The sequence below is a fragment of the Planococcus salinarum genome (genome assembly GCF_007004625.1).
In the GTDB taxonomy this organism is placed as follows: domain Bacteria; phylum Bacillota; class Bacilli; order Bacillales_A; family Planococcaceae; genus Planococcus; species Planococcus salinarum.
Window position 1 is genome coordinate 57,672 of the sequence record NZ_VIFV01000011.1, and the last position, 45,336, is coordinate 103,007.

At 43.6% G+C, this 45,336-nt stretch carries 48 protein-coding genes (1 of these 48 cut by a window edge); 43 read left to right on the forward strand and 5 right to left on the reverse strand.

The window, feature by feature from the left end:
• The 15 genes from DIJ65_RS08350 to DIJ65_RS08420 all read left to right on the forward strand — a co-directional run.
• A protein-coding gene (locus tag DIJ65_RS08350) for a class I SAM-dependent methyltransferase (RefSeq protein ID WP_117301234.1) crosses the window boundary here: on the forward strand, window positions 1-225 show its end. It extends 549 nt beyond the left edge of the window; only the last 225 of its 774 coding nucleotides appear in the window; its start codon lies off the left edge, out of view; the stop codon is at window positions 223-225.
• Window positions 226-937: 712 nt separating this feature from the next.
• Window positions 938-1,531: a YpjP family protein gene (locus DIJ65_RS08355; RefSeq protein WP_117301235.1), complete on the forward strand. Its 594-nt coding sequence runs from the start codon at window positions 938-940 to the stop codon at window positions 1,529-1,531.
• Window positions 1,532-1,855: 324 nt separating this feature from the next.
• Complete coding sequence (locus DIJ65_RS08360) at window positions 1,856-2,800, forward strand: thymidylate synthase (protein WP_117301237.1); 945 nt, start codon at window positions 1,856-1,858, stop codon at window positions 2,798-2,800.
• Window positions 2,801-2,811: 11 nt separating this feature from the next.
• A complete protein-coding gene (locus DIJ65_RS08365) occupies window positions 2,812-3,309 on the forward strand; it encodes a dihydrofolate reductase (RefSeq protein ID WP_117301238.1) in 498 nt (165 codons plus the stop codon).
• On the forward strand, window positions 3,302-4,015 hold the full coding sequence (locus tag DIJ65_RS08370; RefSeq protein WP_117301240.1) for a lysophospholipid acyltransferase family protein: 714 nt from the start codon (window positions 3,302-3,304) through the stop codon (window positions 4,013-4,015). Before DIJ65_RS08365 ends, DIJ65_RS08370 begins: the two co-directional genes overlap by 8 nt.
• A gap of 129 nt (window positions 4,016-4,144) precedes the next feature.
• Window positions 4,145-4,984, forward strand: a complete 840-nt coding sequence (locus DIJ65_RS08375; RefSeq protein ID WP_117301242.1) for a DegV family protein — start codon at window positions 4,145-4,147, stop codon at window positions 4,982-4,984.
• A 320-nt stretch (window positions 4,985-5,304) separates the two neighbouring features.
• Window positions 5,305-6,108, forward strand: a complete 804-nt coding sequence (locus DIJ65_RS08380; RefSeq protein ID WP_117301244.1) for a GDSL-type esterase/lipase family protein — start codon at window positions 5,305-5,307, stop codon at window positions 6,106-6,108.
• A 6-nt stretch (window positions 6,109-6,114) separates the two neighbouring features.
• Complete coding sequence (locus tag DIJ65_RS08385) at window positions 6,115-6,690, forward strand: YpmS family protein (protein ID WP_117301247.1); 576 nt, start codon at window positions 6,115-6,117, stop codon at window positions 6,688-6,690.
• A gap of 17 nt (window positions 6,691-6,707) precedes the next feature.
• Window positions 6,708-7,238 carry a peptide-methionine (S)-S-oxide reductase MsrA gene (gene msrA / locus DIJ65_RS08390; protein ID WP_117301249.1) on the forward strand — a complete coding sequence of 177 codons (531 nt, stop codon included), beginning with the start codon at window positions 6,708-6,710 and terminating at the stop codon, window positions 7,236-7,238.
• Complete coding sequence (gene msrB / locus DIJ65_RS08395) at window positions 7,235-7,660, forward strand: peptide-methionine (R)-S-oxide reductase MsrB (protein WP_117301250.1); 426 nt, start codon at window positions 7,235-7,237, stop codon at window positions 7,658-7,660. Before msrA ends, msrB begins: the two co-directional genes overlap by 4 nt.
• Window positions 7,661-7,743: 83 nt before the next feature.
• The gene (locus DIJ65_RS08400) at window positions 7,744-7,959 is read left to right on the forward strand and encodes a YozE family protein (RefSeq protein WP_117301252.1); all 216 of its coding nucleotides are present in this window, start codon (window positions 7,744-7,746) and stop codon (window positions 7,957-7,959) included.
• Window positions 7,960-8,029: 70 nt separating this feature from the next.
• Window positions 8,030-8,734, forward strand: coding sequence for a purine-nucleoside phosphorylase (gene deoD / locus DIJ65_RS08405; protein ID WP_117301254.1), 705 nt, complete (start codon window positions 8,030-8,032; stop codon window positions 8,732-8,734).
• Window positions 8,735-8,844: 110 nt separating this feature from the next.
• Window positions 8,845-10,389, forward strand: coding sequence for a lmo1851 family serine protease (locus DIJ65_RS08410; protein WP_117301255.1), 1,545 nt, complete (start codon window positions 8,845-8,847; stop codon window positions 10,387-10,389).
• A gap of 73 nt (window positions 10,390-10,462) precedes the next feature.
• The gene (locus DIJ65_RS08415; RefSeq protein ID WP_117301257.1) at window positions 10,463-11,344 is read left to right on the forward strand and encodes a CobW family GTP-binding protein; all 882 of its coding nucleotides are present in this window, start codon (window positions 10,463-10,465) and stop codon (window positions 11,342-11,344) included.
• On the forward strand, window positions 11,341-11,589 hold the full coding sequence (locus DIJ65_RS08420; RefSeq protein WP_117301258.1) for a hypothetical protein: 249 nt from the start codon (window positions 11,341-11,343) through the stop codon (window positions 11,587-11,589). Before DIJ65_RS08415 ends, DIJ65_RS08420 begins: the two co-directional genes overlap by 4 nt.
• 299 nt (window positions 11,590-11,888) lie before the next feature.
• Here the strand turns inward: DIJ65_RS08420 and DIJ65_RS08425 are convergent, their stop codons facing one another.
• Window positions 11,889-13,247 carry an MATE family efflux transporter gene (locus tag DIJ65_RS08425; RefSeq protein WP_117301260.1) on the reverse strand — a complete coding sequence of 453 codons (1,359 nt, stop codon included), beginning with the start codon at window positions 13,245-13,247 and terminating at the stop codon, window positions 11,889-11,891.
• Between the two features lie 129 nt (window positions 13,248-13,376).
• Between DIJ65_RS08425 and DIJ65_RS08430 the strand changes: the two genes are divergently transcribed.
• From DIJ65_RS08430 to DIJ65_RS08470, 10 genes are all read left to right on the forward strand, one after another.
• Window positions 13,377-14,459: an undecaprenyldiphospho-muramoylpentapeptide beta-N-acetylglucosaminyltransferase gene (locus tag DIJ65_RS08430; RefSeq protein WP_117301262.1), complete on the forward strand. Its 1,083-nt coding sequence runs from the start codon at window positions 13,377-13,379 to the stop codon at window positions 14,457-14,459.
• A gap of 16 nt (window positions 14,460-14,475) precedes the next feature.
• Window positions 14,476-15,429, forward strand: a complete 954-nt coding sequence (gene dapF / locus DIJ65_RS08435) for a diaminopimelate epimerase (protein ID WP_117301264.1) — start codon at window positions 14,476-14,478, stop codon at window positions 15,427-15,429.
• Between the two features lie 16 nt (window positions 15,430-15,445).
• The gene (locus DIJ65_RS16540) at window positions 15,446-16,234 is read left to right on the forward strand and encodes a PAS domain-containing protein (protein WP_230321347.1); all 789 of its coding nucleotides are present in this window, start codon (window positions 15,446-15,448) and stop codon (window positions 16,232-16,234) included.
• Complete coding sequence (locus DIJ65_RS16545) at window positions 16,207-17,109, forward strand: diguanylate cyclase domain-containing protein (protein WP_230321354.1); 903 nt, start codon at window positions 16,207-16,209, stop codon at window positions 17,107-17,109. The genes DIJ65_RS16540 and DIJ65_RS16545 overlap by 28 nt, the downstream gene beginning before the upstream one ends.
• A 232-nt stretch (window positions 17,110-17,341) precedes the next feature.
• Window positions 17,342-20,152: a 2-oxoglutarate dehydrogenase E1 component gene (locus tag DIJ65_RS08445; protein ID WP_071152321.1), complete on the forward strand. Its 2,811-nt coding sequence runs from the start codon at window positions 17,342-17,344 to the stop codon at window positions 20,150-20,152.
• Between the two features lie 24 nt (window positions 20,153-20,176).
• Complete coding sequence (gene odhB / locus DIJ65_RS08450) at window positions 20,177-21,460, forward strand: 2-oxoglutarate dehydrogenase complex dihydrolipoyllysine-residue succinyltransferase (protein ID WP_117301265.1); 1,284 nt, start codon at window positions 20,177-20,179, stop codon at window positions 21,458-21,460.
• 181 nt (window positions 21,461-21,641) lie between these two features.
• Window positions 21,642-22,232 (forward strand): DedA family protein, encoded by a 591-nt coding sequence (locus DIJ65_RS08455; protein ID WP_071152322.1) that lies wholly within the window; start codon window positions 21,642-21,644, stop codon window positions 22,230-22,232.
• Window positions 22,233-22,314: 82 nt separating this feature from the next.
• A complete protein-coding gene (locus tag DIJ65_RS08460; RefSeq protein WP_071152323.1) occupies window positions 22,315-22,512 on the forward strand; it encodes a DUF6501 family protein in 198 nt (65 codons plus the stop codon).
• A 63-nt stretch (window positions 22,513-22,575) separates the two neighbouring features.
• Window positions 22,576-23,433 (forward strand): ATP-binding protein, encoded by an 858-nt coding sequence (locus DIJ65_RS08465; RefSeq protein ID WP_071152324.1) that lies wholly within the window; start codon window positions 22,576-22,578, stop codon window positions 23,431-23,433.
• Window positions 23,434-23,442: 9 nt separating this feature from the next.
• Window positions 23,443-25,296 (forward strand): nitric oxide reductase activation protein NorD, encoded by a 1,854-nt coding sequence (locus DIJ65_RS08470; RefSeq protein WP_071152325.1) that lies wholly within the window; start codon window positions 23,443-23,445, stop codon window positions 25,294-25,296.
• Between the two features lie 267 nt (window positions 25,297-25,563).
• On the opposite strand, the gene DIJ65_RS08475 is transcribed toward DIJ65_RS08470, so the two are convergent.
• Together DIJ65_RS08475 and DIJ65_RS08480 are read right to left on the reverse strand one after the other, a co-directional pair.
• Window positions 25,564-26,742 carry a toxic anion resistance protein gene (locus DIJ65_RS08475; RefSeq protein ID WP_117301267.1) on the reverse strand — a complete coding sequence of 393 codons (1,179 nt, stop codon included), beginning with the start codon at window positions 26,740-26,742 and terminating at the stop codon, window positions 25,564-25,566.
• The gene (locus tag DIJ65_RS08480; RefSeq protein WP_117301269.1) at window positions 26,714-27,412 is read right to left on the reverse strand and encodes a 5-bromo-4-chloroindolyl phosphate hydrolysis family protein; all 699 of its coding nucleotides are present in this window, start codon (window positions 27,410-27,412) and stop codon (window positions 26,714-26,716) included. Before DIJ65_RS08480 ends, DIJ65_RS08475 begins: the two co-directional genes overlap by 29 nt.
• A 424-nt stretch (window positions 27,413-27,836) precedes the next feature.
• On the opposite strand from DIJ65_RS08480, the gene DIJ65_RS08485 reads away from it, so the two are divergent.
• The 3 genes from DIJ65_RS08485 (at window position 27,837) to DIJ65_RS08495 (ending at window position 29,263) form a co-directional block, all read left to right on the forward strand.
• A complete protein-coding gene (locus DIJ65_RS08485) occupies window positions 27,837-28,037 on the forward strand; it encodes a cold-shock protein (protein WP_117301270.1) in 201 nt (66 codons plus the stop codon).
• Between the two features lie 445 nt (window positions 28,038-28,482).
• Window positions 28,483-28,707 carry a cold shock domain-containing protein gene (locus DIJ65_RS08490; RefSeq protein WP_117301272.1) on the forward strand — a complete coding sequence of 75 codons (225 nt, stop codon included), beginning with the start codon at window positions 28,483-28,485 and terminating at the stop codon, window positions 28,705-28,707.
• 79 nt (window positions 28,708-28,786) lie between these two features.
• Window positions 28,787-29,263: a YkvA family protein gene (locus DIJ65_RS08495; RefSeq protein ID WP_117301273.1), complete on the forward strand. Its 477-nt coding sequence runs from the start codon at window positions 28,787-28,789 to the stop codon at window positions 29,261-29,263.
• A 51-nt stretch (window positions 29,264-29,314) separates the two neighbouring features.
• Here DIJ65_RS08495 and DIJ65_RS08500 read toward each other — a convergent pair whose 3' ends face one another.
• Window positions 29,315-30,922 (reverse strand): ABC-F family ATP-binding cassette domain-containing protein, encoded by a 1,608-nt coding sequence (locus DIJ65_RS08500; protein ID WP_117301275.1) that lies wholly within the window; start codon window positions 30,920-30,922, stop codon window positions 29,315-29,317.
• Window positions 30,923-31,473: 551 nt separating this feature from the next.
• Window positions 31,474-31,713: a hypothetical protein gene (locus tag DIJ65_RS08505; RefSeq protein ID WP_117301278.1), complete on the reverse strand. Its 240-nt coding sequence runs from the start codon at window positions 31,711-31,713 to the stop codon at window positions 31,474-31,476.
• An 88-nt stretch (window positions 31,714-31,801) separates the two neighbouring features.
• On the opposite strand from DIJ65_RS08505, the gene DIJ65_RS08510 reads away from it, so the two are divergent.
• The 15 genes from DIJ65_RS08510 to DIJ65_RS08570 all read left to right on the forward strand — a co-directional run bounded on the left by DIJ65_RS08510 (window position 31,802) and on the right by DIJ65_RS08570 (window position 45,152).
• A complete protein-coding gene (locus tag DIJ65_RS08510) occupies window positions 31,802-32,986 on the forward strand; it encodes an MFS transporter (protein ID WP_117301280.1) in 1,185 nt (394 codons plus the stop codon).
• A 35-nt stretch (window positions 32,987-33,021) separates the two neighbouring features.
• Window positions 33,022-33,774 carry a YjjG family noncanonical pyrimidine nucleotidase gene (locus DIJ65_RS08515; protein ID WP_117301282.1) on the forward strand — a complete coding sequence of 251 codons (753 nt, stop codon included), beginning with the start codon at window positions 33,022-33,024 and terminating at the stop codon, window positions 33,772-33,774.
• Window positions 33,740-34,240 (forward strand): GNAT family N-acetyltransferase, encoded by a 501-nt coding sequence (locus tag DIJ65_RS08520; protein WP_117301283.1) that lies wholly within the window; start codon window positions 33,740-33,742, stop codon window positions 34,238-34,240. The genes DIJ65_RS08515 and DIJ65_RS08520 overlap by 35 nt, the downstream gene beginning before the upstream one ends.
• Window positions 34,241-34,613: 373 nt before the next feature.
• On the forward strand, window positions 34,614-34,967 hold the full coding sequence (locus tag DIJ65_RS08525; protein WP_117301285.1) for a hypothetical protein: 354 nt from the start codon (window positions 34,614-34,616) through the stop codon (window positions 34,965-34,967).
• 99 nt (window positions 34,968-35,066) lie between these two features.
• Window positions 35,067-35,735: an HAD family hydrolase gene (locus DIJ65_RS08530; RefSeq protein WP_117301286.1), complete on the forward strand. Its 669-nt coding sequence runs from the start codon at window positions 35,067-35,069 to the stop codon at window positions 35,733-35,735.
• Window positions 35,736-36,061: 326 nt separating this feature from the next.
• Entirely contained in the window at window positions 36,062-37,951 is a 1,890-nt protein-coding gene (locus tag DIJ65_RS08535) for a hypothetical protein (protein ID WP_117301288.1), read from the forward strand.
• Window positions 37,952-38,159: 208 nt separating this feature from the next.
• Window positions 38,160-38,477, forward strand: coding sequence for a hypothetical protein (locus DIJ65_RS16390; protein WP_260678693.1), 318 nt, complete (start codon window positions 38,160-38,162; stop codon window positions 38,475-38,477).
• A gap of 288 nt (window positions 38,478-38,765) precedes the next feature.
• Window positions 38,766-38,984, forward strand: coding sequence for a hypothetical protein (locus tag DIJ65_RS08540; protein WP_117301292.1), 219 nt, complete (start codon window positions 38,766-38,768; stop codon window positions 38,982-38,984).
• A gap of 205 nt (window positions 38,985-39,189) precedes the next feature.
• Window positions 39,190-39,942, forward strand: coding sequence for a YjjG family noncanonical pyrimidine nucleotidase (locus DIJ65_RS08545; RefSeq protein ID WP_117301282.1), 753 nt, complete (start codon window positions 39,190-39,192; stop codon window positions 39,940-39,942).
• Window positions 39,908-40,408, forward strand: a complete 501-nt coding sequence (locus tag DIJ65_RS08550; protein ID WP_117301283.1) for a GNAT family N-acetyltransferase — start codon at window positions 39,908-39,910, stop codon at window positions 40,406-40,408. The genes DIJ65_RS08545 and DIJ65_RS08550 overlap by 35 nt, the downstream gene beginning before the upstream one ends.
• Before the next feature lie 373 nt (window positions 40,409-40,781).
• A complete protein-coding gene (locus tag DIJ65_RS08555; RefSeq protein WP_117301285.1) occupies window positions 40,782-41,135 on the forward strand; it encodes a hypothetical protein in 354 nt (117 codons plus the stop codon).
• Between the two features lie 99 nt (window positions 41,136-41,234).
• On the forward strand, window positions 41,235-41,903 hold the full coding sequence (locus DIJ65_RS08560) for an HAD family hydrolase (RefSeq protein ID WP_117301286.1): 669 nt from the start codon (window positions 41,235-41,237) through the stop codon (window positions 41,901-41,903).
• Window positions 41,904-42,229: 326 nt separating this feature from the next.
• On the forward strand, window positions 42,230-44,119 hold the full coding sequence (locus DIJ65_RS08565; RefSeq protein WP_117301288.1) for a hypothetical protein: 1,890 nt from the start codon (window positions 42,230-42,232) through the stop codon (window positions 44,117-44,119).
• 208 nt (window positions 44,120-44,327) lie between these two features.
• Window positions 44,328-44,645 carry a hypothetical protein gene (locus tag DIJ65_RS16395; protein WP_260678693.1) on the forward strand — a complete coding sequence of 106 codons (318 nt, stop codon included), beginning with the start codon at window positions 44,328-44,330 and terminating at the stop codon, window positions 44,643-44,645.
• A gap of 288 nt (window positions 44,646-44,933) precedes the next feature.
• Window positions 44,934-45,152: a hypothetical protein gene (locus tag DIJ65_RS08570; protein WP_117301292.1), complete on the forward strand. Its 219-nt coding sequence runs from the start codon at window positions 44,934-44,936 to the stop codon at window positions 45,150-45,152.
• Window positions 45,153-45,336 lie beyond the last annotated feature (184 nt).

Sequence of the window (45,336 nt, forward strand, 5' to 3'; positions counted from 1 at the left end):
ATGTTTACAGAAAAAATAGAGGAATCCTCAAATTTCACACCTGTTCGCAGCAGCGCCGATATGGGCCAGCTGACGGAGGAATGGGTGACAGAAGCGAAAAGGGCCGCAAAAAAAGCAGTTGTGCTGAAAGCCCATTTCCGCTCACAGGATTTCGAGAAATTCGGTTTTACCCGGCGCGTCCGGCCGAATACGAAATTCCATTACGGTGCCATAAAACTTTCTTGAATGACAAAAGCCCCTCCGGCTATGCTGGAGGGGCTTTCCAGTTTGTTGAGAAAGAAAAGTATGCAATCGATATTCCGCAAAACAGCTTCGCTTGCCTGGGGGCTCGCGCTGAGCTAACTCGGTCTCGTTGCACTTCGTCCGAGTGGATCTCAGCACTTCGCTTGGTCCCCTGGGCGTCTGCGCTGTTTTGCTCCATATCACCAATCACTTTCAATATAGGATATTCATTTCAGCTATTTTATAGTATTGAAGTAAATCCTATATTCCCGAACAGAATCAGAGTGAAGTGACAGACGGCGACTCCTGCGGGAACAGCGCGAGCTGAAGACCCCACAGGAGCGCAAGCGACGAGGAGGCTGAAGCCGTGCCCGCGGAAAGCATCCGTCTAGAACGTAATGATTATAGAAGATTATAGAAGTTGATGGTTTCTCGACAGCCTGAAAAGCCCCCCAGCTATGCTGGAGGGGCTTTCATAGAGCGAAAATATTAATCGGTGAAGCTTAATGATGTCAAGTACCCGAGCATTAGCAGGAGACCTAGGCCGATAAGGATCGATGCATCCATGAAAAATTCCTCCTTTTTCAAAAAAAAACAGCGCGTATTTACTGTTTTTATTGTACAATGAATTTCAAGAAGATGAAACCTTTACCAATATAATTCGTATAATTAAACACAGTTGTTTAAAAATTGTCCGAAATTGAAGGTGATTGAGATGAAGAATTGGTGGCAAAAGTCGATTGTGATTGCAGTTGCTGTCCTTAGTCTCGGCATGATTCCTCCCAACCATACCATCTGGGAAAATCTGCTGGAAGAAAAGGCGGAGCTCAAGACGCAGGAAGTAAAAAGTCCGAATGCTCAAATTACATATGATTGGCTGGATCCCTCGGAATTCTATTATAATAATCCAACCATACTCGACACAGTGCACCAGACTGCCGAAGAGCAGGCGTACATGAAATTCGGTTCGCGTATTGGTCCTGTTATCGAGGATGAATTCAAAAATGCCATTTTGCCGAATATTCAACAGGCGATTGATCTGCATCTTGCACAAGTCGATTCAGACAGCTTGCGCAGACTTGCGATTTCGCAGAAACCTTCCGGTGAGCATTCTGAGAAAATATTCCACATTTATGATACTGAAACGAATAAGGATAAAATCCGCTTCCATGTCCGGACCGAGAAGAAGCCGCAGGAAGGCTATTACTTCAATTTCCATTACCATTTGGAAGAAGATGATTTCCAGCAGCATATTACCCTTGGAGATATTTACTGGTCAAAAAACACACCTCCAAAATGGCTGTCTTAATAGAAGAATAGTGATAAAAAAGTGAAACAGCCGAAAATTGCGGCTGTTTTTTTCTTCTTTACAAGAGTTTTATAATCTAAGGTATATTTATACAAGTTAAACTAATAGACTATGGCAGCCGCTATTCCGCAAAACAGTTCCTAAGACAAGTAGCCGACGTATATGAGGCTAAGTCTTTGCGACGAGCTTGCGCAGGATCATAGTCTCTACACTTCACCATAGCGCCGAAACGGTATGATGAATGAAGTTCTTTGGTTCAACTTATATGGCTGTATAAATTCAGTAATTTTCGTTATGATTAAACCTACAATGGAGGCGAATGATATGAAACAATATTTGGATCTGTGCGAACATATACTGGACAACGGTACAAAAAAAGAAGACCGGACAGGAACTGGGACATTGAGTGTTTTCGGTTACCAGATGCGCTACAATCTTGCTGAAGGATTCCCGCTGATGACGACGAAAAAGACTGCATTCCGTCTCATCGTTTCTGAACTCCTGTGGTTTATCCAAGGAGATACGAATGTAAAAACGCTGATTGCCGAAAACAATCACATCTGGGACGAATGGGCTTTCGGGCAATGGGTTTCCAGCCAAGAATATGATGGCCCTGACATGACCGATTTCGGACGCCGTGCACAAAAAGATGAGCAATTTGCCGTTCTTTACAAACACGAAATGGCGAAATTCCAGGTAAGAATTCTTGAGGACGAGGAATTCGCTGAAAAGTATGGCGATCTGGGACCGGTTTACGGCAAACAGTGGCGCTCCTGGCAGACGACTACCGGCGATACGATTGACCAATTGAAAAATGTGATCGAATCCATTAAAAAGAATCCTGACTCAAGGCGCCACCTGGTGACGGCGTGGAATCCGGAATTTGTCGAAGATATGGCGTTGCCGCCTTGCCACATCATGTTTCAATTCTATGTCGCTGACGGAAAATTGTCGTGCCAGCTTTACCAGCGCAGCGCCGATGTTTTTCTGGGAGTGCCATTCAATATCGCTTCCTACGCACTGCTGACACATCTGATTGCACGGGAATGTGGTTTGGAAGTCGGGGATTTTGTGCATACAACAGGAGACACCCATCTTTACGTGAATCACCTCGATCAAGTGAACGAGCAGCTCAGCCGAACACCGAAAAAATTGCCGACATTAAAGGTCAATGAAGACGTCGAATCAATTTTTGAACTTACAATAAACGATATCAGTATAGAAGGTTATGACCCGCATCCGCGGATTTCAGCACCTGTCGCTGTCTAGGAGGAACATTCATGATTTCATTAATGGTTGCCCATGACCCGAAACATGTCATCGGCAGAGACAATCAACTGCCGTGGCACATACCGGAAGATCTTGCCTACTTTAAGAAACACACAGTCGGCAAAGGGATTGTCATGGGAAGAAATACGTTTGAATCCATCGGCCGCCCCTTGCCGAAACGGAGAAATATTGTGGTTACCCGCAACAAAGACCTGCAGATCGAAGGAGCCGACGTGGTGCATTCCCTGGAAACTGCTGTCCGCCTCGCTGAAGAATTTCACGAAGAAGTGATGATCATCGGAGGGGAACAGATTTTCAGGAGTATCCTCCCACAGGCAGATCGACTGTATATCACGTTAATCCACAAGGAGTTTGAAGGGGACACTTTCTTCCCCGACTATGGACAGGGATGGGAGCTTGTTTCAGAATCCGAACGTTTTGAATCCGACGGCATCCCTTTCAGCTATTTGATTTTTGAACGGCAATTCGGAGGAGCAGACAATGCTTAGTTCAATCCGGACTTTTTCTTTTCTGTTCGGTTATTTGCCGGTGGCAGCGTTGAAGCTCCAACGATTCCAAAAACAAAAGCCTCATATGACCACTGAAGAGTATGATGAACTGATCCATACAGAGCCAAGGAAATGGGCTTCCGGCATTATGAAGCGCACTAAAAGTGAAGTTGCGGTGGAAGGACTGCACCTTTTGCCGGAAGGGCCGGTTCTGCTTGTCAGTAACCATGAGGGGAATTTTGACATTCCGGTCATTCTATCCAGCCTTCCGAAACCGTTCGGCTTCATATCAAAAAAAGAAGTGAAGAAGTTTCCCGTGATTCCGACATATATGGAAGATATGAATTGCGTCTTCATCGACCGCACCGATCGTAGAAGTGCTTTGAAATCGATCGGTGAGACGGCCGAAAAGCTGAAACAGGGGCATTCGATTCTGATTTTTCCTGAAGGGACGCGCAGCAAAGGAGAGGCCCTCGGGGAATTCAAAGCCGGTTTTATGCGCATTGCGGTTGATGCCCAAGTGCCGATTGTACCGATTGCGATAAAAGGTACGGCCAATATAATGGAGAAAAATAATAACCAAATAAAACCGGCTGACGTATTGCTCCGGATACTCTCTCCAATCCCGCCTGAAGTATTTACCGGCTTGCCTTCAAAAGAAGGGATCAAGCTTGTCCGGAACGCAATTGAACAGGCGCTCGACTGACAGGGGCAGCAGTCTGAAACAAGCACTTTGTTCTTTGTTGACCGGTGTCTGAAGAACGTATTATTTGCTAAGGCACGTATATATTTTTAAAATAGGGAATAAGGTATATAACTAGAAGGAAGTGATTTCATGTCAAGGATTCACATAGTGACGGATTCGACTTCGGATCTTCGTCCGGAAGTATTAAAGGAATATGGCGTGCATATGGTGCCGTTGTCCATACAAATTGGCGATAAAACATATTTGGACCGGGTCGATCTTGAGCCGGAATCGTTTCTGGAGCTGATGGAAAAGTCGGAAGAGCTGCCGAAAAGTTCGCAGCCGGCCCCCGGCGTCTTTAAAGAACTTTACGATGAACTCGGAAAAGACGGCGATCAGATATTGTCAATCCATATGACTGGCGGAATGAGCGGGACAGTCGAATCGGCCCGCGCAGCTGCAGATTTAACTGAGGCAGATGTTACGGTGATTGATTCCCGTTATATTTCCTACGCCCTATCCTTCCAGGTAATTGAAGCTGCGGAAATGGCGCGTGCCGGCCGTCCGATGGAGGAAATAGTAGCGAAGGTGGAGGGTATCAGAAGCAAAACCAAGCTATACGTTGTGCTTGACACCCTGGATAATATGGTGAAAGGTGGACGGATAGGAAAAGGCCGTGCGCTGGTCGGCTCAATTATGAAGATAAAACCGATTGCTTCACTGGATGACGGTGAATATACACCGGTGTTAAAAGCGCGCAGCCATAAAAAAGTTGTCGATTTTCTGTTTGAAGACTTTATCGAACGGACAAAAGGAAAGAATGTCAAAGGGGTCGGTTTGGTCCATGCCAACGGATTGGCGATGGCAGAGCCATTAAAGGAGCGTATTATTGAATCAGGATATACAGACATCAAATACGATTTCACCACACCGGTCATTTCAACACATACGGGCATCGGCGCAATCGGTTTCATGTTCTATACGGATTGAGTAGAAAAGCGCAAGCGCCCGTTCAGCTCTGAAAGGCATAAGACGGAACAGCGAAGCGGCGTTCTTTGCCGCATAGTCTCGAAATGCGGAAACGGCCGTTCAGCTCCGAAAGGCTTAAGATGAACTTCCGAAGCGGCGCCCTTTGCCGTATAGGAAGGACAGCTTAAGACCAAGGAGTTGGCCGTTGGAGCCTGGACACTGGACCGGCTTATGACCCGAAGAGCTGGGCCGCTGGAGTCTGGACAACAAGGAAAAGCGCAAGCGCCCGTTAAACGATTGACACTGGAAACAGTTCTCATAACAGTAAAGGAGAGAAAAGAGTGAAACGCATCCTGTTTATCATAGTAATGGCCACAGTTTTATTAGCGGGATGCAGTTCCTCTTTTATTTTCGGCAAAGACGAAGCCACCCCACGGGTACAGACGGCATTTGCCGGTTATCAGGTACCGCCGAACTTTATTCCCCAAACATTGATTATCACCGCCCTGGGAGATTCGCTTTCCCAGGGGGTGGGGGACGAAGATAACAGAGGAGGGTATGTGGGCCGGCTGACATCCCAAATCAGGGAGTGGCCCGGTGTCGTCGGTGCGGTTGTTGAAAATACAGCCAAACGCGGACGGCGCAGTGACCAATTATTGTCCATGTTCCAGAAGGGTGAATTGACAGGGCCGGTTTCCGAAGCCGATTATATTGTGATGACAATCGGCGGCAATGATATCATGCGTATCGTAAAAAGGGATCTTTTTAACCTGAACCTTGCAGCTTTTTCAGAAGAATTGCTCCTCTATGAGAACCGCTATCAGAACATCTATTCCACGATTCGTTCAATGAACCCTCAGGCTCCGCTGATTATGGTCGGGGTGTACAATCCCTTCTCGCTGATTACGGATGAAATCCAGGAATTCGATGAAATAATGGCAGCTTATAACGATACGATGGAAGAGACATTGGCGGAAGATCCCCAGGCCTGTTTTGTGCCGGTCCAGGATCTTTTTGAAGGCAATGACAATCTTGTGTATCACACGGATTTCTTTCATCCCAACGGCAACGGGTACGATTTAATGACAGAACGAATCTTGGAACGCATGGAAGAGTGCGGCATGATATTTGAAGACAGGGGTTGAGGGTATATGAAGTTATGGCGGTCAGCATTTATTGTGCTACTGGCTGTTAATATATTATTTTTAATTGCTTTTGTGTTTTATGTAACTATTCCTGCAGAGGATCACATCAGCTATGAAGCTGAAGAAAGCGCAGTTGCCGAGGGCAATACTGTCACAGTAAGAACCTCCAAAGCCGATTTCGAAGGCATTGCCAATACGTATATCCAGGATGCGATGAAGGACCAGCCGATGCCGCTGACGTTATCTGTAAACGACGATGTATCACTGTCAACGGAATTGAAGGTATTTTCGATGACACTGCCGATTCTGCTGAGTTTTGAACCGTATGTGCAGGAAGATGGGAATTTGTTGCTGGAGCAGAAATCGGTCAATGTCGGAATGCTCGACATTCCGCCTGAGTCTGCATTGAAACTATTGCGCGATTCTGTCACATTGCCGGAATTCATGGAAGTCAATCCGGGCGCGGAGGAAATTCTTTTGCGTCTTTCCGATATCCCGCTGGACGACGGCATCAGCGTAAGAGCTGAATCATTTAATCTTGAAGAAGACGATATACGATTGCGAGTCACCATTAGCCAATAAGGAAGAGGTGCAGGAATATGAAAATCGAAAAAGCGACTTTTGCAGGAGGCTGTTTTTGGTGTATGGTCAAACCTTTCGACAGTCTTCCGGGCATTGAATCAATTGTCAGCGGCTATACCGGCGGAGACCTTAAGAATCCGACATACGAACAAGTCTGCACAAACAAAACCGGCCATAAAGAGGCAGTGGAGATCGAATTCCAACCGGACATCTACCCTTATGAAAAACTGCTCGAGGTATTTTGGTCCCAGATAGATCCGACCGATGCGGGCGGACAATTCTTTGACCGCGGTTCGTCTTATGCTCCGGCCATTTTTTATCATTCGGAAGAGCAACGCGAAGCGGCCGAACAGTCGAAAAAGGAGCTGGATCAGTCCGGTAAGTTTGATAAACCGGTGGTAACGCCTATACTTGAGGCCAAGCCATTCTATCTGGCTGAAACCTATCATCAGGATTATTACAAAAAAAACCCGGCGCATTACGAACGATACTCTGTCGGTTCTGGCAGAGCCGCTTTTATTCAAAAAAATTGGGGTGATCGGACATGAAGGAAGATTTGAAGAAGAAACTAACGCCGATGCAATATCATGTGACACAGGAAAGTGGCACTGAGCCGCCATTCCAGGGGGAATATGACAAGCATTTTGAAGACGGTATTTATGTAGATATCGTTTCAGGAAAACCGCTGTTCAGTTCAAAGGATAAATTCGACGCCCATTGCGGATGGCCGAGTTTCGCCAAGCCCATCGAAACGGAAGAAGTGAAAGAAAGTTTTGATACGAGCCACGGAATGCGCCGCACAGAAGTGCGCTCTGCATCAGCTGATTCGCATCTCGGACATCTTTTCCCTGATGGACCATCGGAATTGGGTGGCTTGCGTTATTGCATAAATTCCGCAGCCCTGCGCTTTGTGCCGAAGGAAGACCTTGAAAAAGAAGGGTATTCCGAATACAAGGAGCTTTTCGAATAATTTAGAACGCAATTAAAAATTACATCACCCCGGGCCGCTTGTCCGGGGTTTTAAATTTGATTGGAGGAGTGGGTCCGACAAGTATGGAAAAATCTTTTTATCATTTTGCGCTGTCATACCGTGGAAAGACCGATGCCGATGACTATTCGCGTTTTGCCGACGCCATGTTTCTGGACCATGACTTTCCAAAAACAGCAAGGGACTTCGAAAAGATTTCACGTTATCTCGAAGAACATGCGCATCCTGTCATGAAAGCATCCGTGTTCGATGAAATGTGGGAAGAATACACAAGTTATTAGTGCTCTTCATTGCACTCAACAGCAAAAAACAGTATGATTAGTACGACTAAAATAAAGTGAGGTTTTATTTATGAGTGTTCATATTAATGCTAAAAAAGGCGATATCGCCGATACGATCCTTCTTCCGGGAGACCCGTTGCGTGCAAAATATATCGCAGAAACGTTCCTGGAAGATGTAACTTTGTACAATGAAGTAAGAAACATGTTTGGCTATACGGGAACGTATAAAGGCAAACGCATTTCTGTGCAGGGCACTGGGATGGGAGTTCCTTCCATCTCCATCTACACGACAGAATTGATGGCTGAGTATGATGTGAAGAAATTGATCCGTGTCGGTACTTGCGGATCCATCCACAAAGATGTGAAAGTGCGCGACGTGATTTTGGCTCAAAGCGCTTCCACTGATTCAAACATGAATGCCATCATCTTCGGCAATGTCACGTACGCTCCAACCGCTGATTTCGGCTTATTGCTGAAAGCCTACAATGCAGGAGTAGAAAAAGGCCTGAACTTGCGTGTCGGAAACGTCTTCACGGAAGATGTCTTCTACAATGACCACGCAGAGCACGAAAAATGGGCGCAGTACGGTGTGCTTGCCCTTGAAATGGAATCATCGGCACTTTACACGCTTGCCGCCAAGTTCGGAGCACAGGCTTTATCGATTCTCACAGTGAGTGATCACCTGCTGACTGGAGAAGTGACTTCCGCCGAAGAACGCCAAACCACTTTCAACGAAATGATCATCGTTGCATTGGAAGCGGCAATCCAGGACTAAACCAAATCTCCAAAAGAAAACAGAGACTGTCCATACAGTCTTTTTTTCGAATATTGAAGTCCGGCTAAAAGAATGCTGATCTGCCGGCAATTATGAAAGTGGTGAAATGAATGGATGAAAAACATCCTAAAGAGGGAAATGAACAATTGCCACCCGCAGAAGAATCAAGAGGGCATTATATTCGATTGAAAACTTTTTCTTTCATTATGATGGTGGTTGTGCTGATATTGGCCACGGCCGGATTGACAGTTTTTGCTTTGACCTTCGGCGATGAGAAGGCGGTTGAAGTGAATTCGCCGGAACGCCGGGAATTCCAAAAACTTTATACCGCCTATGATGAAATCCAGAACAAATATTACGAAGACGTTGATCGCGAAGAATTGATCAATGGTGCCATCGACGGCATGGTCGAGTCACTTGACGATCCGTATTCGGATTACATGAATGAAAAAGAAGCCTCCCAATTTATGGAAGGAATCTCTTCGAGTTTTGAAGGAATCGGGGCAGAAGTCCAGGAACGCAACGGATATATAACGGTTGTTTCACCGATCAAGAATTCTCCGGCTGAAAAAGCGGGGGTTCAGCCCAACGACCAGATTATAGCGGTTGATGGGGAAAGCATCCAGGGCTTCAGTACGACTGAAGCGGTTATGCTGATCCGTGGGGAGAAAGGGACCGAAGTCACTTTAACGATTGTCCGCGGGGACTTGGATGATCCGATCGACGTTACAATCGTCCGGGACGAAATTCCGATTGAGACGGTATATTCAGAAATGATCGGCGATAATGTAGCGCATATCCAAATCACCAGCTTTTCTCAGGAAACGTTCAACGAACTGGAGACTGCCATCGCTGATATGAAAGAAGAAGGCATGGAAGCAATGATTATTGATGTCCGCCAGAATCCGGGTGGATTATTGCAATCTGCACTCGATATCTCCAACCTCTTCATTGAAGAGGGCGAAGAAATGTTCGAGGTCCAGGCAAAAGGGCTTGAGCCTGAAATTTACCTGGCCACAGAAAGCGATAAAGTTGAGATACCCGTGACTTTATTGATCGATGGAGGCAGCGCATCAGCTTCGGAAATTCTCGCAGGGGCGATGAGCGAATCCGCAGGTATCCAACTTGTCGGGGAAACCACTTTCGGTAAAGGGACTGTACAGACAGCCAATGACCTGGCCGACGGTTCAAACCTGAAATTCACGACAGCCAAATGGCTTACGCCGGACGGCAATTGGATCCATGAAAAAGGGATCGAGCCGGATGTCGAAGTTGCTTATCCCGAATATGCCTCATTGCCATTCATAGATGCTTCACTTGAATTGAAAGACGGAACGATTTCAGAACAGGTGCGTACAGCTGAAAAAATGCTGGAGGCATTGGAATATGAAGTCGGAGAAGTCGATGGAGTGTTTGAAGAAGAGATGGAGAAAGCAGTTGAAAACTTCCAGGAAGATCAGGAGCTTGAAGTTACAGGCGTCCTGACGGGCGACAGCCTTTTTGCTCTAATGGATGAGCTGCGTGCAAAAATTGAAGAAGATGACCCGATGCTTCTTGAAGCCAAGAATCTTATCATGGAAGAAGCCGGCATCGAAGCTTCAACTCCAGAAACAGAAGAAGAGGCTGCAGAAACAGAAGAAGATACAGAAGAATAAGGCAAAAAGGTCCGCGGAAGCGGACCTTTTCTTTAGGTATCTATAGATGGAGTTAATTCAAAGGAGGGCTAATATGAAAGATGTTTATTTATTCAGCGGGTTTTTGGGCAGCGGCAAAACGACGCTGCTGAAGAATATGCTGATCCAGATAAGGGAAGCGGGCTTGAAGCCGGCTGTATTCATGAACGAACTGGGCGAGCTCGCCATCGATTCAGATGAAGTGGAAGACGGGGTGCCGCTCAAGGAACTGCTGGACGGCTGCATATGCTGCACAGGTTCAGAAAAGTCCGAGGCACAAATTCAGACTTTACTGGCAGAAGAAGAGTTTGATGTCATTTTGATCGAGACCACAGGCGCCGCGCATCCGGTTGAAGCGCTGGACGCCATCTTTTCCCCTTTATTTGCTGAAAAGCTGAATTTCCGTGGCATCGTGACGGTGGCAGACAGCAAGCGCTGGTTGGAAAGAGATCGTTTGTCACCGCAAATCCGTTCGTTATTTCTTGAACAAATCAGGCACGCAGACCTGATATTAGCGAACAAGATGGATTTGCTGACCGACAAGGAGCAGGGGGATGTGATTTTCGGATTGCAGTCTTTAAATTCCGAAGCGAAAATCATTCAGACTTCCGGAGCCAAAATCCCTTATAAACTGTTGGAGACTTTATCCACCGGACCAAAAGAGGCGCTTGAAACTGCAGAAATCGGGAAATTAAATTTGAATACGAAGGTGCTCCGTTTCAAAGAGCCCGTCAAACGCGAAAGTTTCGAACAGTGGATGAGAAATCTGCCGGAGACGGTTTATCGCATAAAAGGCTATGTGCCGCTCGAAGGGGATAAATATCCCCACGCTTTCCAATATGCATATGGCATGGCCCAATGGCTGCCGGAGTATATGAAGATGCAGCCGCAGATCGTGGTAATCGGTGAAGGCATTGACGGAGTGGAATTGCCATGACACTTGAAGCTTACAGAAAGATTTGGCCACAACGGATGGCAGCTGCATCGGCAGAATCGGAAGAGGAAATGAAACGAATGATCATCATCGAATTGAAGGATGAACTCACGCATCCACGCGTCCGCAAATCGAAGGAGCAGAAGCTTGCAATTGCTGTGGAGCGGATACGAAATGCCCCTTTGACTCCTGGTGAGCAAGATGAATTAATCAAGTCCTATAAAAAAATCGCCGCTCAATTGGAGTGAACAGCGATGCTGGCCACCCGTGTTTTTGGGTGGCTTTTTTATGGATTTTTATTGGAATGATAGGTATAAAAGGGAGAAATATTTATGGCGATCATAAACCAGGTTTTGGCGATCATAAAACCCAATATGCCGATCATAAACATGTGTTTGCCGATCATAAATGACATTTGGCGATCATAAAATTTTTTATTCCATAGATTCACGTCTTAAAAAGGAAAAAATTGGATTTATTTCTTCAATAAAACCATCAAAATCCCTTTAAAATAAAAAATATGCGCCAACCAAGGCGCATAACTCTTTTATTTCACTGCAGCCGAACTGATTTTTTTCTGGATCGACAGCAAGCGGATGGATAACGTAACTGCTCCCGCAGTCAAACCGGCGATAAGTCCAATCCAATAACCGAAAGCTCCGTATTCAGTAAACCTGGCGAGCAGATAACCGACTGGCAGGCCGATCACCCAATAGGAGATCACCGCCATGATGAAGGTGATGTTGACGTCTTTATAACCGCGCAAAGCCCCCTGTACGGGCGCCTGGATGGCATCAGACAATTGGAATAACGCCGCAAACACCAGAAACTGGACGGCAAGTTCGATTACGGCCGGATCGGATGAATACAATTGGGCTATCGGTTCCCGCATAAAGTACAGGATGCTGGCCGAAACAAAGCTGATTGCTATGGCCGTAGCGACTCCCAGCCAGCTGTATTGCCGGGCATCTTTAAAGCGTCCGGCACCCACTTCATAGCCGACCAGAATGGTTGCGCCCATCGAGATACTGAGCGGCAGCATATACAGCAGGGAAGTGAAGTTCAATGCGATCTGGTGGGCGGCGATGGTAATTGTGCCGTAGACGGCCAGCATAAACGTCACCGCTGAAAAGATGCTTGTTTCGGCAAAGATGGAAATCCCGATCGGCACCCCGATCCGGCTGATTTCCTTCCAGCGGACGATTGAGATTCTCTCCCAATTTCGGAAAATCCGGTAACTGGCAAAAGGGTTCTGGGTCTGAATGATCGCCACCGCAATCCCGAGGACCAGCCAGTAGGTTATCGCGGAAGCGAGCCCCGCACCAGCGCCGCCGAGTTCCGGAAAACCGAAATTCCCGAAGATGAACAGATAATTGAAAAATACATTGAGCGGCGCAGACAGCAAAGTGATGACCATTGTGACCCGCGTAGCGCCAAGAGCATCGATGTAAGAGCGCAGCGCGTTATAGACGAACAGCGGGATGAGGCCGAGGCTCATAAAGAAGATGTAATTGTTGGCGACGTCAGCCACCAACGGTTCCAGCTCCATGAATCCGAGGAGCACATCGATAAACAGGAAAAAGAAGGCAAAGACGATGACTGCCAGAAGAATTGCCAGGTAAATCCCTTGCTGTACGGCTTCTTTGACATTTTCTTTTTTCTTGGCCCCCATCAATTGTGCTACAATTGGAGTAATGGACATTAAGATTCCCGCCAGTCCGATGTATACCGGAACCCAGAACGACGAGCCGATCGAAACGCCGGCCAGGTCTTCGGTGCCGTAGCGGGCGGTCATGTAGATATCAAAAAAAGTGACCATATACATAGCAACTTGCGTTATTAAAATTGGAAGAACAATTTTCACCAATAAATTTAATTTTTCATATTTCGTACTTGTTTCATACATGGTCCATCCTCCTGAGTTGCACTAGCCATTGGGGCAAATTAAGATTAGTATAGCATACAAATCTGCGCTGTTCGTGCGGCCTTAAGGACATCTGTACAGGAAATCAGAAGATGAAAGTAGGATTTTATAATGAATAAACGCACGATAATATTAACCGGCGGAGGAACTGCCGGCCACGTTTCACTCAATCAGGCGTTGATTCCTGAAATTATTGGCATGGATTACGACGTTGAATATATCGGTTCGAAAAACGGCATTGAAAACGAGTTGATCGTCGACTCCTATCCGGAAATTAAATACCATGCCATCTCCAGCGGAAAATTGAGACGCTATTTTTCCGTAAAAAATTTCACCGATCCATTCCGTGTAGTGGCTGGTTTGGCACAGGCGATGAATATTATTCGGAAAACAAAACCGGCTGCTATTTTTTCCAAAGGCGGATTTGTTTCCGTACCGGTGGCGATGGCCGGAAAGCTTATGGGTATACCTGTCATCATCCATGAATCGGATGTGACGCCGGGTTTGGCAAATAAAATCGCCATGCCTTTCGCCGATCATATATTCACGGTTTTTAAGGAAACGATGCAGTATGTGCCGAAAGTCAAATCCACTTGCACCGGCTCTGTCATCCGCAGCGAATTGATGGACGGTTCGGCTGCCAAAGGTCGGGAAATCTGCCATTTTGACAATGATTTGCCGGTGCTTATGGTGATGGGCGGCAGCCAGGGATCCGAAGTGATCAATACGGCAATCCGTTCGAACCTGCAGCAGCTCCTGAAAACTTTCAATGTGATCCACCTTGTCGGAAAAGGCAATGTAGAAGAACAATTCGAAGGGATGGAACAGTATTGCCAATTTGAATATGTGACGCATGAATTGTCACACCTATTGCATATGACTGATTTTGTGGTCTCCCGTGCAGGATCCAACTCAATCTTCGAATTCCTGGCTTTGAAAAAGCCGATGTTGCTGATTCCATTGTCTAGGCAGAAAAGCAGGGGCGACCAGATCTTAAATGCTGAACTCTTTCGCAAAAACGGCTTTGCACACGTCCTTGAAGAAGAGGAAGCAACCCCGGAGCGCTTTTTGAAAGCAATGGAACAGTTGAAAGCTGGCGAAGAAATTCTGATTGAAAACATGAATGCTGCTGAACCGCCAAAAACGGCTTATGAAATGGCGAAATTGGTCGTTGCGCATACGAAGAAACGCTGATATTGGAGTGAGCGAGATGAAAGTAGTGTTGGAGAAAGTTCATGGGTCGATGAATACTTTTTATATGGTGGAAGGCCCCGAAAGAAGCGATTACGCCGAGCTGGCATTGCAGCTTTGCGTTCTGGACGAGGAAGTGGATGGCCTGCTGGTCATTCTCCCATCAGCCAATTGCCACGCGAAAATGAGGGTTTTCAACCGGGACGGATCAGAAGCGTCGATGTGCGGCAATGGCCTGCGTTGTGTCGCGCGCTATGTTTGTGAAAAAGAAGGCATCCGTTCCGCCGTCATCGAAACGATGAAAGCGGACCTGAGCGTCAGCAGAGAAGAAACGCTGATGGAGGGAATTGAGACCTATTCTGTCGAAATATCACCTGTTTCATTCCGTTTGGAAGATTTGCCGATGGAATACGAAAACCGGTCGGAAATGATTCTTCAGCCGATTCCGGAAATTTCAGAAGAGATTTTATTTTCCGCGGTAGCAGTGCCGAATCCACATTTGATCGGCATTGTTTCAGAAGAAATACAGAAAGACAGCTCCCACCAGAAATATTGGGCGGAAAAATTCAATGGAAAAAACCCGTTTTTTTCCGACGGCGTGAATGTCAGCTATGTGACCAAGCTTGAGCAGGGCATTTTTGTTCGGACCTTCGAACGGGGTGTCGGTTTTACCAATGCCTGTGGAACTGCGATGACCGCTTCGGCGCTCATCAGCTGTATCGCGGGCATGGAGCCTTTTGGTGAAGTGGCGGTCTACAATCCGGGCGGCATGGTCAAATGCACCGTCATAAAGGATGCCGACATCTACCAGTTATTGCTGACAGGCAATGCTACGCGGATTTCCCTGCACGAATATCAATGGGAAAATGCAGCTAAGGACAGTGGTTTTTTGTCTTCAGTAAAATTGGATGAACAGCGGCACTATGAGAAGTTCACAGAGAATATTTCCGATGTTGTTGAGCAATTTGCCTAAAGAAAAGAGTGATTTTATGCGCGGCCCTTTTACGAAGGAACAATTGGATCTATTATATGGAAACTCGGAAGACCTGGTTTTTTTTATGCGCCAGTCTGGCGACACGTACGTTTACGAGTATGTCAACGCTCTTTGCCATACTACATTCAAGCAGGTGCTCACTGGCACTACAGTGGATGCCAGTATGCCGGTTCCGGTCGCGAAAGAGATAAAGAAACAGTACCGCATTGCAGAATCCCGAAACGAAGCTTACCGTTATCGGGATTACAACCTTTTCAGCAAAAATAATGCTGCCAATGAAACAGAGGTTACCAAAATCCCTCATGAAGGCGATCTGTATCTATTGGCTGTTTCAAAAAATGTCGGGAAACAAAAGACGATTGAAGAAGATTACCTTTTCTATCAATCACTTGTACAAAATTCAGTCGATCCGATGATTATGATCTCTTCTGATTTAATGATCATCGACATGAACCCCGCCTATGAGAATATTTTCGGAGTGTCTAAAGAGCAATGGGTGGGAGATTCTTTCATGACCCTGCCGAACAACAGCGAAAGATTTTTGACCAGAGTGCTGGCTGAACTGGGCAATGTTGAAGAAAGCAAGAGAATTCCATCATTTATCACAAGCACCAAAATGCAGGCGGGGAACGAAGGGAAATTTTCCGTCAGTTTTTCGCCTGTCGAAGAAGGCGGTGCGATTCGTGCTTTTCAGATTGTATACAGGGAGCTCGCAGATGGAATTCAGTTGAAGGAAGAATTGAGAAAACCGAAAATGTGCTGGAAAGCTATAAAGACGCTTTAAATTATGCGGCGATGGTTACAATATGGGAGCCTTCGGGGACAATTCTTTTTGCCAACAACAATTTCAAAGGCACAACAGGTTATGAAAAAGAAGAGTTGCTGGGCATGCAAATTGCAACAATCGGCAGAGCGGTCATTCCGGATGCTTTTTATGACAATATAAGGACCATTATCCACAGTGGGGCAATATGGCGTGGCGAGATGAAAAGCCTGAAGAAAAATGGCGAATTTTTCTGGGTGGATACGACAATCATTCCGTTAAAAGATGCAGAAGGCGCCATTTATCAAGTGTTGGCAATCATGTTTGATATCACTGACCGGAAAAAACTTGAAGAGACATTGCATTTTATGGCTTATCATGACAGTCTGACCCTCTTGCCGAACCGTCGGTTGATGATGCAGGAATTTACCTCATTGGAACAGCAAGCCATGGAAGACCAAAGTTGGATTGCACTGCTCTACATCGATGGAGACGATTTTAAGTCGATCAACGACAGCTTCGGCCATAATACCGGAGATGAATTTATCTCCAGCTTCGGACGGGCTCTCGGTGAATCGATCGGCCCGGCAGATATGGCTGCAAGAATCGGGGGGGGGGACGAATTTGTCATCGCTGCGCCAGGCTTAACTTCTGAAGGAGCGGGAATGCAGATAAAGAGCCTTGTAACAAGGATCCATCAAAAGCTTGAAGAAGGCTGGTGGATCGACGGCCATCATTTTACTCCGACTGCTTCAATCGGCATTTCTTTTTATCCGAAAGATGGCAGCAATGTTGAAGAACTCGTCAAACGGGCGGATTCGGCCCTTTACGAGTCCAAAAAATCAGGGAGAAATCAGGTGCGTTTCTACCGCGAAAACCCCATGCGCATGCAATAATTTCCAAATGGAGGACTTTTATCGAAATGAAAGCGCTTTACATTCTAAAGCGGGAATAATTTCACTCAAAAGCATTGTTTTTTCCACCGGAAGTAGTAAGATTGAAATGGAAAATTGTTCTTCAATGGGTTAAACGCCTTCTGCTTTGTGTAAAGCGGTTTGCGTGATAAAATATGGAAGACATATGTATTTATAGGACTGCCATTAAGGCAAAATAGTTGGAGGTTTTTTTATGTCTAGCAATTATTCAGATTCGAGATCCCCATGGAGTTCCATCACTGGTCCTAACCTTGGATATGTTATGGAAATGTATGACATTTATCAGGAAGCGCCGGAATCGATTGATCCGGAATTCGCTGAGTTATTCAAGCAATACGGACCCCCTTCAGAAACAGGTGAAGAAAAGCAGCCTGCAGCTAAGGCTGAAGTGAAATCCGATCAATTCGGTAAAGTGCTCGGCGCCATCCAGATGGCTGAAGCCATCCGCGCCCATGGTCATCTGGCGTCGGATATCTATCCGTTGAAAGACCAGACGCGAGACATGAAGCGCCTCGAGCCTTCAACTTACGGCATCACTGAACAGGACTTAAAGGAAGTACCAGTGTCACTGATACTGGAAAATGCTCCTGCGGACGTAAAAGATGGACTTGCTGCCATCAATTACCTGAAAACACTTTATACGGATAAAGTTGCATTTGAATTTTCACACATCGTCCAGCCCGAGGAGCGCAGCTGGCTGCAATCCAAAATAGAGGCAGGCGAAGTGAAACCCTCCCTTGATCCTGAAAAGAAAAAGAAGCTTCTTGACCTGTTGACCCGCGTTGAAGGATTTGAAAAATTCGTCCATCGCACATTTGTAGGCCAAAAACGTTTCTCAATTGAAGGTGTCGACACATTGGTTGTGTTAATGGATGAATTGGTCCGCTTATCAGAATCAGCCGGCACAGAAAAAATCATGATCGGGATGGCACATCGCGGTCGTTTAAATGTGCTTACACATATCCTGCACAAGCCGTATGAGATGATGTTTGCCGGGTTCGCCCACGTTGGTGACGAAGCATTCCTTCCGGAAGATGGTTCGCTGCAAATAACGAAAGGCTGGTTTGGAGATGTTAAGTATCACATGGGTGCTGCCTATACTTCTCCAAAAGGGACAAACATCAAATTGGCGTACAATCCTTCACACCTTGAAATTGTCAGCCCGGTAGTTGCCGGCCAGACACGCGCTGCTCAGGAACTCACTCAGCAAAGCGGCCTTGCTCCAATCGATGTCAACAAGGCATATGGCATTATGGTTCATGGTGACGCAGCATTCCCTGGACAGGGCATTGTAACCGAAACGTTGAATTTCAGCCGCATTCGCGGTTACCAAACAGGCGGTTCGGTTCATATCATCGCCAATAACCTGATCGGTTTTACGACAGAGCAATATGATTCGAGATCAACGCACTATTCTTCAGATCCTGCAAAGGGGTATGAAGTACCCGTGATCCACGTGAATGCCGATGAGCCGGAAGAAGTCATTGGGGTTGCAAAACTCGCTTTTGAATACCGCCAGAAATTCGGCAAGGATATTCTGATTGACCTGATTGGCTATCGCCGCTACGGACACAATGAAATGGACGAACCTCTCGTGACGAATCCGACAATGTACCATGGAATTCATGAGCACGGCACAGTCCGTGAAATTTATGGACAGCAGCTCGCCGCCGAAGGAGTCCTTTCTGAAGAAGACGTGAAAAAGCTCGACAGCGACATCCTGTCAAAAATGCAGCAGGCTTATGATCGTGTAAAAGAAAATAAATCAGATGATGCACATGAAGTCGTCATTCCTGAAGCAGTTATGGAAGGATTCCCTGAAGTTCCGACAGGCGTCGATAAAGACGTGCTGACGAAAATGAACGAAGAATTGCTTTCGTGGCCAAGTGATTTCTCAGCATTCGGTAAACTTGCCCGCATTTTGAAACGCCGTGAAGATCCGTTCAATGGCAAAGGCAAGATTGACTGGGCGCATGCAGAAACATTGGCATTCGGTTCAATTCTTCAGGAGGGCAATCCAATCCGCTTATCCGGACAGGATGCACAGCGTGGCACTTTTGCCCATCGCCATCTTGTATTGCATGATGAGAAAAACGGCAACCAGCTCGTGCCATTGCATCACATTTCAGATGCAGAAGCGTCATTTGTCGTTTACAACAGCCCGTTAAGCGAAGCTTCCGTAGTCGGTTTCGAATATGGCTATAACGTGGAAAATGATAAAGCACTTGTCATCTGGGAAGCACAATATGGAGATTTCGCCAACATGGCGCAAATGATATTTGACCAGTTCATCTCTGCGGCCCGTGCTAAATGGGGTCAGAAGTCAGGTTTGGTTATGCTGCTTCCACACGCTTACGAAGGACAGGGTCCGGAACATTCGAGTGCCCGCCTGGAACGTTTCCTTCAAAATGCCGGAGAAAACAACTGGACAGTAGCGAATCTTTCAAGCGCTGCAAACTATTTCCATATTCTTCGCAGACAGGCGAAGATGCTTGGGGAAGAGTCGATTCGTCCGCTGATCATCGTTACGCCTAAGTCGTTACTGCGCCATCCATTGGTCGGAGCGGATGTTGAAGATTTGACAGAAGGCAACTTCCAGACCATCATCGAACAGCCGGGCATGGGCCAGGACGCCAAAAAAGTACAGCGCCTCCTGTTTGCCAGCGGCAAGATGGCAATCGACCTGGCTGACCGCGTAAAAGATGGAAAGGAATACCCGGATACGCATATTGTCCGAGTTGAGCAGCTTTATCCTTTCCCTGCAGAAAAAATCCAGGCAATCATCAAACGCTATCCGAAACTTAAAGAACTTGCCTGGGTTCAGGAAGAACCGAAAAACATGGGATCATGGTCATTTGCGGAACCGCAGCTTCGTGAAATCGCAAATGGCATTGAGATAAATTATTACGGCCGCGTTGTCCGTTCAAGCCCGGCAGAAGGCGACGGAGAAATGCATAAAGTTGAACAGGCACGCATCATTGATGAGGCATTAGCTAAATCTTGAGCATAATCTAAGGAGGAATTTTTTGTGGCAGAAATCAAAGTACCGGAATTAGCAGAATCGATTACAGAAGGAACGATTGCACAATGGCTGAAACAGCCAGGCGATACAGTGGAGAAAGGTGAATTCATCGTTGAACTTGAAACAGATAAAGTCAACGTCGAAGTCATCTCCGAGGAAGCCGGTGTTGTCCAGGAGCTTATGGCTGCTGAAGGCGATACAGTGGAAGTCGGCCAGGTAATCGCAATCGTCGGAGAAGGTTCTGGCGAAGCAGCAGCATCTGCACCGAAAGAAGAAGCATCCAAAGAAGAAGCGACTAATGCAACTGGTGTACCTGCTGAAACTTCAGCTCCTGCAACTCAGGAAGCAGTGAAGGAAGCACCGGCAGCAGAAGAGCAGTCTGCAACAGACCGCACAATCGCAAGCCCGGCTGCACGCAAACTGGCGCGTGAAAAAGGTATCGACCTTGCCGCAATTTCACCAGTGGACCCGATGGGCCGAGTTCGTGTTCAGGACGTTGAAGCTCATTCTTCCAAACCTGCACAAAGTGCACCGGCTAAAACAGAGGCACCAAAAGCTGCTGCGTCAGCCCCTTCTTCTGATGAAGAAAGCGGCCGCGTCGTTCGTGAGAAAATGTCAAGACGCCGTCAGACTATCGCTAAACGCCTGCTCGAAGTCAAGCAGTCCACAGCAATGCTGACTACGTTCAACGAAATCGATATGACGAACGTCATGGCTCTCCGCAGCCGCAAAAAAGATGACTTCCTGAAAAACAACGATGTGAAACTTGGCTTTATGTCATTCTTCACAAAAGCAGTTACTGCTGCATTGAAAAAATACCCTTACGTGAATGCTGAATTGGATGGCACTGATGTATTGCTGAAACAATTCTATGATGTCGGGATTGCAGTTTCTACTGAAGAAGGCCTTGTCGTACCGATCGTTCGCGACACCGACAAGAAAAACTTTGCAGAAATCGAAGCATCGATCGGCGAATTGGCAACGAAAGCACGCGACAAAAAACTTTCAATCGCTGACATGACAGGCGGTTCGTTCACCATCACAAACGGTGGTGTATTCGGCTCATTGTTATCGACGCCAATCCTGAACGGCACACAAGTCGGAATTCTTGGAATGCACACAATCCAAAAACGCCCGATCGCTGTCGGAGACAATGTTGAAATCCGCCCGATGATGTATGTGGCATTATCTTATGACCACCGTGTAATCGACGGAAGCGATTCAGTCGGTTTCCTGAAAATGGTAAAAGAATTGATTGAAAACCCTGAGGATCTATTACTGCAGGGTTAATAGAAGATAGATATGCAAACCGTTCGCCAAAACTGGCGGACGGTTTTTTTTCGCGTGAACAAAATATTTAACAGGAATTTGCTCTGTCTTTGATAAATGCCGGTTTCCGGGCGCTCTGCGTTGCAGGACCAATCAGTTTTTGTCATGATAAAGGGAGAGAGCCAAAAGGCGGGCGAAGTGGATGGATTTGTCATTTTTTATGGAAATTGTGAAAGAATACGGCTATGTCAGCATGTTCATCTTCAACTGGCTGTTGCTGTTTGGCATGCCCATTCCCAATGAAGTTGCAGCGGCTTTTTCCGGTGTGCTGACCGAAGTCAGCTATTTTAAACCTGTCTATGCTTTTATTTCAGCATATCTCGGGCTGATTACCAGCAATACTTTTGCCTATTTTATCGGCCGTCTTTTTGGCCACAGGCTGCTGGATCGTTTGAGCAGAACGAAACTGAAAAAACCGATCGAAAACTTTTCATCTTTTTTGCAGAAGCATGGAGAAATTGCTATTTCTTTCAGTTTTTTTCTGCCGGGAATCCGCTGGTCGATGCCCTACGTGGTGGGCGCAAATAAATATCCGTTCATAAAGTATATGCTGTATGCCTATACGGCCGGATTTGTCTGGATGATGGTTTACTTTAACCTGGGCCGAACATTCCCCTATGCCTACAATACAATCCTCAATCATCTGCAAGGTTTCCTTATCCTGTTATCTGTAGCGGTAATCGTGTTGTTGCTGGGGCATTACTATTACAGGGAACGAAAACTCCGTAAATAATAAAGGCAGCTATGCGGATTTGAAAATCATCGCTGTTTTCCTTATACTAGAATACATAGACATACAGAAAAGGATGAGGACTGTGATTCACAACGAATGGCTGACGAAAGAAACGATCCGCACGGTGACATGCAAGCATACGGACGCAGCAAAATTTTTGGTGTCGAATGTTCTGACTGCCGGAAAGACCTATGAAGTGAAAAACGAAACCGAGGAATTTATTTTTGTTGTGGATAATACAGGAAAAATCGGCGGATTCTATAAAACATATTTCGAATAAAACATTGAAAACGAAAAAACCGATGCATGTTCATCGGTTTTTTTTGTGGAAAGAGGGCTGTTTATGGATTTTATTGAAAAAGAGACTGCGGAGCGCAAAAAGAGGCGGCACGAGGGCTACGACCAGCTGATTGGCACGGGCGGCTACATTTCGCCGGACGCCAATCTTTGGAAGGATGTCATGACAGCGATGGTGCTGCGCAAGCCGGTCCTGCTGAAGGGGCCGACAGGAGCGGGGAAGACCCGCATGGCGGAATCGATTTCAGCGGCTTTTGGACAACCGATGCAGAGCATCAACAGTTCTGTAGACCTGGATGCTGAAGCGCTGCTCGGATTCAAGACCCTGGTACAGAAGGGTGGCCAAAGCCAGATTGAATTTATCGAAGGGCCAGTGGTCACGGCTATGAAAAAAGGACATCTGCTGTATATTGATGAGATCAATATGGCAAAGGCCGAGACTTTGCCGATTCTCCATTCGGCTTTGGATCACCGGCGCATGATGACCAATCCGTTTACCGGGGAAGTCATCGAAGCGCATCAGGATTTCGGCGTGATTGCCGCAATCAATGAAGGGTATATCGGTACTGCGCCGATGAATGAAGCGCTGAAAAACCGCTTTATCGCGTACCCGATACCGTATCTGACAGGCGAGCAGCTTGCCGCATTGTGGGACCGGGAATTTCCTGATGCAGATCCGAAATTAAAGGGGTTCATGCTGAATCTGGCGGAAGATCTGATGAAGCAGGTTGAAAACGGCTTGTTATCTGAAGAGGCGGCATCAATCCGCAGCCTGTTGGATGCCACTGCGCTTGCCGAGCACATGGATCCGATGCGTGCAGTCAATTACGCCATTGCACAGAAGCTGGAAGATGAAAGCGAGCGCGATTTGTTTCTCGATTTGGCGAATACCTGGAAGAAGTAGGTGGCATAGATGGCGTCTGTAAATCGCTTTATCCAATTCAATGATGAAACCATCGACACCCAAATGCTCCACCGGCTGGAGATGCTGGCGGGTGCACTTTCAGATGCTCCATATCTGAAAGTGACGACCCGCAAACTGATTGAATTGCGGCCGGCAGAGTCGGCGGTTTCGGTCAGTGTATTCTGGCGGCACCGGCCAAAACAAGTGGAACGGCAAGGGTATCTGTCGGATATCTATTTGCTGAGTGCCGGATTTTGGCGAAATTTCAGCTTAGCGGCCTGGAAGCAGTTTACACGGCAGCAGTCACCCTTGTCTTCACTTCGGGAACAACTCCTGCTTTGTGCCGAGGAATTCCGGCTGTCGGAAAAGGTTATGAAAGAACGCCCCGGAACAGCTGCAGCATTTGCTGTGCGCGAACAAGTTTACCGGGAATATCACCAGGATCAATTGGAGCAAAACCTGAAAAAAGGATTTTATGCCGACGCTTTTTTGAATTCCGCTTATTTGAGCCTTCGAGGTATTGAACCGGAAAGGGCGGTGGAATGGGAGGCCTTGCAGCTGATGTGGAAGGCAATGTTTGACGCGCATTCGACCGCTGATTCTGCTGCCATTGTGGACCGAATGTCCGCACGCCTGGAATTTATGCTGAAGGATGACATGATCCATACGTATTACACGTTCGGGGAGTCGGCGGAAAAAGTACCGCCCTTTCATTATCATGAAGGCATCGAAGCCGAAGAGGCGGAAGACCCCGAAGAAATTGAAACGATCGAGGAATGGTTTCAGACCTGGCACCGTGAAAGTGAAATGAAAGATGCGGCTGCGATGGAGTTTGAGTTGGAACGGGGCGATTCGCAGCTGGCAACCGGCGGACGGGAAGAGGCAGGTGCCGATGAAGTGCAGCAGACGGGCCGGGGCGATTCAAGTGGCGAGCATCTGGAGGACAACGATGCGGAGGACCGCGATATGGACAGCGGACCGAAAAAAGCCGGCGGGAAATTCGGCAGAGCGAACGAGCAGGTGGTGTACCATGAAAAGCGCTTGGCGGCAACCGGCGAACATGGCCGTATGATTGCTGATTGGCGCAGAAAACAGGCGCCCCATGTGCGGGCTTTGTTGAAGGAATTGAAAAAACGGATCACACAGCGCCATCAGGATTACCGCACCAACTTAAATGCAGGCAGATTATCGAAAAATCTGCTGCAGCTGGCACTCGAAGAACGCCCGAAGCCTTTTTACCGGAAATCGGCCCCGTCAAAAGAGCTGGATGCAGTTTTCTGTCTGCTGATTGACGGTTCCGCTTCCATGGTCGATAAATTGGATGAAACGAAGCAGGCCGTGCTGTTGTTCCATGATGTGCTGTGCGGGCTCGGCATAACGCATGAAATTGTGCTGTTTTACGAAGACGCGTATGAAGCAAGCGACAGAGAACAGCCCAATTATTTTGAGTGGATGCACAAATTCGAGGACGGCAGGCGGGACCATGCCCAGGAGATTGTTTCCTTTGAAGCGCATGAAGATAACCGCGACGGCTTTGCAATCCGCTGGATGGCTGACCGCGTCAAACTGCACAGTGAGAAACACCGCTTCCTGCTTGTCTTTTCGGACGGGGAGCCATCGGCCTATAATTACGCTGAAAACGGTGTAGTGGATACCGCCAATGCTGTGGCAGAGGCAAAAAAGGATGACATCGAGGTGCTGCATCTGTTTCTCAGCAGCGAGCCGATTACTGAGCAACGGGCAGCTTTCTACCGCATGATGTATGGCAATAAGTCCGTCAGCGCCGATTCGCTCGAGCAGTTTGTGGACCAGACGCTGCGATTGCTGAAACGGACGCTGCATCTGGTCATTCAATCTGGGTAGATCCAGTTTTTCGGTTGTGCGTTTCCGGTTTCCATTTAATTGCTTTATGTGACCCGATTTATTATTTCATACGCGTGATTATTTCCATTAAAGTGGGTATACTGTCCGCAAATGAAAAATACTGTCCGGAAGCGCTTGAATACTGTCCGGAAACGAAAAATACTGTCCGCAGCAGCCTAAATACTATCCGGAAGGTTAAAAAGGTTGCGGCGGCGTCTCAGAAATGAAAAAATCCCGTGAAGCACAAACGCTTCACGGGATTTTCCTTTATTGTTCTTTCGATTTTTCGCCTTCATGTATTGCCAGCAGTCGCTGCTTGAGCTCGTTTTCCATTTTGCCGATTTCCAGTTCAGCGGCGCGGCGGTTTTTCCGGCCCTCACTCTGGATCTGCAAGGTTTCTTCAATCGTCGTCAGAAGATTTTCCTGCGTTTTCTTCAATGTCTCGATTTCGATGATGCCGCGCTCATTTTCCTTGGCGGTTTCAATGGAATTCATTTTCAGCATTTCGGAATTCTTCAATAACAGGTTATTGGTCGTGGAAGTGACCTGTTTTTGCGCTTCTACAGCTTTCATCTGTTTGTTGAGTGTCAGGGCAATGGCAATCTGGTTTTTCCAAAGGGGAATCGACGTCATGATCGATGATTGGATTTTCTCGGCCAGCGTCTGGTTCGTCTGTTGGATCATCCGGATCTGCGGCGCACTCTGTATGGTGATTTGGCGGGATAACTGCAGATCATACAAGCGTTTGTCCAAACGGTCGACAAACTGCACCATGTCATTGACTTCCTGATAGGCCATCTGGTCATCCGATGCTTCCGCTTTTTTGCGCAGGGCAGGGATGGTTTCATTCAGAATCTCATCGCGCTTGATTTCAGCGGCTGCGATGTAGACATTCAAAGCCTGGAAGTACATCTTGTTTTGGTCATAGAGTTCTTCCAGCATCTGCACGTCTTCCAACAGGCCGCGTTTCGAATGATCCAGCTGGATGCTGATGCGGTCCACCTGAGTGCTCAGCTTCTGGTATTTAGTCATGATTTCCTGGACGGAATATTTCGCTTTGGCGAACAGTTTGCGGATGCCTGACTTTTTCGTCTCGGTCAATTCTTCCGGATTCAGCTCCTGCAATTTTTTCATCAGGTCATGCAGAACATCTCCGACAGGACCGATATCTTTTTGCTGCACATGATCGAGCATCTTGTGGGAGAAGTTACCGAGCTGGCTTTGTGCATTTGCCCCGTAAGTCAAAATGGCTTCGTGGTTGCCGGCGGGAATCTGCTTTGCCAGCTCCTGCGCTTTTTTCTTGTCTTCGTTTGACAATTTATCCATCAAGAGGACCGGCCGGCCGGTTTGCTGCTCGGCGGGAGATTGCTCCTTGTCCAGTTGGATGCCGAATGGCGATTCCAGCAGGTCATCCAATTCACTTCGTGTCGATTGATTTTCGCTCATTTTCCACGTCTCCTTCGTCATCGGCCAGGTGTTGAACCAATAGTTTCTGATTCTGCTGTTTATCGACGGCCAGGCGGGCATAGTCGAGTTCCATCCGAAGCTGTTCCACGTCGGACGCCAGCACTTTCTTTAAATCGTCTTCCAATACGCGATTCATCGATTGCAGGGTTTCACGGGTATCCTGCAATGCAACTTTCATTTGCTGGTCTTTGACAGGCTGCCCGACCAGCAAGGCATATTTTTCTGTCAACTCCAATGCGGAATCGAGATGCGAATAAAAGAAGGATTCCGCAAGGTAAAATTTTCTGGGATTTTGTTGCACGACCACAACGATCTTGTTCGCTATTTTTGTCATCTCCACCAATTGCCTGAAAGAAGAGATCGAGCGAACCCGGTAATACAGGCCCCTCAATTTTTTCGTCTTCTCTTTCGCTTCGTGGACTTGTTTGATCACATGCTTATATTCACTGCGGGTCATTCCGAATTCCTTGGAAGTCGATGAAAATTGCACTTGTTTAATAGTGGTATTGCTTGCCAGGTAGGTACCGGCAGCAACTGCTCCTGAAGCGAGCAATCCGATTTCCGCACCCAGATAAAGTACAGGAAACATCACTCCCATGATCGGGAGGCTGACCGATTGGCGTTTAATGAAGTTTTGGACTCGCTTCATGCGAAAGTCACTCCTTTATTGCATTCCTTCTATATAATACGGTTGAACGCCTTGAAAGTTTCATTGACAGCATCTTTATCCCCATTTTACGGGAAAGGAAGGGGCAATACAAACTTCGGAATCAGTGGCTCTTTATGAAGCTTTTTACTGGACAGATGGGATTGAATTTGGCAAAATGCAAGTAGAGAAATCAAGTGGGAGCCGATGCAGGAAGATTTATTGAAAATAATTTTATTAAATATTTAGATTTGTTTGACACTTGCACGCAATTTAGGTATTATTAAGGAAATAAATACTATCTTTACCTACAGCTATTCACATATTCCAAAAAGTGATCAGCACGTTATGGTACTTTTTGGAATATGTGAATTTTTTTCATGAAATTCCATATTGAAAATTTTTAAAATACCAGGAGGTTTTTTACATGCAAGAAGGAACAGTAAAATGGTTTAACTCAGAAAAAGGATTTGGCTTTATCGAAGTTGAAGGCGGAGATGACGTATTTGTACACTTCTCAGCGATCCAAGGCGACGGCTTTAAAACGCTTGACGAAGGACAAAAAGTTGAATTTGAAGTAGAGGAAGGCAACCGCGGACCTCAAGCTACAAACGTAACTAAAGTATAATCGCCAAGAGCTGCTCATTGTGAGCGGCTCTTTTTTTTGGGTGTTTTTTTCGTCCTTAAAAACAACTTACGGCTGTTTAAATGGCCTTCCAGAGACTTTGACACTTAAACACAGGAATTAGAAGACCAATGAATATATACCCATTAAAATCGTGGAAATTAAAAATAGTGTGATAAATAAGATGTTGCACTGGAAAATGCCGCTGCAGGCCTGGAACAAAAGGTGATGCGCCAATTACAGAAGTTGCATGCGTAAAATCAGCGTTCTCGCCAGTTGGTCTGAAATTTAAAAAAATTTCGTTAGCAATTGATAATAAAGAGGCCCACATTACATTGGGTGTTTTTTTATTTTTTGGAAATATTCGGCATCCCGTACAGGGAGTTTAGGAGACGGCGGATACAGGGTATAAAAACAGTATTGCTGATTTGAAATAGGAGGTTTTTGTATGGCTGATGAAGTATTGTCAGGTGAAGGAAAAGTAAAATGGTTTGATGGGGATAAAGGATATGGCTATATCGTTGCTGATGACGGAGAGGAATTCTTTGTTGAAACAATTTCCATCAATATGGAGCTTGGAGTGCTTATGCCCGGCCAGGAAGTAAAATTCAACATCGTACAGGGCAAACAGGAACGTGAGCGCATCGCAACCAATGTTACGATGAAATTCTGATATCTGTTCAACTCGTGTTTCATATAGGGATAGATAAGGTTATAGTAAGTATAAGTAATCATTCAAGGGGGAAGAAGCAATGGCAAATGACCAATTGAAAAAACCGCTGCCAAGTGAAGACGAGCAGCGCGATTTTTATCAGAAACTCAGGTATAAAATTCAAAAGTGGGTTGAAGGAAAAAGCGGAAAAAGCAGCAGATTATTGAAATATGTTTTGTTTGCACCGGATTTTTTCCATCTGCTTATGAGGCTGATGCTGGATAATCGCATCGACAGCAAAAGCAAGTCAATGATCGGAGCCGGAATCCTGTATTTCTTCGCGCCGGTTGACTTGTTGCCGGAAGCAATCATGGGACCAGCTGGTTTCGCTGATGATGTGGTCGTAGCGGTTTATATAGTCAATACGCTGCTCAACAAATATCCGAAGGAGATTATTGAGTCTCACTGGGCAGGGGATACCAGCCTGCTGACAGTAGTGAGTAAGCTTGCAGGCACAGGCAACAAATGGGCATCACGCCTGCCCGCTGGTAAAATGGTGAAGCGTTTCTTGAAATAGAAATACACAAAAATCCCGCCACACTGTCGCAGTGTGGCGGGATTTTTTGGATTAATTCGTGATGCCTTGTGTATCTTTCCATTCAAGGTATTCATCATACGACAATTGCTTGTCCAGAATTGATCCGTCTTCTCGGATTTCAATTACACGGTTGGCTACTGTCTGGATAAACTGATGGTCATGGGAAGTGAAGACCATCGCACCTTTGAATGCGATCATGCCGTTGTTGAGAGCCTGAATCGATTCCAGGTCCAAGTGGTTGGTCGGTTCATCCAGCAACAGGACGTTTGAATGAGACAGCATCATTTTAGACAGCATGCAGCGGACTTTTTCGCCACCGGATAAAACAGAAGGTTTCTTTTTCACTTCTTCGCCGGAGAACAGCATTCTGCCGAGGAAGCCGCGAAGGAACGTTTCACTTTCATCTTCCGGCGAATACTGGCGCAGCCAGTCAACCAGTGAAAGCTCGCTGCCTTCAAAATATGCGGTATTGTCAATTGGCAGGTAAGCGCGGGAAGTTGTGACGCCCCACCGTGCAAATCCTGCTTCCGGTTCGTCTTCTTCCGCAAGAATGCGAAGAAGGGCAGACTTGGCAAGCGGATCACCCATCAACACGATTTTATCATCTTTGTTCATATTGAAGTTAACGCCGTTCAAGAGTTTATTGCCGTCCACTGACTGGCTCAAGTCTTTGACAGTCAACACATCGTTGCCGATTTCGCGACCGATTGTAAAGTTGACGAACGGATATTTTCTGGAAGAAGGGCGGATATCATCCAGCTCGATCTTATCAAGCATTTTTTTCCGTGACGTTGCCTGCTTCGATTTGGAAGCGTTGGCCGAGAAACGGGCGATAAAGGCTTGGAGCTCTTTGATCTTTTCTTCTTTTTTGGAGTTCTGGTCAGAAGCCAGGCGGGTTGCCAATTGGCTCGATTCGTACCAGAAGTCATAATTCCCAACGTAAAGCTGGATTTTGCCGAAGTCCAAATCTGCAATATGTGTACAGACTTTATTCAAAAAGTGACGGTCATGCGATACAACGATGACAGTGTTTTCAAAATTCATAAGGAAATCTTCCAGCCATTGGATCGCTTTCAGGTCCAGGTGGTTGGTAGGCTCATCCAGAAGAAGAACGTCCGGTTTGCCGAAAAGCGCCTGTGCCAGGAGCACTTTCACTTTATCGGAACCGGAAAGTTCCGCCATTTTCTTGTCGTGGAGACTATCTGAAATTCCAAGTCCCTGCAAAAGGATTGCCGCTTCAGATTCTGCTTCCCAACCGTTCAGCTCGGCAAATTCGCCTTCAAGCTCGGCAGCGCGCATGCCGTCTTCATCAGAGAAATCTTCTTTCATATAGATGGCGTTTTTCTCTGTCATGACATCATACAATTTCTTATAGCCCATCATTACTGTATCAAGAACTTGTTTTTCCTCGTATTCGAAGTGATCCTGTTTCAGTACAGCAAGGCGTTCGCCTGAACCCATATAAACATTGCCGGATTGTGCTTCAAGTTCACCGGATAGAATTTTGATGAACGTCGATTTACCGGCACCATTGGCTCCGATCAGTCCGTAGCAATTTCCGGGGTTGAATTGGATGTTCACGTCTTCGAATAATTTACGGTCACCGAAACGCAAACTTACATCATTTACTGCTATCATTAATACGTACCTCCTAAATTTCACAATATGAATAGTATACCACGAAATGGCCGAAAACTGATAGCATCTGAGCGCGGTGTTGGATAAACTAATAGAGTGTAGTTCGCATGAGAGATATTTTGTACATATCGCTTCGGCGCTAAGGACAGAGCAAAGATTTTGCTCCTGCGCAAGCTCGTCGCAAAGGAGGCGCCATCTTCGTATGGCGCACCTTGCCTCCCGCAATAAGCCGAGAAAACCACTCGTCTTATTGCTCCGTCCAGTCCGGAGCCGCGCCGGCGCTAGAGACCTCTCTAGAGATATGAAGCAAAACAGCGAAGACGCCATGGGGAGCAGCGCCCTTGAATGTCTCGAAGCTAGCGGAGCGATGCAGAGACAGAAACGGAGTTGGCTTTCCAACTTCGGTTCGACGAAGTGCGAGTTATGCCCGTGCTCCTGCATCGCTTCGCTGCTTCGTCGCAAAGACTTAGCCTCGCGAGCTTCGGCTAATGACTTCGAAGCTTTTTTGCGCAATATCGGTTACTAAAATATGTTGTCTGAAAGTTGATAACTTAATAAGCTTTAAACTTCCGTTCCTTATAAGCCTCCAGCATGCCCAGGTCTTTGTTCAAAAGATATTCCATACGTACATAATCCCGCCGGTTCGGGATATGCTCTGCCGTCAGGCCCTTCATCGTAAAGATGAAGTAATAGCCGCCGATTTGGCGGAACCAGACCACAACATGCGGGAATTCGTCAAAAATCGCTTTTATATTGTATCGCTTTGCATAGCTCCAGTTCACAAGTTTCATAATGCAACCGCCTTTCATTGCTTCCATTTTAATAAATATTTGTGCCGAACACAAGTTTGTGTGCCGGCAAAGGAGGAGTGCATCCATTTTGACAGAGAAACATAAAAAATCAGCGCTTGGAGCCATGGTACTCGCGATCCTGTTCGTCTCCGTCAATCTGCGCCCGGCGATCTCGTCCATCGGTCCGCTTCTTGATACCATCCGGGATGATTTAGCCCTGACCAGCAGTGAGGTGAGCCTGCTGACTGCGGTACCGGTATTCTGTATGGGGCTGTTTGCGCCGCTGGCCGTCGTATTCAATAACAAACTGGGGTTGAAACGATCCATCGCGATTCTGGTGGCGGCAATCGGGGTGTTCACTCTTTTGCGTGGCATCCTGCCGACTTTTCCCGTCCTGCTGATCAGCGCATTTTTTATCGGCTTGTCGATTGCCATCATCAGTCCGCTGCTGTCGGCGATGATCAAGCGGAATTTTCCTACCCGGACCGCATCGCTGATCGGCGTCTATTCATTCGGCATGGGACTCGGTGCCACGTTGGCTGCCGGGCTGACCGGGGTATTCTACTCGATAGCCGGATGGCCCATCGCACTCGCGAGCTGGGGGCTTCTCGCAATTGCCGCGATCATTTTGTGGCTGCGCGTCAAGGAGCCAGCTGCAGAAGTCGCTGAAATTCCGATGGAGGGAGTGCCGGTGGTGTCGCCGTGGAAAACCAGGCGCGCCTGGTATATGCTGCTGTTTTTCGGCTTCCAATCGGCGTTGTTCTTTTCCATCATCACGTGGCTCGCACCGATCGCCATCGAAAAAGGCATGTCGATTCTGGTCGCAGGAGCGGTATTGACCGTCATGTCGATTGTGCAGATTGCCTGCAACCTGTCGATTCCAGTCCTATTGGGGAAATGGCCGAGCCGGCATTTATGGATCATGGTCAGCCTTGGGTTCGGCGCACTTGGCGTGTTGCTCTTGATGTTTGCGGATACGGTTTTTATCTGGCCGGCGGCAATCTGCCTCGGCATCACGCTCGGGGGGTTGTTTCCACTGGCGCTGTTGATGCCTCTGGATGAAAAGACATCGCCTGACGATGTCAACAGTTGGTCAGCCATGATCCAATCCGGTGGCTACATCATCTCCGCGGTGACTCCGTTTGCCATCGGACTATTTTACGACCGCTTTCAAAATCATATGATTTCGTTGAGCCTGTTTCTCGGATTTATTGTCATCCTGACAGTTTTTGCATTCCTGTTGAACAAGAAGCCAGATGCGATCAGTGAATAAATCGATTTCATGCAAAGTTAGTAGGGGGAAAGTTTATGAAAGCAAAATACAGTACGGTGATTTTTGATATCGCCGACACCTTAATGGATTTTTCGGTGTCGGAACATGCAGCATTACATAATACATTCATGGAGTATGAAATGCCGAGCGGTTTTTTGGATATGCACGATAGTTACCGGGCAATCAGCAAAATCCTGTGGAAGGATCTGGAGCAGGGGAAGATGGGCTTGAGGGAACTTGGCGTTGAACGTTTCCGCAGGCTGTTTCTGGAACACGACTCGGCAAAAGACCCGTTTGCATTCAGTGCCAGCTACCTCGATTATCTGGGTAAAGAAAGCCATTTGATGGCTGGAGCTCTGGAAGTTCTGGAGGGGTTGACGGATAGCCGGCTCGTTATCATGACGAACGGTTTCGGGGATGTGCAAAAAGCGCGCCTCAAAAATTCGCCGATAGCCGGTCATTTTGAAGAAATCATCATCTCCGAAGAAGCGGGTTTCCAAAAACCTGATCCCGGAATATTCGATTACGCTTTTTCAAAAATCGGAATCCCGGCAAAAGAACATGCAATCATCGTTGGCGATTCGCTGACTTCTGATATTCAGGGCGGCATTAATTTCGGCATCGATACCGTTTGGTTTAATCCAACGGACAAAGCGAATGACACCGGTATCCAGCCGACTTATGAAATACAGGATCTCCTCGAAGTCATCGACATTGTCAAAGGGGATTTTATCCACAGGAAGGGGACGCGGAATGATTATACGAGAAGCGATACCAGCCGATGCTGAACAATTGACGGGATTAATAGCGGAGGCTGAAAGTTCGGGTTTTATGATGTTCGACCCAGGCGAGCGAAAAATAACCGCTGAACAAATGGCGAAGCGCATCAGTTCTATGGAAGAAGATGAGTCTTCTGCGATTCTGCTTGCGGAATCGGCAGGTGTGCTGGCAGGTTATCTGTTTGCCATCGGAAACTCGCTGCAGCGCACGAGCCACATCATTTACGTCGCGATTGGCATCTGTGAAAAGAACCGCGGACAAGGTGTGGGTACGAAATTATTCACACAACTCGATCAATGGGCAAAAGAGCGGAATGTCCGCCGGATAGAATTGACGGTCATGATGAAGAACCGGGCAGGCCTCGCACTTTATCAAAAGATGGGATATAAGATAGAAGGAATTAAAAAGAATTCGTTGCTGGTGGACCGGGAATACATAGATGAATATTATATGGCGAAGGTGAATCGTTCGTAAATTTATGCAAGAAGGACAAAACTTGGAGAGAGAATGGAGTCATTTTTTAAAGCCGGCAGAATCGGATTAATACTGAACAAGCGAACTGACAAGTTTCTTATCGTTCGTAAATGTTCCAAAGATTAAATGGACGTTCGTAAAGTGTTTTGACACATTTACGAACGCTTTTTTTTATGGGTATATAGGGGTTTTTGGAGCGTTCGTAAAGGTGTACTTTTACGAACGGTGATTCATGGCCAGAACCGCCATGGAAAGTTGAGGAACTTTTTTTCTCCTAAAATGTCTTTATAAATTAATGTATTGTGTTAAATTGCGACTTGATGCAGTTATTTTTATCGAAAACATTTTATTTAAAAAGAAGGGGGGAGAAAATATGAATACTTTGACTTCTATTTTATTATTATTACTTTTGTTAATAATCTTGAGTGCAATTATCCTTGGTATAAACTTTCAGTATAAAAGCAGAGAAAATTTCAGAAGATTAACTTGGGGACTAATAATTGCCTTAAGTTTGCAGATATCAGTAGGTCTTTTATTTTTTACAGATGTACTGGCAAATTTACCTTTGGCTTTCTTTGATATTTTGTGGTGGTCTACAGTTTTAATTGGTTTGGTTTTTGGAGTTATGGACTTCAAGAAAAACAGTACTATGGCTTTAATAGCAATAGTACTGAGTATTGGGCTAGCGATAATTGGTATCCTTAGTCTGCTTGTCGGTTCGATGTAATAAAAATAATCGAAATTGCTATAGAATAAAACTCGTCTAACGCAACTAAAGTTGATTCATTTCAGTTAAAATCTATGGGGGAAATCAGAGGAGGAAACGATGAAATCATTTATTTTCGATATGGATGGCACACTTTTTCAAACCGATAGGATCTTAGAAATAGCTCTTGACGATACATTTGATCGTTTAAGAACTTTAAATCTTTGGGATTCCGGTACGCCAATTGCAAAATACCGAGAAATAATGGGTGTTCCATTGCCAAAAGTCTGGAAGGAGTTACTACCGAACCATTCATTTGAAATTCGTGAGGAAGCAAACGACTATTTTCATGAAAGATTAATTCAGAACATTGAAAATGGAAACGGAGCATTATATCCGAATGTCGAGGAAGTATTCATGCACTTGAAAAAGGAAGGACATGCCATCTATATTGCAAGCAATGGATTAACAGCTTACCTGTCTGCAATAGTGGCATTCTATAAACTGGATCGATGGGTTACAGAGACATTCAGTATTCAGCAGGTTTCCTCATTAGATAAAGGAGTATTGGTTGGAAAGATAATTCAAAAGTATGGAATCGAAAATGGGGCGGTTATCGGCGACCGATTATCTGATATCAATGCAGCAAAGATGAATAAGTTAACGGCTGTCGGCTGCAGATTCGATTTCGCCCAGGAAGAGGAATTGGCTCAAGCAGATTTTGTGATTGAAGATTTGTCTGAAATAATTCCTTTATCGGCGAAATTGAATAATATCCAATTAAGTTAACATTTATGGATAACAAATCTGTATAAATAGACTTCACTTTAATAAATCGTTCGTATGTTTTTAGTACGGAGTTTACATATCATCAAATTATCGGATGTTCCATAGTAAGAGCATGTATTTGTTAAAGTAACTGTTCTTTTTAAACAACTTTATTATCAACAAACAAAAAAGTTCGATTTGTCTACAAAGACTAATCGAACTTTTTCTATTTGTTGTGAAGTTCTAACACTAACAAGTCAATCAATTTAAAGTTTTATTTAATGTTAAACTTAAAGTGAATAAAATATAGAGTTTTATATAAATGTACGCTTAGGAGGAAAAATAATGTGAAAAAGCCTAGAAAATTAAAAATATATATACGAAAAGTGAAGATGAAATTGCTTCAAGGATGGTTCAACTTAGAAGGGAAGTACAAGTATCCATTTCTCTTTTACCTAAATAGGTTTACAACTTTTATCGAACTGATTATTGTAATCCTTTTTCTTTTAGGAATAATAAGTATGCAATTAAATATGATTCCAAAAGTACTTCTAGACGCAGTTTCAGAATATTTACCTTTGATTCCCGTGGACTTAAACAGACAATTAATATTTTCTCAAATCAGCTTAACCTTCATTATACTTTCAATATTTTCATTGATTGTTAATTTGAAAAAGGAGAAAATATTTGGTACATCAATATATAAAATAACCTTTGCTAAGTCTATTTTGGGTAATATCATATTTGCTGGTTTCATGATTTTTATCTTTCTATTTCTCAATATATTTATATTCGTCGGGAACAATGATTCTCTTAGAGTGTTCCCCTTATTTCTGGCCACATTGCTATTATTCACTTATTTGATACTGAAAATTGTAGTATTTACAAATAGCGAACAACTTAGCATTAATAAAATTGTAAGTATATACCACTGGGAAAATCGAAAAGCCATAATTAAAATTAAAAAGAAACCTTTTAGTAGATTTAAATCTATAACTCAATATTTATATTATTTAAGAGAAGATACCTTTGAAAAAATACTTAAAAAAGATATAGAATACCGACGGAATTTTTATGTTTTAGAAAGATTATCTAATTTATCTTTAGTTAATTACAAATTGAAGGTTCAAGAAAGTTACACAGAAATAGCTGCTACACACGATACAATTAATATTTGGAGTGAATGTATAGAAGAGTTAATCAAGAATGAAATATATTCAGAAGCAATTTCACAATATAATGAAATGATAAATCTATTCATCCGAAACGAAGCGTATATTTCATCTAATCGAATAAACAATATACTGGGTAGTTTATTTAACAGTTTATCGTCTTCAAAAAGCAGAATAATATTTGAACAGAACAAGAACGGATTAGAAACCGCAATTGATCTAACGATGCAGTATTCATATTACATCTCAAATAATGATCTTTCTTATAGTCGATTGGGACAGTTAGGCAGACAGTTTTACCTTAAACCCATGTACGGAGATTTTTTGATGGATTATTATAATTTAATAAATAAAAGATTAGATTTAACAGAGTCAGAAGAAACCAGAGAAGTTGGCAACTTTTTTGAATCATTAAGGATGATGGAATGGAAATTATCAGATCCACTTTCTTATGATTTAGAGACAAAGCACAATGTTTTTTTTACAGATATAGAAAGGAGAAAATACGACAGTGATTTACACCTGATGGGTTTACCACTCAGCAATTTAATGATGCTATTGATAGAAGATAATAAAAAAGGGAGATTGGTTTCTCTCCTTAAATTCTTCAATAATGGGTCAACGTATTATGCATGTTTAATTGTAGCAATAAAATTAAGTAGCCTATATTTTGATATTGAAAATACAATAAAGACTAAAAGTGATAAAGAGCTTATAATTCAATATCTTAGTTTGATTTTAATAAAGCTCACTGAATGGGAAGATTATAAGATTAAGAAAAATTGTAATCTAATTAAAGAGATGATTGAAGATAATAATAGCAAAGTATATTCAACGCCATATTTATCTAATAATGAAGCTGGTTATTTGAGAATCGTAAAGCAAGCTATAATGATCAAGAAGAAGAATATTGATTATAATAAAATTCATTTTTCAAATGTCCAGTTAGAAGAATTAATGAAGATGTTTAAGAATGTCAATGAGATGACAATCAGCAATCTCCAACGTGAAGAGAGTGAGAAGTTTAAAAATAAATATGGAATAATGAGCTTTCTTAATAATTAAGGAACTAATTTTTTCTAAAGAGCTTTTTTAAAAGCTCTTTTTCTTTTGGAAATATTTTCGAAAGAATACTGCGCTTCCAAATGGCAAGTTGTCATTTTCTTTGTGGTTTTTTTCGTTTTTCTCGAATGAAATCCTTCAAAATCTATGGAGGTGTAGGCATGAAAAAAAGTTAAGCAATGTAAAATTTTCATTAGTTTCCTTCTTGGCAATGGCTGCCTTCGCAGCAACCGCGTCAAGTGCATCCACTAGTGTTTCAGACGCGCTATCAAATGTAGGAATCAAAGACACAGGAGGTACATCCGGTCTGTTTGATGATTGGCAGAACGTAATATACCTAGTAATTGGCATTGGCGGTTTCCGGGGTGTGTTGTGGTTAGTCATAGGCGCAATGCTACTTACAGGAAGCGGCGGAAATCCACAGAAACGCGGAACAGGAATGGCTGCTCTGTTTTCAGCAGTTGTTGGTCTTTTCGTTGTATATAAAGCTTACGACATTGCAAGCTGGGCTACAGGCGTCGGCGGCTAATACAGTCATAGCCTTATTCATGAAGAACACCTTCAAAAATATTCTAATAGTAATACACAAGGGAGAAAGCCGTGCTGATCAGCAATGCTTTATCCTTTTGTCTGTTTATGTGTACTTTTACGAACGCTATTAGAGAGTTCCAATAAATCTATAAATGAAGGAGATTACAATATATATGAAGAATTAAGCAGAATAGGAATTTCATTTCCAAAATTCACACTTTAGTTTGATATAAACACTTTGAATAAGAAGTTTTTAATTTGAAGCACACAAATTTGGGGTGTAAGTATGTCGGTTGGATTTGCTTTATTGCTGGTTAGTATTCCAATACTGGTAATTGGTTGCTTTGTTCTACGTAAAGAAAAATTCTTATATACCGATGAATTTAAAGTTTACAAAGATTTTTCTATTTTTTCACCAATAGTCACTTTCTGGTTATGGAAATTGCTATTGCTGACTTTAGGAATTGGTTTAACCCTGCTTGGCATTCTTGCTTTTTTTCAATAAGGCGTTATATCTCTACTTCGTATCACTGCTGTTGTATTAATTGATTTTGAAGATTAGGAATTCATAAAACATTCGAAAACTGGCAAAAACCAAAAGAAAAAGTCCTTTATAATGGCCTGACAGTTTTTGCATTCCTGTTGAACAAGAAGCCAGATGCGATCAGTGAATAAATCGATTTCATGCAAAGTTAGTAGGGGGAAAGTTTATGAAAGCAAAATACAGTACGGTGATTTTTGATATCGCCGACACCTTAATGGATTTTTCGGTGTCGGAACATGCAGCATTACATAATACATTCATGGAGTATGAAATGCCGAGCGGTTTTTTGGATATGCACGATAGTTACCGGGCAATCAGCAAAATCCTGTGGAAGGATCTGGAGCAGGGGAAGATGGGCTTGAGGGAACTTGGCGTTGAACGTTTCCGCAGGCTGTTTCTGGAACACGACTCGGCAAAAGACCCGTTTGCATTCAGTGCCAGCTACCTCGATTATCTGGGTAAAGAAAGCCATTTGATGGCTGGAGCTCTGGAAGTTCTGGAGGGGTTGACGGATAGCCGGCTCGTTATCATGACGAACGGTTTCGGGGATGTGCAAAAAGCGCGCCTCAAAAATTCGCCGATAGCCGGTCATTTTGAAGAAATCATCATCTCCGAAGAAGCGGGTTTCCAAAAACCTGATCCCGGAATATTCGATTACGCTTTTTCAAAAATCGGAATCCCGGCAAAAGAACATGCAATCATCGTTGGCGATTCGCTGACTTCTGATATTCAGGGCGGCATTAATTTCGGCATCGATACCGTTTGGTTTAATCCAACGGACAAAGCGAATGACACCGGTATCCAGCCGACTTATGAAATACAGGATCTCCTCGAAGTCATCGACATTGTCAAAGGGGATTTTATCCACAGGAAGGGGACGCGGAATGATTATACGAGAAGCGATACCAGCCGATGCTGAACAATTGACGGGATTAATAGCGGAGGCTGAAAGTTCGGGTTTTATGATGTTCGACCCAGGCGAGCGAAAAATAACCGCTGAACAAATGGCGAAGCGCATCAGTTCTATGGAAGAAGATGAGTCTTCTGCGATTCTGCTTGCGGAATCGGCAGGTGTGCTGGCAGGTTATCTGTTTGCCATCGGAAACTCGCTGCAGCGCACGAGCCACATCATTTACGTCGCGATTGGCATCTGTGAAAAGAACCGCGGACAAGGTGTGGGTACGAAATTATTCACACAACTCGATCAATGGGCAAAAGAGCGGAATGTCCGCCGGATAGAATTGACGGTCATGATGAAGAACCGGGCAGGCCTCGCACTTTATCAAAAGATGGGATATAAGATAGAAGGAATTAAAAAGAATTCGTTGCTGGTGGACCGGGAATACATAGATGAATATTATATGGCGAAGGTGAATCGTTCGTAAATTTATGCAAGAAGGACAAAACTTGGAGAGAGAATGGAGTCATTTTTTAAAGCCGGCAGAATCGGATTAATACTGAACAAGCGAACTGACAAGTTTCTTATCGTTCGTAAATGTTCCAAAGATTAAATGGACGTTCGTAAAGTGTTTTGACACATTTACGAACGCTTTTTTTTATGGGTATATAGGGGTTTTTGGAGCGTTCGTAAAGGTGTACTTTTACGAACGGTGATTCATGGCCAGAACCGCCATGGAAAGTTGAGGAACTTTTTTTCTCCTAAAATGTCTTTATAAATTAATGTATTGTGTTAAATTGCGACTTGATGCAGTTATTTTTATCGAAAACATTTTATTTAAAAAGAAGGGGGGAGAAAATATGAATACTTTGACTTCTATTTTATTATTATTACTTTTGTTAATAATCTTGAGTGCAATTATCCTTGGTATAAACTTTCAGTATAAAAGCAGAGAAAATTTCAGAAGATTAACTTGGGGACTAATAATTGCCTTAAGTTTGCAGATATCAGTAGGTCTTTTATTTTTTACAGATGTACTGGCAAATTTACCTTTGGCTTTCTTTGATATTTTGTGGTGGTCTACAGTTTTAATTGGTTTGGTTTTTGGAGTTATGGACTTCAAGAAAAACAGTACTATGGCTTTAATAGCAATAGTACTGAGTATTGGGCTAGCGATAATTGGTATCCTTAGTCTGCTTGTCGGTTCGATGTAATAAAAATAATCGAAATTGCTATAGAATAAAACTCGTCTAACGCAACTAAAGTTGATTCATTTCAGTTAAAATCTATGGGGGAAATCAGAGGAGGAAACGATGAAATCATTTATTTTCGATATGGATGGCACACTTTTTCAAACCGATAGGATCTTAGAAATAGCTCTTGACGATACATTTGATCGTTTAAGAACTTTAAATCTTTGGGATTCCGGTACGCCAATTGCAAAATACCGAGAAATAATGGGTGTTCCATTGCCAAAAGTCTGGAAGGAGTTACTACCGAACCATTCATTTGAAATTCGTGAGGAAGCAAACGACTATTTTCATGAAAGATTAATTCAGAACATTGAAAATGGAAACGGAGCATTATATCCGAATGTCGAGGAAGTATTCATGCACTTGAAAAAGGAAGGACATGCCATCTATATTGCAAGCAATGGATTAACAGCTTACCTGTCTGCAATAGTGGCATTCTATAAACTGGATCGATGGGTTACAGAGACATTCAGTATTCAGCAGGTTTCCTCATTAGATAAAGGAGTATTGGTTGGAAAGATAATTCAAAAGTATGGAATCGAAAATGGGGCGGTTATCGGCGACCGATTATCTGATATCAATGCAGCAAAGATGAATAAGTTAACGGCTGTCGGCTGCAGATTCGATTTCGCCCAGGAAGAGGAATTGGCTCAAGCAGATTTTGTGATTGAAGATTTGTCTGAAATAATTCCTTTATCGGCGAAATTGAATAATATCCAATTAAGTTAACATTTATGGATAACAAATCTGTATAAATAGACTTCACTTTAATAAATCGTTCGTATGTTTTTAGTACGGAGTTTACATATCATCAAATTATCGGATGTTCCATAGTAAGAGCATGTATTTGTTAAAGTAACTGTTCTTTTTAAACAACTTTATTATCAACAAACAAAAAAGTTCGATTTGTCTACAAAGACTAATCGAACTTTTTCTATTTGTTGTGAAGTTCTAACACTAACAAGTCAATCAATTTAAAGTTTTATTTAATGTTAAACTTAAAGTGAATAAAATATAGAGTTTTATATAAATGTACGCTTAGGAGGAAAAATAATGTGAAAAAGCCTAGAAAATTAAAAATATATATACGAAAAGTGAAGATGAAATTGCTTCAAGGATGGTTCAACTTAGAAGGGAAGTACAAGTATCCATTTCTCTTTTACCTAAATAGGTTTACAACTTTTATCGAACTGATTATTGTAATCCTTTTTCTTTTAGGAATAATAAGTATGCAATTAAATATGATTCCAAAAGTACTTCTAGACGCAGTTTCAGAATATTTACCTTTGATTCCCGTGGACTTAAACAGACAATTAATATTTTCTCAAATCAGCTTAACCTTCATTATACTTTCAATATTTTCATTGATTGTTAATTTGAAAAAGGAGAAAATATTTGGTACATCAATATATAAAATAACCTTTGCTAAGTCTATTTTGGGTAATATCATATTTGCTGGTTTCATGATTTTTATCTTTCTATTTCTCAATATATTTATATTCGTCGGGAACAATGATTCTCTTAGAGTGTTCCCCTTATTTCTGGCCACATTGCTATTATTCACTTATTTGATACTGAAAATTGTAGTATTTACAAATAGCGAACAACTTAGCATTAATAAAATTGTAAGTATATACCACTGGGAAAATCGAAAAGCCATAATTAAAATTAAAAAGAAACCTTTTAGTAGATTTAAATCTATAACTCAATATTTATATTATTTAAGAGAAGATACCTTTGAAAAAATACTTAAAAAAGATATAGAATACCGACGGAATTTTTATGTTTTAGAAAGATTATCTAATTTATCTTTAGTTAATTACAAATTGAAGGTTCAAGAAAGTTACACAGAAATAGCTGCTACACACGATACAATTAATATTTGGAGTGAATGTATAGAAGAGTTAATCAAGAATGAAATATATTCAGAAGCAATTTCACAATATAATGAAATGATAAATCTATTCATCCGAAACGAAGCGTATATTTCATCTAATCGAATAAACAATATACTGGGTAGTTTATTTAACAGTTTATCGTCTTCAAAAAGCAGAATAATATTTGAACAGAACAAGAACGGATTAGAAACCGCAATTGATCTAACGATGCAGTATTCATATTACATCTCAAATAATGATCTTTCTTATAGTCGATTGGGACAGTTAGGCAGACAGTTTTACCTTAAACCCATGTACGGAGATTTTTTGATGGATTATTATAATTTAATAAATAAAAGATTAGATTTAACAGAGTCAGAAGAAACCAGAGAAGTTGGCAACTTTTTTGAATCATTAAGGATGATGGAATGGAAATTATCAGATCCACTTTCTTATGATTTAGAGACAAAGCACAATGTTTTTTTTACAGATATAGAAAGGAGAAAATACGACAGTGATTTACACCTGATGGGTTTACCACTCAGCAATTTAATGATGCTATTGATAGAAGATAATAAAAAAGGGAGATTGGTTTCTCTCCTTAAATTCTTCAATAATGGGTCAACGTATTATGCATGTTTAATTGTAGCAATAAAATTAAGTAGCCTATATTTTGATATTGAAAATACAATAAAGACTAAAAGTGATAAAGAGCTTATAATTCAATATCTTAGTTTGATTTTAATAAAGCTCACTGAATGGGAAGATTATAAGATTAAGAAAAATTGTAATCTAATTAAAGAGATGATTGAAGATAATAATAGCAAAGTATATTCAACGCCATATTTATCTAATAATGAAGCTGGTTATTTGAGAATCGTAAAGCAAGCTATAATGATCAAGAAGAAGAATATTGATTATAATAAAATTCATTTTTCAAATGTCCAGTTAGAAGAATTAATGAAGATGTTTAAGAATGTCAATGAGATGACAATCAGCAATCTCCAACGTGAAGAGAGTGAGAAGTTTAAAAATAAATATGGAATAATGAGCTTTCTTAATAATTAAGGAACTAATTTTTTCTAAAGAGCTTTTTTAAAAGCTCTTTTTCTTTTGGAAATATTTTCGAAAGAATACTGCGCTTCCAAATGGCAAGTTGTCATTTTCTTTGTGGTTTTTTTCGTTTTTCTCGAATGAAATCCTTCAAAATCTATGGAGGTGTAGGCATGAAAAAAAGTTAAGCAATGTAAAATTTTCATTAGTTTCCTTCTTGGCAATGGCTGCCTTCGCAGCAACCGCGTCAAGTGCATCCACTAGTGTTTCAGACGCGCTATCAAATGTAGGAATCAAAGACACAGGAGGTACATCCGGTCTGTTTGATGATTGGCAGAACGTAATATACCTAGTAATTGGCATTGGCGGTTTCCGGGGTGTGTTGTGGTTAGTCATAGGCGCAATGCTACTTACAGGAAGCGGCGGAAATCCACAGAAACGCGGAACAGGAATGGCTGCTCTGTTTTCAGCAGTTGTTGGTCTTTTCGTTGTATATAAAGCTTACGACATTGCAAGCTGGGCTACAGGCGTCGGCGGCTAATACAGTCATAGCCTTATTCATGAAGAACACCTTCAAAAATATTCTAATAGTAATACACAAGGGAGAAAGCCGTGCTGATCAGCAATGCTTTATCCTTTTGTCTGTTTATGTGTACTTTTACGAACGCTATTAGAGAGTTCCAATAAATCTATAAATGAAGGAGATTACAATATATATGAAGAATTAAGCAGAATAGGAATTTCATTTCCAAAATTCACACTTTAGTTTGATATAAACACTTTGAATAAGAAGTTTTTAATTTGAAGCACACAAATTTGGGGTGTAAGTATGTCGGTTGGATTTGCTTTATTGCTGGTTAGTATTCCAATACTGGTAATTGGTTGCTTTGTTCTACGTAAAGAAAAATTCTTATATACCGATGAATTTAAAGTTTACAAAGATTTTTCTATTTTTTCACCAATAGTCACTTTCTGGTTATGGAAATTGCTATTGCTGACTTTAGGAATTGGTTTAACCCTGCTTGGCATTCTTGCTTTTTTTCAATAAGGCGTTATATCTCTACTTCGTATCACTGCTGTTGTATTAATTGATTTTGAAGATTAGGAATTCATAAAACATTCGAAAACTGGCAAAAACCAAAAGAAAAAGTCCTTTATAATGGAAAGGTCAGGTAGTTCCTGTCCAAATCCACTAAAAAGGACTCACGCATGGACAAGAATACACGAAAAAC

What these genes read in the sequence shown, in the direction of transcription:
- DIJ65_RS08355 (WP_117301235.1), top strand. Translation starts at nt 938, where the DNA reads ATGAAGAATTGGTGGCAAAAGTCGATTGTGATTGCAGTTGCTGTCCTT.
- DIJ65_RS08360 (WP_117301237.1), top strand. Translation starts at nt 1,856, where the DNA reads ATGAAACAATATTTGGATCTGTGCGAACATATACTGGACAACGGTACA.
- DIJ65_RS08365 (WP_117301238.1), top strand. Translation starts at nt 2,812, where the DNA reads ATGATTTCATTAATGGTTGCCCATGACCCGAAACATGTCATCGGCAGA.
- DIJ65_RS08370 (WP_117301240.1), top strand. Translation starts at nt 3,302, where the DNA reads ATGCTTAGTTCAATCCGGACTTTTTCTTTTCTGTTCGGTTATTTGCCG.
- DIJ65_RS08375 (WP_117301242.1), top strand. Translation starts at nt 4,145, where the DNA reads ATGTCAAGGATTCACATAGTGACGGATTCGACTTCGGATCTTCGTCCG.
- DIJ65_RS08385 (WP_117301247.1), top strand. Translation starts at nt 6,115, where the DNA reads ATGAAGTTATGGCGGTCAGCATTTATTGTGCTACTGGCTGTTAATATA.
- msrA (WP_117301249.1), top strand. Translation starts at nt 6,708, where the DNA reads ATGAAAATCGAAAAAGCGACTTTTGCAGGAGGCTGTTTTTGGTGTATG.
- msrB (WP_117301250.1), top strand. Translation starts at nt 7,235, where the DNA reads ATGAAGGAAGATTTGAAGAAGAAACTAACGCCGATGCAATATCATGTG.
- DIJ65_RS08400 (WP_117301252.1), top strand. Translation starts at nt 7,744, where the DNA reads ATGGAAAAATCTTTTTATCATTTTGCGCTGTCATACCGTGGAAAGACC.
- deoD (WP_117301254.1), top strand. Translation starts at nt 8,030, where the DNA reads ATGAGTGTTCATATTAATGCTAAAAAAGGCGATATCGCCGATACGATC.
- DIJ65_RS08410 (WP_117301255.1), top strand. Translation starts at nt 8,845, where the DNA reads ATGGATGAAAAACATCCTAAAGAGGGAAATGAACAATTGCCACCCGCA.
- DIJ65_RS08415 (WP_117301257.1), top strand. Translation starts at nt 10,463, where the DNA reads ATGAAAGATGTTTATTTATTCAGCGGGTTTTTGGGCAGCGGCAAAACG.
- DIJ65_RS08420 (WP_117301258.1), top strand. Translation starts at nt 11,341, where the DNA reads ATGACACTTGAAGCTTACAGAAAGATTTGGCCACAACGGATGGCAGCT.
- DIJ65_RS08425 (WP_117301260.1), bottom strand. Translation starts at nt 13,247, where the DNA reads ATGTATGAAACAAGTACGAAATATGAAAAATTAAATTTATTGGTGAAA.
- DIJ65_RS08430 (WP_117301262.1), top strand. Translation starts at nt 13,377, where the DNA reads ATGAATAAACGCACGATAATATTAACCGGCGGAGGAACTGCCGGCCAC.
- dapF (WP_117301264.1), top strand. Translation starts at nt 14,476, where the DNA reads ATGAAAGTAGTGTTGGAGAAAGTTCATGGGTCGATGAATACTTTTTAT.
- DIJ65_RS16540 (WP_230321347.1), top strand. Translation starts at nt 15,446, where the DNA reads ATGCGCGGCCCTTTTACGAAGGAACAATTGGATCTATTATATGGAAAC.
- DIJ65_RS08445 (WP_071152321.1), top strand. Translation starts at nt 17,342, where the DNA reads ATGTCTAGCAATTATTCAGATTCGAGATCCCCATGGAGTTCCATCACT.
- DIJ65_RS08455 (WP_071152322.1), top strand. Translation starts at nt 21,642, where the DNA reads ATGGATTTGTCATTTTTTATGGAAATTGTGAAAGAATACGGCTATGTC.
- DIJ65_RS08465 (WP_071152324.1), top strand. Translation starts at nt 22,576, where the DNA reads ATGGATTTTATTGAAAAAGAGACTGCGGAGCGCAAAAAGAGGCGGCAC.
- DIJ65_RS08470 (WP_071152325.1), top strand. Translation starts at nt 23,443, where the DNA reads ATGGCGTCTGTAAATCGCTTTATCCAATTCAATGATGAAACCATCGAC.
- DIJ65_RS08475 (WP_117301267.1), bottom strand. Translation starts at nt 26,742, where the DNA reads ATGAGCGAAAATCAATCGACACGAAGTGAATTGGATGACCTGCTGGAA.
- DIJ65_RS08480 (WP_117301269.1), bottom strand. Translation starts at nt 27,412, where the DNA reads ATGAAGCGAGTCCAAAACTTCATTAAACGCCAATCGGTCAGCCTCCCG.
- DIJ65_RS08485 (WP_117301270.1), top strand. Translation starts at nt 27,837, where the DNA reads ATGCAAGAAGGAACAGTAAAATGGTTTAACTCAGAAAAAGGATTTGGC.
- DIJ65_RS08490 (WP_117301272.1), top strand. Translation starts at nt 28,483, where the DNA reads ATGGCTGATGAAGTATTGTCAGGTGAAGGAAAAGTAAAATGGTTTGAT.
- DIJ65_RS08495 (WP_117301273.1), top strand. Translation starts at nt 28,787, where the DNA reads ATGGCAAATGACCAATTGAAAAAACCGCTGCCAAGTGAAGACGAGCAG.
- DIJ65_RS08500 (WP_117301275.1), bottom strand. Translation starts at nt 30,922, where the DNA reads ATGATAGCAGTAAATGATGTAAGTTTGCGTTTCGGTGACCGTAAATTA.
- DIJ65_RS08505 (WP_117301278.1), bottom strand. Translation starts at nt 31,713, where the DNA reads ATGAAACTTGTGAACTGGAGCTATGCAAAGCGATACAATATAAAAGCG.
- DIJ65_RS08515 (WP_117301282.1), top strand. Translation starts at nt 33,022, where the DNA reads ATGAAAGCAAAATACAGTACGGTGATTTTTGATATCGCCGACACCTTA.
- DIJ65_RS08520 (WP_117301283.1), top strand. Translation starts at nt 33,740, where the DNA reads ATGATTATACGAGAAGCGATACCAGCCGATGCTGAACAATTGACGGGA.
- DIJ65_RS08525 (WP_117301285.1), top strand. Translation starts at nt 34,614, where the DNA reads ATGAATACTTTGACTTCTATTTTATTATTATTACTTTTGTTAATAATC.
- DIJ65_RS08530 (WP_117301286.1), top strand. Translation starts at nt 35,067, where the DNA reads ATGAAATCATTTATTTTCGATATGGATGGCACACTTTTTCAAACCGAT.
- DIJ65_RS16390 (WP_260678693.1), top strand. Translation starts at nt 38,160, where the DNA reads ATGGCTGCCTTCGCAGCAACCGCGTCAAGTGCATCCACTAGTGTTTCA.
- DIJ65_RS08540 (WP_117301292.1), top strand. Translation starts at nt 38,766, where the DNA reads ATGTCGGTTGGATTTGCTTTATTGCTGGTTAGTATTCCAATACTGGTA.
- DIJ65_RS08545 (WP_117301282.1), top strand. Translation starts at nt 39,190, where the DNA reads ATGAAAGCAAAATACAGTACGGTGATTTTTGATATCGCCGACACCTTA.
- DIJ65_RS08550 (WP_117301283.1), top strand. Translation starts at nt 39,908, where the DNA reads ATGATTATACGAGAAGCGATACCAGCCGATGCTGAACAATTGACGGGA.
- DIJ65_RS08555 (WP_117301285.1), top strand. Translation starts at nt 40,782, where the DNA reads ATGAATACTTTGACTTCTATTTTATTATTATTACTTTTGTTAATAATC.
- DIJ65_RS08560 (WP_117301286.1), top strand. Translation starts at nt 41,235, where the DNA reads ATGAAATCATTTATTTTCGATATGGATGGCACACTTTTTCAAACCGAT.
- DIJ65_RS16395 (WP_260678693.1), top strand. Translation starts at nt 44,328, where the DNA reads ATGGCTGCCTTCGCAGCAACCGCGTCAAGTGCATCCACTAGTGTTTCA.
- DIJ65_RS08570 (WP_117301292.1), top strand. Translation starts at nt 44,934, where the DNA reads ATGTCGGTTGGATTTGCTTTATTGCTGGTTAGTATTCCAATACTGGTA.